At 71.7% G+C, this 57,671-nt stretch carries 48 protein-coding genes (1 of these 48 running past the window's edge); 16 read left to right on the top strand and 32 right to left on the bottom strand.

Annotation, left to right across the window (positions count from 1 at the left end; genetic code table 11):
• The 3 genes in view from rfbA to DW296_RS11805 are tightly spaced (each overlapping or abutting the next) and all read left to right on the top strand, a layout consistent with a single transcriptional unit that may run on beyond the window.
• On the top strand, positions 1–46 hold the final stretch of the coding sequence (gene rfbA, locus DW296_RS11815) for a glucose-1-phosphate thymidylyltransferase RfbA (protein ID WP_136052389.1). 827 nt of this gene lie to the left of the window's left edge; only the last 46 of its 873 coding nucleotides appear in the window; its start codon lies beyond the left edge, outside the window; the stop codon is at positions 44–46.
• Complete coding sequence (gene rfbB / locus DW296_RS11810) at positions 43–1,041, top strand: dTDP-glucose 4,6-dehydratase (RefSeq protein ID WP_060922256.1); 999 nt, start codon at positions 43–45, stop codon at positions 1,039–1,041. Before rfbA ends, rfbB begins: the two co-directional genes overlap by 4 nt.
• Entirely contained in the window at positions 1,041–2,456 is a 1,416-nt protein-coding gene (locus DW296_RS11805) for a sugar nucleotide-binding protein (RefSeq protein ID WP_136052388.1), read from the top strand. Before rfbB ends, DW296_RS11805 begins: the two co-directional genes overlap by 1 nt.
• Here DW296_RS11805 and DW296_RS11800 read toward each other — a convergent pair.
• Positions 2,453–3,631 (bottom strand): glycosyltransferase, encoded by a 1,179-nt coding sequence (locus tag DW296_RS11800; RefSeq protein ID WP_240743074.1) that lies wholly within the window; start codon positions 3,629–3,631, stop codon positions 2,453–2,455. The two genes, DW296_RS11805 and DW296_RS11800, sit on opposite strands and share 4 nt — an antisense overlap.
• Before the next feature lie 166 nt (positions 3,632–3,797).
• Between DW296_RS11800 and DW296_RS11795 the strand changes: the two genes are divergently transcribed.
• The gene (locus DW296_RS11795) at positions 3,798–4,253 is read left to right on the top strand and encodes an adenylyltransferase/cytidyltransferase family protein (RefSeq protein ID WP_060922253.1); all 456 of its coding nucleotides are present in this window, start codon (positions 3,798–3,800) and stop codon (positions 4,251–4,253) included.
• A 6-nt stretch (positions 4,254–4,259) separates the two neighbouring features.
• Here the strand turns inward: DW296_RS11795 and DW296_RS11790 are convergent, their stop codons facing one another.
• Entirely contained in the window at positions 4,260–4,652 is a 393-nt protein-coding gene (locus DW296_RS11790) for an SIP domain-containing protein (RefSeq protein WP_136052387.1), read from the bottom strand.
• 109 nt (positions 4,653–4,761) lie between these two features.
• Here DW296_RS11790 and DW296_RS11785 point away from each other — a divergent pair, with 109 nt between their 5' ends.
• From DW296_RS11785 to DW296_RS11765, 5 genes are all read left to right on the top strand, one after another.
• A complete protein-coding gene (locus DW296_RS11785; RefSeq protein WP_240743073.1) occupies positions 4,762–5,262 on the top strand; it encodes a transporter substrate-binding domain-containing protein in 501 nt (166 codons plus the stop codon).
• A complete protein-coding gene (locus DW296_RS11780; protein ID WP_136052386.1) occupies positions 5,259–6,236 on the top strand; it encodes a cation transporter in 978 nt (325 codons plus the stop codon). The genes DW296_RS11785 and DW296_RS11780 overlap by 4 nt, the downstream gene beginning before the upstream one ends.
• Positions 6,233–7,138: an alpha/beta fold hydrolase gene (locus tag DW296_RS11775; protein ID WP_136052385.1), complete on the top strand. Its 906-nt coding sequence runs from the start codon at positions 6,233–6,235 to the stop codon at positions 7,136–7,138. Before DW296_RS11780 ends, DW296_RS11775 begins: the two co-directional genes overlap by 4 nt.
• Before the next feature lie 9 nt (positions 7,139–7,147).
• Positions 7,148–7,411: a glutaredoxin family protein gene (locus tag DW296_RS11770; protein ID WP_071327714.1), complete on the top strand. Its 264-nt coding sequence runs from the start codon at positions 7,148–7,150 to the stop codon at positions 7,409–7,411.
• Positions 7,412–7,480: 69 nt separating this feature from the next.
• Positions 7,481–9,244 carry an aldehyde dehydrogenase family protein gene (locus DW296_RS11765; protein WP_136052384.1) on the top strand — a complete coding sequence of 588 codons (1,764 nt, stop codon included), beginning with the start codon at positions 7,481–7,483 and terminating at the stop codon, positions 9,242–9,244.
• 10 nt (positions 9,245–9,254) lie between these two features.
• Here the strand turns inward: DW296_RS11765 and pip are convergent, their stop codons facing one another.
• Together pip and ypfJ are read right to left on the bottom strand one after the other, a co-directional pair.
• On the bottom strand, positions 9,255–10,226 hold the full coding sequence (gene pip / locus DW296_RS11760; protein ID WP_136052383.1) for a prolyl aminopeptidase: 972 nt from the start codon (positions 10,224–10,226) through the stop codon (positions 9,255–9,257).
• Between the two features lie 70 nt (positions 10,227–10,296).
• Positions 10,297–11,178 (bottom strand): KPN_02809 family neutral zinc metallopeptidase, encoded by an 882-nt coding sequence (gene ypfJ, locus DW296_RS11755; protein ID WP_136052382.1) that lies wholly within the window; start codon positions 11,176–11,178, stop codon positions 10,297–10,299.
• 51 nt (positions 11,179–11,229) lie between these two features.
• Here ypfJ and DW296_RS11750 point away from each other — a divergent pair, with 51 nt between their 5' ends.
• Both DW296_RS11750 and DW296_RS11745 read left to right on the top strand, forming a co-directional pair.
• Entirely contained in the window at positions 11,230–12,219 is a 990-nt protein-coding gene (locus tag DW296_RS11750) for a malate dehydrogenase (RefSeq protein ID WP_136052381.1), read from the top strand.
• Positions 12,220–12,272: 53 nt separating this feature from the next.
• Positions 12,273–12,749, top strand: coding sequence for a dehydrogenase (locus DW296_RS11745; RefSeq protein ID WP_025104632.1), 477 nt, complete (start codon positions 12,273–12,275; stop codon positions 12,747–12,749).
• A gap of 9 nt (positions 12,750–12,758) precedes the next feature.
• Here DW296_RS11745 and DW296_RS11740 read toward each other — a convergent pair whose 3' ends face one another.
• The 12 genes from DW296_RS11740 to DW296_RS11685 all read right to left on the bottom strand — a co-directional run bounded on the left by DW296_RS11740 (position 12,759) and on the right by DW296_RS11685 (position 25,887).
• Complete coding sequence (locus DW296_RS11740) at positions 12,759–13,520, bottom strand: PH domain-containing protein (protein WP_136052380.1); 762 nt, start codon at positions 13,518–13,520, stop codon at positions 12,759–12,761.
• Positions 13,517–14,728: a hypothetical protein gene (locus DW296_RS11735; RefSeq protein ID WP_025104634.1), complete on the bottom strand. Its 1,212-nt coding sequence runs from the start codon at positions 14,726–14,728 to the stop codon at positions 13,517–13,519. The genes DW296_RS11740 and DW296_RS11735 overlap by 4 nt, the downstream gene beginning before the upstream one ends.
• Entirely contained in the window at positions 14,728–15,024 is a 297-nt protein-coding gene (locus DW296_RS11730) for a hypothetical protein (RefSeq protein WP_062635420.1), read from the bottom strand. The genes DW296_RS11735 and DW296_RS11730 overlap by 1 nt, the downstream gene beginning before the upstream one ends.
• Entirely contained in the window at positions 15,021–15,323 is a 303-nt protein-coding gene (locus DW296_RS11725; protein ID WP_136052379.1) for an SAV_915 family protein, read from the bottom strand. The genes DW296_RS11730 and DW296_RS11725 overlap by 4 nt, the downstream gene beginning before the upstream one ends.
• Positions 15,324–15,342: 19 nt before the next feature.
• Positions 15,343–19,320, bottom strand: a complete 3,978-nt coding sequence (eccCa, locus tag DW296_RS11720; protein WP_136052378.1) for a type VII secretion protein EccCa — start codon at positions 19,318–19,320, stop codon at positions 15,343–15,345.
• On the bottom strand, positions 19,317–20,498 hold the full coding sequence (locus DW296_RS11715) for an FHA domain-containing protein (protein ID WP_168429032.1): 1,182 nt from the start codon (positions 20,496–20,498) through the stop codon (positions 19,317–19,319). Before DW296_RS11715 ends, eccCa begins: the two co-directional genes overlap by 4 nt.
• 50 nt (positions 20,499–20,548) lie before the next feature.
• Positions 20,549–21,913 (bottom strand): hypothetical protein, encoded by a 1,365-nt coding sequence (locus DW296_RS11710; protein ID WP_136052376.1) that lies wholly within the window; start codon positions 21,911–21,913, stop codon positions 20,549–20,551.
• A 122-nt stretch (positions 21,914–22,035) separates the two neighbouring features.
• The gene (locus tag DW296_RS11705) at positions 22,036–23,307 is read right to left on the bottom strand and encodes a hypothetical protein (protein WP_136052375.1); all 1,272 of its coding nucleotides are present in this window, start codon (positions 23,305–23,307) and stop codon (positions 22,036–22,038) included.
• 121 nt (positions 23,308–23,428) lie between these two features.
• Positions 23,429–24,766, bottom strand: a complete 1,338-nt coding sequence (locus tag DW296_RS11700; RefSeq protein WP_240743072.1) for a S8 family peptidase — start codon at positions 24,764–24,766, stop codon at positions 23,429–23,431.
• Positions 24,767–24,777: 11 nt separating this feature from the next.
• A complete protein-coding gene (locus DW296_RS11695; RefSeq protein WP_025104642.1) occupies positions 24,778–25,125 on the bottom strand; it encodes a hypothetical protein in 348 nt (115 codons plus the stop codon).
• Positions 25,126–25,249: 124 nt separating this feature from the next.
• Positions 25,250–25,531 (bottom strand): WXG100 family type VII secretion target, encoded by a 282-nt coding sequence (locus tag DW296_RS11690; protein ID WP_136052373.1) that lies wholly within the window; start codon positions 25,529–25,531, stop codon positions 25,250–25,252.
• 41 nt (positions 25,532–25,572) lie between these two features.
• The gene (locus DW296_RS11685; RefSeq protein ID WP_025104644.1) at positions 25,573–25,887 is read right to left on the bottom strand and encodes a WXG100 family type VII secretion target; all 315 of its coding nucleotides are present in this window, start codon (positions 25,885–25,887) and stop codon (positions 25,573–25,575) included.
• A gap of 324 nt (positions 25,888–26,211) precedes the next feature.
• On the opposite strand from DW296_RS11685, the gene eccD reads away from it, so the two are divergent.
• From eccD to DW296_RS11670, 3 genes are read left to right on the top strand one after another with little or no spacing between them, the layout of a single operon-like run.
• Positions 26,212–27,546 carry a type VII secretion integral membrane protein EccD gene (gene eccD, locus DW296_RS11680; protein ID WP_060923226.1) on the top strand — a complete coding sequence of 445 codons (1,335 nt, stop codon included), beginning with the start codon at positions 26,212–26,214 and terminating at the stop codon, positions 27,544–27,546.
• Between the two features lie 3 nt (positions 27,547–27,549).
• Entirely contained in the window at positions 27,550–28,905 is a 1,356-nt protein-coding gene (gene eccB / locus DW296_RS11675; RefSeq protein WP_136052372.1) for a type VII secretion protein EccB, read from the top strand.
• Positions 28,905–30,215, top strand: a complete 1,311-nt coding sequence (locus tag DW296_RS11670) for a S8 family serine peptidase (protein WP_136052371.1) — start codon at positions 28,905–28,907, stop codon at positions 30,213–30,215. The genes eccB and DW296_RS11670 overlap by 1 nt, the downstream gene beginning before the upstream one ends.
• 19 nt (positions 30,216–30,234) lie before the next feature.
• On the opposite strand, the gene DW296_RS11665 is transcribed toward DW296_RS11670, so the two are convergent.
• The 12 genes from DW296_RS11665 to recQ form a co-directional block, all read right to left on the bottom strand.
• The gene (locus DW296_RS11665) at positions 30,235–30,831 is read right to left on the bottom strand and encodes a hypothetical protein (protein WP_136052370.1); all 597 of its coding nucleotides are present in this window, start codon (positions 30,829–30,831) and stop codon (positions 30,235–30,237) included.
• On the bottom strand, positions 30,828–31,655 hold the full coding sequence (locus tag DW296_RS11660; protein WP_136052369.1) for a PP2C family protein-serine/threonine phosphatase: 828 nt from the start codon (positions 31,653–31,655) through the stop codon (positions 30,828–30,830). The genes DW296_RS11665 and DW296_RS11660 overlap by 4 nt, the downstream gene beginning before the upstream one ends.
• Complete coding sequence (locus DW296_RS11655; RefSeq protein WP_136052368.1) at positions 31,652–33,262, bottom strand: DUF5684 domain-containing protein; 1,611 nt, start codon at positions 33,260–33,262, stop codon at positions 31,652–31,654. The genes DW296_RS11660 and DW296_RS11655 overlap by 4 nt, the downstream gene beginning before the upstream one ends.
• The gene (locus tag DW296_RS11650; RefSeq protein WP_136052367.1) at positions 33,259–35,808 is read right to left on the bottom strand and encodes a transglutaminase domain-containing protein; all 2,550 of its coding nucleotides are present in this window, start codon (positions 35,806–35,808) and stop codon (positions 33,259–33,261) included. Before DW296_RS11650 ends, DW296_RS11655 begins: the two co-directional genes overlap by 4 nt.
• The gene (locus DW296_RS11645) at positions 35,805–37,175 is read right to left on the bottom strand and encodes a DUF58 domain-containing protein (RefSeq protein ID WP_136052366.1); all 1,371 of its coding nucleotides are present in this window, start codon (positions 37,173–37,175) and stop codon (positions 35,805–35,807) included. The genes DW296_RS11650 and DW296_RS11645 overlap by 4 nt, the downstream gene beginning before the upstream one ends.
• Positions 37,172–38,161 (bottom strand): AAA family ATPase, encoded by a 990-nt coding sequence (locus tag DW296_RS11640; RefSeq protein WP_060922371.1) that lies wholly within the window; start codon positions 38,159–38,161, stop codon positions 37,172–37,174. The genes DW296_RS11645 and DW296_RS11640 overlap by 4 nt, the downstream gene beginning before the upstream one ends.
• A 34-nt stretch (positions 38,162–38,195) precedes the next feature.
• Positions 38,196–44,114, bottom strand: coding sequence for an Ig-like domain-containing protein (locus DW296_RS16495; RefSeq protein ID WP_168429031.1), 5,919 nt, complete (start codon positions 44,112–44,114; stop codon positions 38,196–38,198).
• A complete protein-coding gene (locus DW296_RS11630) occupies positions 44,114–45,247 on the bottom strand; it encodes a protein kinase domain-containing protein (protein ID WP_168429030.1) in 1,134 nt (377 codons plus the stop codon). Before DW296_RS11630 ends, DW296_RS16495 begins: the two co-directional genes overlap by 1 nt.
• Positions 45,248–45,376: 129 nt before the next feature.
• Positions 45,377–45,946, bottom strand: coding sequence for a DNA-3-methyladenine glycosylase I (locus tag DW296_RS11625; RefSeq protein ID WP_136052365.1), 570 nt, complete (start codon positions 45,944–45,946; stop codon positions 45,377–45,379).
• A gap of 456 nt (positions 45,947–46,402) precedes the next feature.
• Positions 46,403–47,449, bottom strand: coding sequence for an NAD(P)-dependent alcohol dehydrogenase (locus tag DW296_RS11620; protein WP_136052364.1), 1,047 nt, complete (start codon positions 47,447–47,449; stop codon positions 46,403–46,405).
• A 98-nt stretch (positions 47,450–47,547) separates the two neighbouring features.
• The gene (locus DW296_RS11615) at positions 47,548–49,611 is read right to left on the bottom strand and encodes an acyl-CoA dehydrogenase family protein (RefSeq protein ID WP_136052363.1); all 2,064 of its coding nucleotides are present in this window, start codon (positions 49,609–49,611) and stop codon (positions 47,548–47,550) included.
• Between the two features lie 244 nt (positions 49,612–49,855).
• A complete protein-coding gene (recQ, locus tag DW296_RS11610; protein WP_168429029.1) occupies positions 49,856–51,883 on the bottom strand; it encodes a DNA helicase RecQ in 2,028 nt (675 codons plus the stop codon).
• Between the two features lie 105 nt (positions 51,884–51,988).
• Between recQ and DW296_RS11605 the strand changes: the two genes are divergently transcribed.
• Together DW296_RS11605 and DW296_RS11600 are read left to right on the top strand one after the other, a co-directional pair.
• Entirely contained in the window at positions 51,989–52,357 is a 369-nt protein-coding gene (locus DW296_RS11605; RefSeq protein WP_136052362.1) for a GNAT family N-acetyltransferase, read from the top strand.
• Complete coding sequence (locus DW296_RS11600) at positions 52,354–53,271, top strand: pirin family protein (RefSeq protein ID WP_136052361.1); 918 nt, start codon at positions 52,354–52,356, stop codon at positions 53,269–53,271. Before DW296_RS11605 ends, DW296_RS11600 begins: the two co-directional genes overlap by 4 nt.
• Positions 53,272–53,870: 599 nt before the next feature.
• Here the strand turns inward: DW296_RS11600 and DW296_RS11595 are convergent.
• The 4 genes from DW296_RS11595 to DW296_RS11580 are packed head-to-tail and all read right to left on the bottom strand — an operon-like array spanning position 53,871 to position 57,605.
• A complete protein-coding gene (locus DW296_RS11595) occupies positions 53,871–55,328 on the bottom strand; it encodes a sodium/solute symporter (protein WP_136052360.1) in 1,458 nt (485 codons plus the stop codon).
• Complete coding sequence (locus DW296_RS11590; RefSeq protein ID WP_102208708.1) at positions 55,325–55,699, bottom strand: heavy metal transporter; 375 nt, start codon at positions 55,697–55,699, stop codon at positions 55,325–55,327. The genes DW296_RS11595 and DW296_RS11590 overlap by 4 nt, the downstream gene beginning before the upstream one ends.
• The gene (locus DW296_RS11585; protein ID WP_136052359.1) at positions 55,696–56,415 is read right to left on the bottom strand and encodes a LytR/AlgR family response regulator transcription factor; all 720 of its coding nucleotides are present in this window, start codon (positions 56,413–56,415) and stop codon (positions 55,696–55,698) included. Before DW296_RS11585 ends, DW296_RS11590 begins: the two co-directional genes overlap by 4 nt.
• Before the next feature lie 8 nt (positions 56,416–56,423).
• Positions 56,424–57,605: a sensor histidine kinase gene (locus tag DW296_RS11580; RefSeq protein WP_136052358.1), complete on the bottom strand. Its 1,182-nt coding sequence runs from the start codon at positions 57,603–57,605 to the stop codon at positions 56,424–56,426.
• Between the last annotated feature and the right edge of the window lie 66 nt (positions 57,606–57,671).

Genomic DNA, 57,671 nt, shown 5'->3' with positions numbered 1-57,671 from the left:
CTACGGAACCTACCTGCTAGGACTGCTCGAAAGGGGCGCTCGATGACCCGCCTGCTCGTGACCGGCGGTGCCGGCTTCATCGGATCGAACTTCGTCCACCACGTCGTCGCGCACACGGACGCGCAGGTGACGGTGCTGGACAAGCTCACCTATGCCGGCAACCGCGCCTCGCTCGCGGGTCTGCCCGCCGACCGGGTCGAGCTCGTGGAGGGGGACATCGCCGACGCCGCACTCGTCGACAGCCTGTTCGCCCGGACCGACGCCGTCGTCCACTACGCCGCCGAGTCCCACAACGACAACTCGCTGCACGACCCACGGCCGTTCCTCGACACGAACATCATCGGCACCTACACGCTGCTGGAGGCCGCCCGTCGGCACGATCGCCGGTTCCACCACATCTCCACCGACGAGGTCTACGGAGATCTGGAGCTGGACGACCCGGCACGGTTCACGGAGCAGACTCCGTACAACCCCTCGTCGCCGTACTCGTCCACGAAGGCCGGCAGCGACCTGCTGGTGCGCGCCTGGGTGCGCTCGTTCGGGGTGCAGGCGACGATCTCGAACTGCTCGAACAACTACGGCCCGTACCAGCATGTGGAGAAGTTCATCCCACGCCAGATCACGAACGTGCTGCGTGGAATCCGGCCCAAGCTGTACGGCGCCGGACAGAACGTGCGCGACTGGATCCACGCCGACGACCACTCCTCGGCCGTCCTCACGATCCTGGAGAAGGGCGAGATCGGGCAGACGTACCTGATCGGCGCCGACGGCGAGAAGGACAACAAGTCCGTCGTCGAACTGATCCTCACGCAGATGGGCCAGCCCGCCGACGCCTACGACCATGTCACCGACCGCGCCGGCCACGACCTGCGCTATGCCATCGATTCCACGAAGCTGCGCACCGAGCTCGGCTGGGCGCCGCGATTCTCCGACTTCGAGTCGGGCCTGGCCTCGACCATCGAGTGGTACCGCGAGAACGAGGACTGGTGGGCGCCGGCCAAGGACGCCACGGAATCGTTCTACGCCGCCAGGGGGCAGTGATGACCACGTTCGGCAAGCCGCTCACGATCACGGAGACGCCGATCCCCGGCCTGCTCCTCGTCGACCTCCCCGTGCACGGCGACACCCGCGGCTGGTTCAAGGAGAACTGGCAGCGCGAGAAGATGGTCGCCGCCGGTCTTCCGGACTTCGGCCCCGTGCAGAACAACATCTCGTTCAACGACGCGATCGGCACCACCCGCGGCATCCACGCCGAGCCGTGGGACAAGTGGGTCTCCGTCGCCACCGGCCGGATCTTCGGCGCCTGGGTCGACCTGCGGGCGGGCGAGACGTTCGGGCGCGTCTTCACGGCGGAGATCGACCCGTCGCGCGCGATCCTCGTGCCGCGCGGCGTCGGCAACTCGTACCAGACGCTCGAAGCGGACACCGCCTACACCTACCTGGTGAACGACCATTGGTCGCCCGACGCGGCGTACTCCTTCCTGAATCTGGCCGACGAGACGGCGGCCATCGCGTGGCCGATCCCCCTCGACCGGGTCGAGATCTCTCCGAAGGACCGGGCACATCCTCGACTGGCCGAGGTGACCCCGATCGGTCCGCGGAAGATCCTCGTCGTCGGGGCATCCGGTCAGCTCGGCCTGGCGCTGCGCAGGGCCTTCGGCGATGCGGAGCACGTCGAGTACACGACCCGCGAGACGCTGGACCTCCGCGACCCCGGGCTGACCCGCGCACGGCGCTGGCGCGACTACGGAGCGATCATCAATGCGGCCGCCTACACGGCCGTCGACCGCGCCGAGACGGCGGAGGGCCGCGCGGAAGCCTGGGCGGCGAACGTCACCGGCGTGTCCGCGCTCGCCCGGGTCGCGACCGAGAACGGGCTCACGCTCGTGCACGTGTCCAGCGACTACGTGTTCGACGGCACGAGAGACGAGCCGTACACGGAGACGGACGGGGTCTGCCCGCTGGGTGTGTACGGCCAGACGAAGGCCGCTGGAGACGCGATCGTGGCGACCGTGCCCCGCCACTACATCCTGCGCACCTCCTGGGTGATCGGCGACGGCCACAACTTCGTGCGCACGATGGCCTCGCTGGCCGGGCGGGGCGTCGCCCCGCGTGTGGTGGGCGACCAGATCGGACGACTCACCTTCACGACGGACCTCGCGGAGGCCATCCGGCATCTGCTCGACGTCTCGGCGCCGTTCGGGCTCTACAACGTGACCGGGGGCGGCGAACCGCACTCCTGGGCCGACATCGCCCGCGCGGTCTACCGGCTGACCGGGCACGACCCGGCCGCGGTCACCTCGGTGACGACGGAGGAGTACTTCGCAGACCAGGCCGGACCGATCGCGCCGCGTCCGCGCAACAGCGTCCTGGACCTCGCCCGGATCACGGCCACCGGCTGGACGCCGCGGGATGCGGATGCGGCCCTCGCCGACTACCTGTCCGCGGACGCCTAGAGCTCGCCCGGCTTCATCGCCTCCGCGTCGATGGCGCGGATGATGCGCAGGGTCGCGGTGTCCGGCTCCGGCTCGCCCGCGGCCTGCCGCTCCTCCCGACGCCGACGGGGCGCGTACACGACGAGCGAGTGGAACAGGAACCGGGCGAAGAAGGCCACGACGAGGGACAGGGCCGTCGCGAGCACGCTGGAGATGTGCCACGTCTCGACCATGAGCGCCATCACCGGGATGCGCAGCGCCGCCTCCACGTTGTTGAACGTGAAGGAGGCAGCGAAGCGCACGGCGGCGCTGCGGGCATCGGTGCGCATGTCGGCGAAGACGAAGCGCTCCTGCAGCAGGAAGTTGCCGATGATGGTGACCTCGGCACCGATGATCGCCGCCCACACGTAGGGCACGCCAGCCGCGGTCAGCGCCCACATGATCGCGAGGTTGGCGATGGCCCCGAGGACGCCGATCGCCGCGAAGAGGGACATCTTGCCGAAGCGCAGCCGCGCCAGGTGGGCGATGAACGTCGCCCCCTGCCGCAGGCTCGCCTTCGAGGTGCCGTGTCGACGCTCGGCGAACTCCATCGGGACCTCCGCGATCCGCAGATCGGTCCGGGCGAGGATCTCCAGGAGGATCTTGAATCCCTGCGGCCGGAGGGCGGCCAGGTCGAGCCGGCGCCGGTCGACGAGGAAGAAACCGGTCATCGGATCGGTGCTCCGGGCGAGCCGTCGGGGGAACATCGCGCGGGTCAGCCAGGTGGCGGCGCGGGACACCCCGAAGCGCATGGCCGTGCCGAGGCCGCTGGTGTCGCCGCCGCCGATGTACCGGGAGGCGGCGACCACGTCCGCGTCCCCCGCCGCATAGCGGTCGAGCAGGGCCGGCAGGAGCTCGGGCGGATGCTGGAGGTCGCCGTCCATCACGATGCAGACATCGGCGTCCGCGGCTCCCAGGCCGACCACGACCGCCCCGCCGAGGCCTCCGACGTTGTCCGCGCGATGGATCACCCGCACCGGGATCGGGGCGTCGACCGCGACGCGCTCCACCTCGGCCGTCGTGTCATCGGTGCTGTCGTCGACGAAGAGGATCTCGGCGTCCCGTCCCGCCAACGCCGCAGCCGTCCGCGCCACGAGTTCGGCGACGTTGTCGCGCTCGTTGTACGTCGGCACGATGACCGTGACCCCTGCCCCCAACGTGGTCCCCTTCGTTCCGCAGCCCCATCGGCTCCGGCATCCATCGTTCCATGGGTTCCTATGGGCCGCAGGACATGTTCCTGCTAGAGTGTCGTCTGCGGCTGTGGGAGTCGCGCCGAACGGGTGGGGATCCGTTCGACTGGGGAATGATCGATCTGGGGAGATCATGGGGACGCGTATCGGCTATGCCGTCGGAGCTTTCGACCTGTTTCACGTCGGGCACCTCAATCTGCTGCGGCACGCCAAACAGCACTGCGACATCCTGATCGCCGGCGTCGTGAGCGACGAGATGCTGCGTCAGGTCAAGGGGATCGAGCCGGTCATCCCGACCGCCGAACGTGCCGAGATCGTCCGGCACATCTCCTTCGTCGACGACGTCTACGTCGAGACGACGCCGTCGAAGATGGACTCCTGGCGCGACGTGCGCTTCACGCACTTCTTCAAGGGCGACGACTGGCGCGGCACCGAGAAGGGCCTGCGGCTGGAGAGCGAGTTCGCGGAGGTGGGTGTCGAGGTCGTCTACTTCCCGTACACCGCGCATACGTCGAGCTCGGCGCTCCGTCGCGCGCTCGATGCGATCACCGCGAACGCCACGGCATCGGCGGTCGGCGCGACGCGCTGAGGCTGGTCAGTTGGCGACGCCGAGGAGGCTGCGTGCCATCCGGGCCACGTGCGGCGGCGTGTGCGGGCCGAGCCACACCGTCCAGTGCTCCGGGGGCTCGCTGCATGTCCACTCCAGGCACCACGCGTAGACGGCGTTCGCGAGGCGCTCGCCGCGGGCATGGGCGCGCGGACCTTCGGCGCGCAGGAGCCAGCGCACCGAGACCCCCGGGGGGACGTCGATGTGCCGGAACTGGATACGGGCCGCCGCCTCGATGAGGATGACGCCGTGCGCATCCCACGGGAGCCGGGACGCGACGCGAGCGATCGCTCCGACGTCGGCGGCGTCCCCGGCGATGAGCACCGCTCCTTCCATGGCTTCCCAGTCCGGATCCTCCAGATGCTCGCACGCGCTGCTCATGTCTCCACTATAGGTAAGGCTACCCTTACCTTCAAGAGCAACTAGCCTTCCACGACGGCGCTCGTCAACGCCGTTGCTCGGCGACGACGCGGCGGGCCACCCTTGCTCTGTGAGCAGCAACAGGATTCGACGGATCTCCGCCGGACGACGCCTGATCGGCGCCCTGGCCGGCCTCCTCGTGGCCACAGCCCTCGGCGGCTGCGGGGCGACGGTCCCCGCTGACCCGGACGGCACCCTGGACCGGGTCACGGCTGGAGAGCTGCGGGTTGGCACCTCGCCCGACCCCGGTCTTGTCGAGATCGACGACGGCGAGCCGCGCGGGCCGGTCGTGGATCTCGTCGACGACTTCGCCGCGAGCATCGACGCGGACGTCACGTGGACGGTCGCGACCGAGGAAAGCCTGGTGGGCATGCTGGAGGCGGGCGACCTCGACCTCGTGGCCGGCGGACTGACGCCGGACACCCCGTGGATCGACAAGGCGGGCGTGACCCGCGGCTATCCGGGTATCGAGGGCGCGGGCGATCGGGAGCTCGTCATGCTCGTGCCCCTCGGCGAGAACGCCTTCCTCTCGGCTCTCGAGGCCTCTCTCGACGAGAAGGTCGATCGATGACCGGGACGAAGCAGTTCGGGCGCACCGAGCTCCCCGACGAACAGCAGCAGGCCACGCGCAAGGCCGTGCGCTGGGAGATCTTCACGATCGTCTACACCTCGATCACGATCACCGTGATCGCGCTCGTCGTGGGCGAGTCCCAGGCGATGCGCACGGCGTGGATCGAAGACATGCTGTCGCTCATCCCGCAGTTCGCCTTCCTCCTCGCGCTCCTGTTCGTGCGGCGACGCCCCACCCGGAAGCACCCCTACGGCCTCCACCGCGCGATGGGCGTCGGCCACCTCGTCGCCGGTGTCGCGCTCCTCGCGGTCGGCCTGAACCTCGCCGTCGAGGCCGTCGCCGGCCTCATCCGCGGGGAGCATCCGACCATCGGCACGGTGCAGGTGTTCGGCCAGACGATCTGGCTCGGCTGGCTGATGGTCGCCGTCATGGCCGTCGTGATCGTCGGGCCGGTGTTCTTCTACGGTCCGGCCAAGGCCAAGCTCGCCCCCGTCCTGCACAACAAGCTGCTCTACGCCGACGCCGACATGGCGAAGGCGGACTGGCAGACGACGGTCGCCTCCATCGTCGGCGTGCTGGGCGTGGGCGCCGGCGTCTGGTGGCTCGACGGTGCCGCCGCGCTCTTCATCTCGCTCGGCATCATCTGGGACGGCTTCCGCAACACGAAGACGGCGATCGTCGACCTCATGGACCAGCGGGCCCGCACCTTCGACAGCACGGAGCCGCATCCCCTGGCCCGCGATGTCGTCTCCTACCTGCGCAGCCGCCCCTGGGTGGATCAGGCCGCCGTGCGCATGCGGGATCAGGGCCAGGTCTTCCATATCGAGGCGTTCGTGGTGCCGCATCATCGCGGCGTCCGCACGGCCGACCTGACCGCCGCGTCCGCGGGCATCGCCGACCTGGACTGGAAGGTGCAGGACGTGGTGATCGTCCCGGTCGAGAAGCTGCCGGACGAAGCGGACCCCGGTCGATGAGCGCCGCCGACGAGGTGCTGTTCCCCGGCTTCACGACCACGCGGATCCCGACCGCGGAGGCGGACATCCTCGTGCGCCACGGCGGCTCGGGGCCGCCCGTGGTGCTGCTGCACGGCCACCCCCGCACCTCGGCGACCTGGCACCGGGTGGCCCCGCTCCTCGTCGCCCACGGCTTCACGGTGATCTGCCCCGACCTCCGGGGCTACGGCCGCTCCCGCGGCCCGGCGCCCACTGCCGATCATTCCGCCCATTCCAAACGCGCCGTCGCCCGAGACATCCGCACCGTCGCCGACCGACTCGGCCATGAGCGCTTCCGCCTGGTCGGGCACGACCGCGGCAGCTACGTCGCGCTCCGACTCGCCCTCGATCACCCGGAGGCCGTCGAACAGGTCGCCCTGCTGGACTGCCTGCCGATCTCGGAGCACCTCCGTCGCTGCGACGCGACCTTCGCCGCACAGTGGTGGCACTGGTTCTTCTTCGCCCAGCCGGACGTCCCGGAGCGCGTCATCGGCGCGGACCCGGAGGCCTGGTACGCCCCCAAGGCCGACCCGGCGACGATGGGCGCGGCCAACCATGCCGAGTTCCTGCGCGCGGTGCGCCAGCCGTCGGTCGTCCGGGCGATGCTCGAGGACTACCGCGCCGGCCTCACGGTCGACCGCGCGCACGAGGAGGCGGATCGCGCCGCCGGGCGTCGGCTCCGGATGCCGACCCTCGTGCTCTGGTCCGAACGCGACGATCTCGAAGAGCTCTATGGCGACCCCCTCCGCATCTGGCGGGACTGGGCCGACGATGTGCGCGGCCACGGCGTCGACAGCGGACACCACATGGCGGAGGAGGCGCCGGAGGTCCTCGCCGCCGCCCTCACGGGCTTCTTCGGAGCCACCCGTCCCCCGCGGACGTAGGCTGGATGCATGACCAACCCCGCCTCCGACACCATCACGATGTTCGGCGCCGACTGGTGCCGCGACTGCATCCGCACGAAGAAGCAGCTCGACGAGCTCGGCGTCGCGTACACCTACGTCGACCTGGTCGCCGACCCTGACGCCGCGGACATCGCGAAGGACATCTCCGGCCGCACGAACATCCCCGTGGTCGTCTATCCCGACGCCTCGCACCACGTCGAGCCGTCGAACGCCGACGTGGAGTCGAAGCTGCGCGAGCTCTCGCTCATCTGAACGCCGACGCCATCCCGGCGAATCTCCTCGCGGACGCCTAAGCTGAAAGCCCGTTCGAAGGAGACGCCGATGACTTCTGCGCCCACGACAGCGCCCGCCACCCCCGCCCTCGGCGAGGGCGAGAAGGAACGGCTCGACGCCGCCGTCGACGACCTGCAGACGGGGACGGCGGTGTGGACCGCACTCACCGTGGCGCAGCGCGCGACGCTGCTCCGGCAGGTGCGCACGAGCGTCGCCGCGACGGCCGAGGACTGGGCGACCATAGCCGCCGCCTCCAAGGGCCTGGACGTGCGGCATCCGCTCCGCGGCGAGGAGTGGCTGAGCGGTCCGTACAGCGTCCTCGGAGCACTCGACGCCTCGATCGCCACGCTCACCCGGATCGCGAACGGCGCCAATCCGCTCGACGGCATCCGGGTCGACCGCGCACCCGGCGGCCGCGCGCGCGTGCATGCCTTCCCCCTCACCGGCATCGACCGGTTCCTGCTGTCCGGCTTCACCGGCGAGGTCTGGCTCGAGCCGGGGACCACGCCGAACACCGCCCGCGCGAAGGCCGGTCTGGCACAGCGCACGCCGACGGTGTCCGGGGGCGTCGGACTCGTGCTCGGCGCCGGGAACGTGACCTCCATCCCCGTGCTGGACGTGCTGTACGAACTGCTCGCCCACAACCGCACCGCCCTGCTGAAGGTGAACCCCACGCAGGATGCGCTGGTCCCCGTCTACAAGCGCGCGCTCGCCCCGCTCATCGAGCCGGGACTGCTGCGGATCGTGCGCGGGGGCCCCGCTGCCGGCGCCTACCTCACCCAGCACCCCGGCATCGCCCACGTGCACATCACCGGCTCGGCGGCGACCTTCGACACCATCGTCTGGGGACCGTCGACCGGCGAGGGGGCAGCCGCGACCAAGCGCCGCCGGCGCGAGGACCGGCCGCTGCTGAAGAAGCCCATCACCGCGGAGCTCGGCGGCGTCTCCCCCATCATCGTCGTGCCGGGGAAGTGGACGGCCGCCGACCTCACGTATCAGGCCGAGCACATCGCGACCATGCGCCTGCAGAACAGCGGGCACAACTGCATCGCGGGGCAGGTCGTCATCCTCTCCGCCGACTGGGACCAGGCCGACGACTTCCGCGCCGCGCTGCGCCGCGCCTATGCCACCGCTCCGGAGCGCCCCATCTGGTACCCCGGTGCCCCCTCCCGCATGCAGACCGCTGCGGACGACTATCCGGACGCCCTCGTGCTCGGCGACCGGCTCCTCGTCGAGATCGGTGCCCACGACGACCCCTCAGCCCTGGAGAACACGGAGTACTTCGCCCCGGTCCTCGGCGTGGTGAGCCTGCCCGGTACGGGCCAGGAGTTCCTCGATGCCGCGGTCGCCCACGCGAACGAGAAGCTGCAGGGCACGCTCGGCGCGAACCTGCTCATCGACCCGGCGACCGAGAAGGCGCTCGGCAGCGGGTTCGAGCGCGCACTCACAGCCCTCCACTACGGCTCGATCGCGATCAACGGCTGGACCGCCTTCGGATTCATCACACCGACGCTCACCTGGGGCGCCTTCCCCGGGGGCACGATCGACGACGTCGGCAGCGGCATCGGCGTCGTCCACAACGCCCTGCTCCTGGACCAGGTGGAGCGCTCCGTGCTGCGCGGCCCCTTCCGGCCGTTCCCGCGCTCGCTTCCCGTCGCGAACGGCGGAGGGCGGATGACCATCCTCCCGAAGCCGCCGTGGTTCGCCTCCTCCCGCACCGGTGCCGCCGTGAGCGAGGGTCTCACCCGCCATCGTGCGGACGGCGGCACCCTCGGCCTCGTGAAGACGCTGATGCGCGCGCTCCGCGCCTGAGGGGACCGCGTCAGCCCTCGGGGCGGAACCGATCGGTCGCGGCGCGGAGAGCCGCGCGGATGCCGGGTTCGGCGGCGGAGTGCCCCGCGTCGTCGACCACCTGGAAGTCGGCCTCCGGCCAGGCACGGTGCAGATCCCACGCCGTCATCATCGGGGTGACCACGTCGTGGCGGCCCTGCACGATCACGGTCGGGATGTCCCGGATGGCGTCGATCCCCGCGAGCAGCTGCCCCTCGGCCCACCAGCCGCGGTGCACGAAGAAGTGGTTCTCGATGCGCGCGAAAGCGACGGCCCGGCGGGGATCGGCCATCGCCGCGATCTGCTCCGGATCGGGGCGCAGCGTGACGGTCGCCGCCTCCCACGCCGCCCACGCGAGGGCCGCCGGTTCATGGACCGCCGGGTCCGGGTCGAACAGTCGCCGGTGGTACGCCTCGATCATCCGCGAGCGCTCCAGGACCGGGATCGGCGCGATGAAGTCCTCCCACAGGTCGGGGAAGAGCGCCGCCGCCCCGCCCTCGTAGAACCACTCGAGCTCGGCGCGACGGAGCGTGAAGATCCCGCGCAGGATCAGCTCGGAGACCACGTCGGGGTGGGCCTGGGCGTAGGCGAGCGCGAGGGCGCTGCCCCAGGACCCACCGAACACCTGCCACCTTTCGATGCCGAGATTCTTGCGCAGCAGTTCGAGGTCGGCGATGAGGTGCGCGGTGGTGATGTGTCGGAGATCGGCCTCCGGCTCCGCGGCGGACGGCGTGCTCCGACCGCATCCGCGCTGATCGAGCAGGATGATCCGGTAGGCGTCGGGGTCGAAGAACTGCCGCTGCCACGGCGAGGTGCCGCTGCCGGGGCCTCCGTGGAGGAACACGACGGGTTTGCCGTCGGGGTTGCCGCTGATTTCCCAGGCCACGCGGTGCCCGTCGCCGACGAGCAGCACTCCGGTCTCGTGCGGCTCGATGGGCGGATAGAGCCCCTCGGTGTTCGTCATGTTCGGTCCCCCAACCGGTCGTGCGATCCTGCCGAGTCCACGTTATCTGACACCGGCGGGAGCGCCGGGTCTACGGGTCGAGCTGATCGGCGGGAAGGGTGAACACCTGCCCGCACGCGTCGAGCCCGTTCTGGTACCCCTCCGCGAACCAGCGCTGACGCTGCTCGCTGGAGCCGTGGGTCCAGGTCTCCGGGTTCACCTGCCCGGACTGCTCCTGGATGTGATCGTCGCCGACGGTCGACGCCGCGTTCAGGGCGTCGCGGATCTGCTCCTCCGTCGGCTTCTCGAGGTACGGATCGCCGTCGGCGTCGGTCTGCTCGGTCGCGCGGCCGAGCCAGCCACCGGCGTAGCAGTCGGCCTGCAGCTCCATGCGCACGCCGTTGCTGCCGGGACCCGTCCCGTTGTTCGGGTACCGCTCCATCGCCCCGAGGAGGTTCTGGATGTGGTGACCCCACTCGTGCCCGACGATGTAGAGCTGCGCGAGGTTCCCGGCGGAGGCCCCGAACTGCTGCTGCATGAGCTGGAAGAACGTGGGGTCGATGTAGACGGTCTCCTCCGGCGGGCAGTAGAACGGGCCGACCGCGTTGGAGGCGGTGCCGCACTGCGTGGAGGTCGCTCCGTCGACGACGATGAGCTGCGGAGCCTGGTACCCCTCCACGTTGTCCTCCCAGAAGGCGTCGAGCGCGACCTGCGCCCCCGCCATGCGGCAGTCGACGTTCGCGTTCGCGTCCTCACCGCTGTCGCAGTTCTCGATGGCCGAACCGCCGGCGGGCTCGCTCCCGCCCCCGGGCGCGCCCCCGACGAGTCCGCTCAGGTCGATGCCCAGCAGGGGGCCGGCGATGAGGGCGAGGAGGGCGAGCACGCCGACGCCGGAGCCGCCCGCGATCGCCGCCGTGCGTCCGCGGCGGCGCGTGGTGTTGCGGGAGAGGTCGGCGTCGGGATTGAACGTCATGCGTCGAGGGTACTCCGCGCGCCGACACCGCGACGGACGTAGGCTCGTGACATGGCCACCACGATCACCATCACCGGCGCGGGCGGACAGATCGGCTACGCGCTCCTCTTCCGCATCGCCGCCGGCGACATGCTCGGTCCGGATGAGAAGGTGCGGCTGCGGCTGCTGGAGATCCCGCAGGGGCTCGGCGCGGCAGAGGGCGCGGCGCTGGAGCTTCAGGACGGCGCTTTCGACCTGCTCGAGCACGTGGAGGTGACCGACGACGCCGCGGTCGGCTTCGACGGCTGCGACCTCGCCCTGCTCGTGGGCGCACGCCCCCGCGGTCCCGGGATGGAGCGCGGCGACCTGCTGGCCGCGAACGGCGGCATCTTCGGGCCGCAGGGCGCCGCCATCGCCGCGAACGCCGACCCCGGCGTCCGCGTGACCGTGGTGGGCAACCCCGCCAACACGAACGCCCTGATCGCCTCGGCGGCGGCCGACGGCGTGCCCGCCGACCGCTTCACCGCCCTCACGCGGCTGGACGAGAACCGCGCACGGGCCCAGCTCGCCCAGACTCTCGGCGCCCCCGTGCACACGGTGCGGCGGGTGCCCATCTGGGGCAACCACTCGGCCACGCAGTTCCCCGACGTGTCGCACGCGACCGTCGGCGGGAAGCCCGTGCAGGACGCCCTGGAGCGGATCGTCGGCGACGTCCCGGCGTGGCTGGACCAGACGTTCATCCCCCGGGTCGCCAAGCGCGGCGCGGAGATCATCGAGGTCCGCGGGTCGTCCTCCGTCGCCTCCGCCGCGAGCGCGACGATCGACCATGTGCGCGACTGGGTCCGCGGGACCGAGGACTGGACCTCCGCCGCCGTCGTCTCGCGCGGAGAGTACGGCGTTCCCGAGGGCCTCGTCTCCTCGTTCCCCGTGCAGTCCGTCGACGGCCAGTGGCGCATCGTGGAGGGTCTGGAGATCGACGACCGGGCCCGCGCGCGCATCGACGCCTCGGTCGCGGAGCTCGTGGAGGAGCGGGACGCGGTCCGAGCCCTCGGACTGCTCTGATCCGGTCGCCGCGGGACACCTGGGCAGGGCAGAATAGAGGGCGGAGGTGCGGGATGAGCGACACGATTGACCCGGCGGGAACGACGCCGTCTCTCGACGATGCGCTGACGAGCCCGCTCCACCTCCCGCACGACGCAGCGAAGTGCCCGAAGTGCTTCACGGAGCTGCAGCAGAACCGCAACTTCTGGACCGCGCGTCCCGCGGGCTCCCGCCTGGTCGGCCTCGTCGTCGCCCGCGAGGGCATGCCGTCGGTCGTCGAGCAGCGCGCCGACCTCACCCGCTTCGGCGTGCCCATCGAGGGCTTCCGTCACCCGGCGCCGGACATCCTGGAGAGCTGGAACGACCGCCTCGCGCGACTCATCTCGACGCTCCGGACCGGAGACGTGGTCGTGGTGGCGAACATCCGGGCCCTGGGGCTCGACGCCGAAGAGGGCGCGCGCACCGTCGCTGAACTCCGGCGCCACGGGATCATCGTGAAGGTCCTCGGCCACGAGGCGCGTCATCTCGCCGACGCCGCCGGCGCCCGCTGAGAGGCACCGCTAGAACTCCCCGGACCGCAGGCGGGCGAGCGTGCCCGCACCGATCTCGGCACGGACGTCGGGACGGTTCGCGTAGAAGGTGACGAGCTCGGCCAGGAGCACAGGATCGCTCGCGAGGTCGGCCGCCGCCCACGAGGACGGCTGCGCGGTCGCCGTCCGCAGCACCACGCGGTTGCCTTCCAGGCCGGCGCCGACGACCTCCTCCCATGCCACGGCCACGTTGTTGCGCGGGATCCGAAGCTCCACCCCGTCCGGGCGCAGCGTCAGGCGATGGGCGGAGGGAGCCCGGAACCACGACCGGGTGCCGGCGATCGTCATGATCAGCGCGACCACCGGGAGGAGGAGCAGGGTGAGGAGCGGCAGTCGGTCTGCGGGCACCGTGAAGATGCTCCATGCCCACGCCGCGAGGAGCAGGGCCCCCACGGGCGCGAGGGCGCGCAGCGGCCAGACGATCCCCGCGGCCCCGCCGAACGCGATCGCCGGACCGTCGACGACCGGCCGGACGACTCGGACCCGCGAGACGCGGGCATGGGCCACCAGCAGCCAGACGCCCACGGCGACGGCCGCGAGCACACCGATCCCCAGAGCCTTCATCGCGGGAGCCGGATCGGCGAACAGGATCAGGCTGAACAGCAGGACCACGATGGCGAACACGACGCCGAACACGGTGAGTGCCGTGGTCGCCCGCGGCTGCCCCTGCCACCCCGGATGACCAGGTACCCAGATCGTCTCCGGAGACGTCGACTGCTGCTGCCCTGTCACCCGAACAGTCCCTTCCACGCCTTGCCGATGTTGTGCCCCGCGTCGCCCACGAAGTCGGTCGTGTTCTCCCAGGCGTCCTCCGCGAAGTCCGTCGTGGCGTCCCATGCATCCGCCATGCCGGCGTCGATCGACTCCCGGACGTCCTGCGGCACCCAGTTCTCGTACGCCCACACCGCACCGGCACCGACCGCCACCGCGGCCCCGCCGACGACCACCGCCGTGCCCCAGACCGGGAGCGTGACGACACCGGCCGCCGCGAGCGCGGCGACCCCGGCAGCCGCAGCCGCGCCACCCGCCGCACCGCCGATGATCTCCACCGCGGTGGACGACGGGTCATCGCCCGACGACATCGCCGAGCCCAGGTTCCAGGCGTCGACGCCCCAGCCGATGAACGGCACCGCCCGACTCGCGCGAGAGAGTCCGCGGGCCAGATCCTCGGCCTCGTCCGCCGCCCACCGCATGCCGGTGGGGTTGGCGGCCTCGGCGGCGGCCTTGACGGCAGGGTTGCCGGAGCGCAGCTCGCGAACGAAGTCCGATGCTCCGAGACGCAGATCCTCCGCGTGGGAGGTGAGCTCGGCCGCCGTCTCCGCCCACGCCAGGCCCTGGCCCTCGAGGTAGATCTTCGGGACCTCGCCGCTCGCCTCCCGAAGACCGGACAGGATCTTGTCCGCCGTGGACTGGCTCGGCATGGTCCCGAGGAAGCCGTCGAGGTTCTCGCTGATCCAGACCTCGAGCTCGCCCCACCAGGAGCCGACGTCGGCGGCGATCTCGTTGTACAGCTCGATGCGGTCGAGGTGCTCCTGCCACTCGTCCCAGTAGGGGTCGTCGCGCGAGGTGGGGCATACCGGGATCAGGGACACCGGCCGGCCGATGATCATCCCGTTGACCGGGAGCCCCGCCGCCCGCGCATTGTCGCGGTGCGTCGCGAAGTCCTCCTTCATGCGCCGCAGCTGCCCGGCGTACGACCGGAGCTTCTCGGCGGCGTCACGGGCGAGATCCTTGATCTCCTTCGCGGCGTCGGTCGTGCGCGAGAGGATCGTGACGTAGTCGTCCGCCGACTCGCCGTACCAGTGCCCGCGCACGCCGGTCGGGATGAAGGTCGTGACGTTGGAGGAGACGTCCGCGGCGTCCTTCAGGTCGGGGTCGAGCCAGTCCGCGGCCGCCTGCACCTGGTCGGCGTCGCCGTACGTGGTCGTGTCGATCGTCATCAGAGGTCCTCGACGATGGCCGCGACCGGGTCGAGCTGGTCGATCACGTCCTGCTCGTTCGTCTCCGCGTCGTCGGCGATGGCGCGGACGATCTCTCCGAGGGTGCCGTTGATCCGGTACAGGGCGTCGACGCCCTCCCCCACCCGCTGCATGATCGCGGCGACCGTATCGGAGGCGAGCCCGCCGTCGACGGCCGTCGGAATGCCGGAGAGCTTCGTCTCGATGAGCTCGACCGCCTCCTCGTGCATGTCCGCATGGACGGCCATCACCTCCGGGTCCATCGCGATGCGGCTCATGCGATGGCTCCGTTCCGGCGGTAGGACGCGGGCACGTCGAGGTCGAAGATCACGACGTCGTAGGGCTGCGCCTCCTTGATCTGACCGAGGTCCTCGGTGCGCACCAGCACCCAAGGCTGCCGCTCGCCGGCGAGCTCCAGCAGCCGGTCGAGGGCGGTGTAGGCGAGCAGTGCACGCCGCCCGTCCTTCAGCTCCCGGATCTCGACGAGCTGCTCCTCGGGCGTCGACGTCACGCTCAGGGGCAGGTACAGCACGGGCGGGACCATCGGCGCGGGGGCCGGCGTCGGTTCGAAGGTCATCTCGGTCTCTCCTCGGTTGTCACTCGTAGCTCGGCGGCACCCACAGCAGCTGCGCGGAGACGAGGCCCCGGTCGCGGCTGACGATCTGCGCCCGGCCCGGAATCGCGGGAACGGCCTTCACCTTGCCGATGAGCTGGCCCTCCTCGGGGCTGCCCGAGAGCAGGATGCCGGTCGCGCCCAGGTCGGTCATGCGCTGGATGATCGGATCGTACGCGGCGCGGCTCGCCCCGCCGGTGCGGCGGGTGAGGATCACGTGAAGGCCGAGGTCGGCCGCCTGCGCGAGCAGCGGCGCGAGGACCGCGACCGGGTTGCCCTGCGAGGTCGCCACGAGGTCGTAGTCGTCGATGAGGACGAACCCTTCCGCGCCCTTCCACCACGACCGGCTGCGAAGCTGGTCGGGCGTGACATCGGGTCCGGGGATGCGGCTCTGGAAGAACTGCGCGAGCTCGCTCATCCCGCCCTCGGTCATCTCGTGCGAGGTGAGGTACGCGCCGAGGTACTCCTGCGGGATCTCGCCCAGCAGGGCACGACGGTAGTCGACGACGAAGATCTTGGCCTCGGTCGGCCCGTACAGGCGCGTGATCTCGTGCACGACGCCGCGGAGCATGGACGACTTGCCGGAGTCCGCGTCGCCGTACAGGTACAGCAGCGGTTCGGCGACCGGATCGATCGAGAACGGGGCGAGGTTCGCCTCGTCGATGCCGAGTAGGAGTTCGCGGGGCTCCGCGCCGTCCGGCGACTGCGCGGCCGCGACGGCGCGCAGATCGGCATGGCTGATGCGCGAGGGCAGCAGGCGCAGCTTGGGTCCGGCCGGTCCGTGCCACGCCGCCGCGACGCGGGCCACGAGGTCGTCGATCCCGTCGGGCAGGCTCGATGCGTCGTCCACGCCGTCGACACGCGGCAGCGCCGTGAGCATCTGCAGACCGCGGTCGTTGAGGCCGCGGCCGGGGATGGCCGTGACGTTCTCCGCCGCCTTGCGGTTGACCTCGGAGTCGGTCGGGTCGCCCAGACGCAGCTCGATGCGGGTGCCGATGAGGTCCTTGATGTTCGCCCGGATCTCCATCCAGCGCGCCGCCGTGATCACGACGTGGACGCCGTAGGTGAGACCGCGGGCGGCGATCGCCTGGATCTGCGGCTCGAGCATCTCGAACTCGGCGCGGAGCGTGCCCCATCCGTCGACGATGAGGAAGATATCGCCGTAGCCGTCGTCGGTGAGACCCTGCGCACGGCGCTGGCGGTACGCGTCGATGGAGTCGATGCCGTTCTGCCGGAAGTACACCTCGCGGGCGTTCAGCAGGCTGGTGACCTCGGCCACCGTGCGGCGGACCACGTCCGGCTCGGAGCGGGTCGCGACGCCGCTGATGTGCGTGAAGTCCTGCAGGCCGGTGAAGCTGCCGCCGCCGAAGTCGATGACGAAGAACTGCACCTCCTGCGGCGTGTGGGTGAGAGCCAGGGCGGCCACCGTCGTCCGCGCGAGCGTGCTCTTGCCGCTCAGCGGAGCTCCGACGATCGCCATGTGGCCGGCCGCGCCGCCGAGCGAGACCGCGAGGTTCTCGCGGCGCTGCTCCAGCGGCACGTCGACGATGCCGAGCGGGACCGTGAGCGCCCCCGCACCCCGCCAGCGCGGGGAGATGAGACCGAGCGACGGGTCCTCGACGAGGTCGCCGAAGAGCTGGTCGAGGGTGGCCGGCGTCACCAGCGGCGGCAGCCACACCTGGTGGGCCGCGGGGCCTCGTCCCTTCATGGACTCGACCGCGATCTCGAAGGTGTTGCGCTTCTCCTCCGGTTCGGCGTCGACCACGACCTCCGGCTCGTCCACCGGCGCCTCCGCCCGCCACACCGGCGCGGCGGTGAACAGCTCGACCGCCGTCGAGCCGGTGCTCTGTCCGGAGCCGCCGGACGACGCCCGCCGCCGCCGACGCGGCGGCGGTCCGGACACGTACGCGGCGCGGAACTGCGTCATCGTCTCGGTGTCGGACTTCAGGATGCCGGCGCCCGGCTGCGTGGGCAGGTGATAGGCGTCCGCCACGCCGAGGACCGTGCGGGACTCGGCCGCCGAGAACGTCCGCAGACCGATGCGGTACGAGAGGTGCGTGTCGAGGCCGCGCAGCTTGCCCTCCTCCAGCCGCTGGGAGGACAGCAGCAGGTGCACCTGCAGCGAGCGGCCGAGCCGGCCGATGTTGACGAACGTGTCGACGAACTCCGGCTTCGCCGACAGGAGCTCGGAGAACTCGTCGGCGACGATGAGCAGGGCCGGCAGCGGCGCCAGGTCGGTGCGGCCGCCGCGACGCGCCTTCTCGTAGTCGGCCACGTTGGCGAACGGACCGGTGGCCCGCAGCAGCTCCTGTCGGCGCACCATCTCGCCCTGGAGCGCGTCCTGCATGCGGTCGACGAGGGAGATCTCCTCACCGAGGTTCGTGATGATCGCCGAGACGTGCGGCATGTCGGCCATACCGGCGAACGTCGCCCCACCCTTGAAGTCGACGAGCACGAAGTTGAGCTGTTCCGGCGAATGGGTCATCGCGAGGGCCAGCACGAGCGTGCGGAGCACCTCGGACTTCCCGGAGCCGGTGGCACCGATGATGAGACCGTGCGGGCCCATACCCTGCTGCGCCGATTCCTTGATGTCGAGGAGGAGCGGGCTGCCGTCCTCGGTCTGACCGATCGGCACGCGGAGCCGGTCGCGCTCCAGTCGCGGTGACCACGCGGCGTCGAGGTCGAGGTCACGCACGTCGGGAAGACCGAGGAGCTCGACGAGCTCGGCCTGGCCGGTCGCGCTCTTCTTGCTCGCGATCGCCGTGCCGCCCGAGTAGAGGGCGATGAGCCGACGAGCGGTCGCCTCGGCCTCGACGATGGTGATCGCGTCGGCCTCGAACGGGCGTGCGGGCACCTGCAGGCTGACGAGCTCGGCGCGTGTGCTCGCACCGCCGGTCTCGAACGCGATGCGCAGGGCGTTCGGGTCGTCGAGGTCACTCCAGCGGGAGGGGAGGTCGATCACGGTCACCCCCTGCACGCCGTCGCCGGTGACGAGGGCGTCGTTGAACGACGTCGTGGCGCCGTCCGTGACGATGACGACGTGCGGCGTCTTCGGTCCGGAGCCGTCGCGGGCGAAGCGCGAGCGCTCGCGCACCTCGGGCGGCAGCATGTCCTCGAGCTCCGACAGCTGCGAGCCGATCATGCGGGCGGCGCCGAGGCCGTCCCGCACGGTGCGCGAGTGCGTGTGCGGCAGCCACTTGGCCCACTCCCACTGCGGGAGCACGCCGGTGTCCGCGGCGATGACGATCTGCAGCACGTCGGGGTCGTGCATGGTGGCCGCGTGCAGCAGCATGGCCCTCGCCAGCGCGCGCGTCTCGTCCTCGTCGCCGGTGATCTCGATGCGGGCGTAGTCACGGAGGGTGACCCCGAGCGGGAGGTTCTTCTGGACCTCGTGCGTCAGCATGAAGCGGTGCGCGGCCGAGGCGGCGACGGGGTCGAGCTGCGCCAGCGGCGGGAGCTCCGGGGCTTCGAGCGTGACGCACAGCGGCTGATCGGTGACCCCCACGCGGACCGACAGGAAGTCGGGGTCGTTCACGCCGCGCTCCCAGACGCGGGTGCGCTCCTCCGCGAGGTACGGCAGGGTCGACGGGGCCGGCAGGTGCCAGTTCGCGGAACGGCGCTGCTGGCGGGCGGCGACCCGGACGGTCTGCCGCAGCTCGGTCAGGTACGCCAGGTACTCGCGACGGGCACCGAGCGTGGCCGCCTGCCGCTGGGAGCGCTGCCGCCAGCCGTTGACGGCGACGAAGCCGAGCGAGGACAGCAGGAACATGCCGCCGGTGAGCAGACCCGTGACGGACTGGTTCGACATGGTGACCATGACGATCGCGCCGACGCTGCCCAGCATGGGCAGCAGCGACCCGAGGATCCCGATGCCGCCGTCGTTCGGCTGCAGCTCCGGCGGGGCCTGGACCGGGAGCCTCCCGGAAGGGACACGGGGCGGGGCGAGACGGGGTCCTGTCATGCTCTCTCTCCGGCGCTGCTGTCTGTACCCAGCAGGAGGCTGATGGTGAAGCTGCGGTTGCCCATGCGGACACGGTCGGCGTCGTCGAGCAGCACACGCTCGCCGGCGACCAGCTCGGTCGTCTGGCCGTCGTCGCTGCGGACGTCGGAGCCGTTCGTGGAACCGAAGTCGGTGACCCAGGTGCGGCCGCGGGAGTGCTCGATGCGCAGATGGGTCTTGGAGACCGACGCGTCGGGGTCGGTGACGACGATGAGGCGGTCGTCGTGGGCGCTGGCGACGGGGCCGCGCCCGAGGTTCGCGGCCACGGGGAGGGCGAGCTGCACCCGCTGGCCCGTGTCGAAGATGAGCAGCAGCGCACCGGTCTCCGGCGCGGGAGCCTCGGCGCCCGTCTGCGGCGCCGGGGCGGGGGTGACGGTGAAGAGCGGCCGATCCGATCCGGGTGCCGCCGGTTCCGGGGTCTCGGTACGGCGGGAGGCGGCGCGGGCGTCGGTGGGCTGGGAGTCCTCGTCCACGACGGACGGCGACGCCACCAGCGGCACGACCTGCGGCGGAGCGAGCGGAGCGGCCTCCACCGCGGCAGGAGCCGGCGGAGCCTCGACGGCCGCCCTGGCGGGCACGGCGACCACGACGGTGCCGGCGACGCGGTCGGCCCAGGACTGCCGTCTGCCGCCGCGATCCCAGGCGCTGGAGGCGACGACCACCCAGCTGCCGACAGCCACGAGGAAGCCGGCACCGGTGATGATGCCGCGGACGAACTGGCGCCCGATCCCCGGCGACCACGGCCGGTCGGCGCGGGCGCTGCGCAGGCGCAGCACGGCGTTGCCGAGGGTGAGCCCGGTCCGCGCCTCCAGCACCCAGAGGAACAGGGCCAGCTCGAAGACGGTGAGGCCGGCGAGCAGCACGCTCTGCGTCAGCACGAGGACGACGGCGGAGGCGAGGAACACGGCGGCCGCGTCGAGCGTGAAGGCCGCGATCCGCTGGACGGTGCCCGCCGGGGCTCCGCGGAAGGCGGGGCCGAGCCCCTCGGCAGGCCGCGGGACGGTGCGTCGCGACGAGGCGATCGGCGTGGGCGGCGCGGGCGTCTGGCGCAGCGGCGTTCCGTCGACACCCGGAGGCGCCGCGATCAACGCGGGCGGCAGCGCCGGGATCTCGCCTGGACGGTCTCCGCCGGGCGCCATCGGCGGGATCGGACCCCCGCTCGGCCAGGGCTGTGATGGGCCGTTCCCGCTCATCCGGCCATCATTCCACGAACCAGGGAGAGCGCATTCGCGTACAGCAGGGCCGACGGCAGGGCGAGCGCGACGGCCAGCCATTCGAACGCGTCTCCGACCCGCGACCACACCAGCGACTTCGCGCCCTTGGACACCGGGATGACGACGGCGACCGCCGCCAACCCGACGAGGAACAGCAGGGCCGCTCCGAGCAGGTGGAAGCCGCTTCCGAGGGCCGCCGCGACCTGGATGCCGGCGACGAGGCAGACCACCGCGGCTGCGGCGCGGGGGAACCATCGGAGGAGGCGGGAGGTGGTGTGCCGGGGCGTGAGCAGCAGGGCGAGCGCGAGGCAGCAGAGCAGGGCGATCCCGCCGGATACCACGAACGCGTCATCGGGCCAGGGCCGCAGGAACGCGACCGGAGCCGTCGCCGCGGCCACGATGCTCAGCACGGCGGTGCCCGCGATGAGGCGCGCGGAGGAATCGTCGACCACGGCGGTGATGCGCTCCGGACGCAGCAGCCCGACCGACTCGGGGATGGCTCCGCGCACGGTCCACCGGCTGGTCATGAAGTGCTTGTAGTCGATGAAGTAGCCCTCGGGCAGGTTGACGAGGCTGCTCGGGAGGGCACGCAGGCCCAGCGGCACGAGGCCGAGCGAGAGGGCGGCGGCCTCCGCCTCCCCCCACCGCAGCAGCAGGGCGAGGCCCCAGACGGCGGCGAGGCCCACGAGCAGCACCGTCGCCGTCCCGGCCGCGGCGCGCATCGGCCGAGCCCTGGCCGTGACGGCGATGATCGCGGTGGTGACACCCGCCGCGAGGAACCCGGTGGCGGTCGATAGGTGCGACGCGTCCTCCAGCCCGGCCGGGATGAGGAGAGCGCCGGCCGCGAACGACAGCAGCACGGGCGCGAGCACCCCGAGGATGCCGCGCACTCCCGCCGCGGAGTCCCGTCGCGCCCAGGCGACGGCGCCGCCGACCGCACCTGCGGCGACGAGGAGGGCGACGAGCAGCCGGATCAGAGGATCGACGGTGCCCTGGGCGAAGACCGCGACGAGCAGCATCCCGCTCACGGCCAGCAGCCACCACCGTGCGCCGTGGTCGACGCGCGTCTGGCCCGTCGCCTTCTCTGCCGGGCGCGCCTGCGGAGCCAGAGCCGTACGGTCGATGAGCGCATAGAGGCCGCCGTCGACGAGGTCTTCGCACTCGGTGTCGCCGGGGATCTCGTACCCCCCGGGGCCGATCGTGACGAACCGGTCCGCGTCGGGGATCCCGCTCAGGGTGAGAGCGTCCTCCAGGGTCTCGTCGAGCGGCAGGGAGAGGTCGATGCGGCGGTCTTCGCCCTGGAGGACGATCCGACGCCGCTCTACGATCTCGACTGACACACCTGCACCCTATCCACTGCGCACGACTCTCGCCGCGGGGCACCGCCGCCGGCATTCCCGGTGTTCACGATGCCCCCGCGTCGACCCTCGTACCGCGCCTTCTCGAACCGGAGCGGCGTCATTCAGTCGGTGGGCTCGTCGCGGGATCCGGCGCGAGCACCCTTGGCGCGGGGGCCGGCTTCCTCGTCGTCCTCCAGCTTCGGCGCGATAGGACCACCGAGGCCCGAACGCTTCGCCTTCTCCTCCTCGTCGGCGCCACCGGCGCCGCCCATCATGCCCATGCCCGGTCGGCCACCGGCTCCTGCCGCACCGGAAGACCCGGTGCCTGCGGCACCCGCCCCGCCGACGCCGCCGGCACCGGCCATACCGCCAGGGCCGCCTGCTCCACCGATGCCGCCGACACCGCCGACGGCGGAGTTGCCGAGGAGACCGCCACCGGCCTTGAGCCCGGCACCGGCACCCGGGCCCAGGCCCGCACCGCCGAGTCCGCCCATGCTGCCGAAGCCGGCGATCTTCGAGCTCGCTGCGATCGCCGCCGCACCGGCGCCACCGCCCACGATGCCGCCGAGTCCTCCACCACCGCCGGGGAAGACGCCGCCCGGAAGGGCACCGCCGGGAAGCGAGCCGGAGCCGCCGGGACCACCGGAACCGCCGGGACCGCCGGGAAGACCGCCACCGGGCCCGCCCGGAAGCAGGCCGCCGCCGGGAGAGTCGATCGAGGGATCATCGATACCCACATCGCCCGGGCGATCGCCGGGACCTTCTGGAACCCATCCTCCGCCGCCCGGCCCGGTGGGGACCGAGGGCACCGAAGGGTTCGTCGGGACCGGGGGATGATACTCGCCGACACCGGCGCCGGAAGGAGGCACACCTCCGACGCCCGGTGCGGAGCCGGACGGGCCGCCGATGCCGCTCGGATACGAGATCCGTGGAGCCGTCACACCGGGATCGGATCCGCCGGGCTGGTCATCCGTGCCGCCGGGCACGGTGACGTCCATGTCGAGCGACGCCACCCGCGCGGAGGACTCGCGGAGTTCCTTGGCCGGCTCCTGGAGCGACGCCTCGACCCGCTCGACGATCTTGCGGGCCTCTTCTTCCCGCTTGTTGCCGAGGAAGTTCCCGATGGCATCGAGTGCGGTGTCGGCGGCCAGCGGCCCCAACACAGGGTGGACGACCACCGAGCCGACGCGCGCGGCGTTCGCCCAGAAGGAATCGACCTGCGCGCTCGGGAGTTCTGCCGCTGCGGTCTCCCGGCGGATCGAGTTCGCCGTGTCGATGACCCGCGTGATGTGTGAGACGTGCGCTTCCACGTTGCGGAACCGTGCACGGAGGGTGTTCAGCGACGTCTTGGCGCTCTCAGCAGCGCTCCCCTCCCAGGCAGACGATGCGAGCACAGCAGCAAGCGCACTGTCCAACGACCGCAGCGCGTTCTGAAGCGCAGGAGCCTTCGGGATGCGCCAGTCCTCAACAGCTCGGATGCGATTGAGTTCCGCTTCGTAACCGCCACCAGCCTGCTTACCGGCCATGGGCTCCCCCTTGCTCGTTGTTCCGTCGTCGTGAAGATCGTGTGAGCACGACCGCGAGAATGATGCCGCCCACGAGAAGGACAGCGACCAGGATGCCGCCCCCGACCAGCAGCGGCACCAATGCGTCCTGCGTGGACGAGGTCTCGCCAGGCTCGTCGCTGTCGGCGGTCGGCGCCGGCGTCGCAGCAGCAGCTGCAGCGCGGACGTCGGCCGCGGACGGCTGGGCGTTCGGGTCTTCTGCATCGAAGATCGGGTTGACATCCGGGTACGCCGTCGGATCGACAGCGAGCATCCCCGTCAGCGAGACCGCTCCATAGCCGACGCTGTCGTTCCACTCCGGCTCGTGCTCGCCCTTGGTGCCCGTGTTGCGGATGAGGCTCTGCAGCAGCTGACCCGAGGTGGCATCCGGGTACTTCTGTTTCACCACGGCGAGGAAGCTCGCCGCGATCGGCGTCGCATACGACGTGCCGGTGAGGAGGACCTGCTCGTCCCAGGAGTTCTCGCTGCCCTGCCCGAGCAGACCCATCCCCGGCGCAGCGACGATCACGTCGTCGCTCTGATTCGGCGAAGGCTCGCCCACGCCCTCGATGGTGGTGGAGCTCTGGATCTTCCCATCGGCACCGAACGACTGCACTGCGACGACGCCGTTGCCCGACGCAGGCTGCGAGGCCACTCCGGAGTTGTTCGGAAGAGCCGCCACCACGATCACGCCGGCGGCCTCCGCCTTGGCGAGGGCGTCGGTCAGATCGAAGCCCTCGAGGGAGATGGAGATGATGTCGGCGCCATCCTCGACCGCATCCTCGATCGCACGCGACACCCCGGTTGTCCCATCAGCCATGACCGTGCTGCCGTCTTCGAGCAGACACTGCTCGTCGAACTTCTCCCCCATCGCGGTATCGAACACCCCGTCGGTGACGATCGCCGGGTAGTAGAGGACCTTCGCACCAGGCGCGGCCCCGGTGACGGGAAGGCCGCCTGCCGGCGCATCTCCGGTCCCTGCGATCATCGAGACGACGTGCGTCGCATGCGACGCCGCCACATAATCGGTCGACGTCGCCGGCACCGGGTCTCCCTCGGCGTCGCGACAGTAGGAGTCCTTCACCTCGAGATCCGCGCCGCGGAGACCGACGATGTCGGGATTGATCTGACCGTCGATGACCGCGACGGTGACACCCGTCCCGTCGAAGCCCGCATCGTGCGCTGCCTGCACATTTCCGCGATCGAACCACCACAGACCCGACTCCAGCGTCGCTGCGTGAGCGGACGCAGGGAGGAGAAGCGCCAGCGCGACGATCGACGCGACCGCAGGGGATGCGCCGGATAGCACACCGCGTCGCATCAGTAGTCGGCCTCCGCGCTCGTGTCCGAGTCGCTCTGCGCGACGGCAGAGTCGAGGAGCGACAGGATCAGCTTCGAGTCATCAGCGATGGCTGCGTCCTGCTCCGCGATCATCATGACGGCCTGACGGATCGTCTCCTGCGTCTCGTTCAAGGAGTCCACAGCATTCTGCGTGGCCACGCTCAGACGACCGGCCGCGTAGGCCACCGCGTTCCGCAGCTCATCCGTCGCCTTCGACGTGCCACCCTCGGACACGGCGACTTCGTTCGCGGCAGGAAAAGCCGCTGCTTCACGGGCCAGCCGCTTGAGCTCGGCCATGATCTGATCGAAGTCGATTCCGATGGTCATCGACGCCCCCTCTTCTTTCCTCCGGCGATCCCGTCACGCCTGCTGTACCGTCCGGTGTCTCACCGAAAAGCACAGCAGACGGCGCGGGCCCGACGCATCTCTGCGTCAGACCCGCGCCCCGGGTTCACGCGCCGAAGCGCCCCGCAGCCGACTTATCGGTCTGCACGTACTGACCCGAGATCTCCTCGGTCTTCCCGGCGATCTGCGTGAGCAGCTGCTGCATCTCGCTCAGCGAGCGGTTCCACTTGGCCTGCGCCTGGTCGTAGGCCTGCTGCGCGGCACCATCCCACGCCGCACGCAGCTTGCCGACCTCGGACTCGAGGCGGTCCAGCTCGGAACGAATACCCTGCGACCCGCTGCGGATCTGCGCCGCGAGAGCATTGACCTGCTCCGGGCGAACGGACATCGACTGCATCATGTTCTCCTTGAAATCTCTGCGGACTGCGCTCAGGCGCCCATCATCGAGCCGAGGCCCGCGATGGTCTGCTGGTGGGACTCTTCGGTCGCGGCCTGGTCGCGCTCGGTGCCGGCGAGGGCATCCTCGAGCGTCACGAGGACCTCGTTGAGCTGACGAGCCTGCTCGTCCCACCGCGACATCAGCGTGGTGAACGATGCGGCAGCCGCACCCGTCCAGAACCCGCGCAGCTGCTCGATCTCACCGCGGACCTTCTTGGTCTGCTGATCGATCCCGGACTTCGTCTCCCGCACGGCCTGGGCTCCGCGACGCAGAGCCCCCTCTTCTGCGGAGATGACATCAGCCATTACTCACTCCCTCCGGTCCCCATGAGGACACACGCGGGGGAGCGCCTTCCCGATACGGGACGACTTCGGAACAACCCCCGACCAATCTGTTTCCGCACATAGGCTAAGGCAGGTCGGCGCCCATTTCCAACGGCCTGGACAGATCCGTATCGAAATTTCTACGTTCGATCGATGAATGGCCTGGATCACGCACGAGCTGCCTCAGCCGCAGCCCGCGCGTGCGCAACGGATAGGATCTGGCCTGTCAACTAGAGTGAGTCCGGGCCGGACCCCCGCAGCGCCTGCGGCGGGAGAGCATCGCACACGTGGGGGGACACCACCGATATGAGCCAGAGCGGCACCGTGGCAGGAACCGTGCTGCGGATCTCCGTGGTCAGCGACGACCGCAGGCTCGACGTGGGGGTGCCGTCGCAGGTCCCTCTGGTCGAGATCATCCCCGGCTTCGCCCGCAGTCTCGGCGTGCTCGACCCGACCCTCACGCACGGCGGATACGCGCTGCAGCGGGCGGACGGCACACCGCTCGACCCCGCTCGCGGTGCTGCGGCCCAGGGCGTGCACGACGGCGAGCTGCTGACCCTGGTGCGCGGCGGGCTCATGCGCGAGCCGCGCATCTACGACGACGTCGTGGAAGCCGTGATCGACGCGACCGCGGAGCAGCACAACTCCTGGACGCCTGCGGACAGCTCCCGCACCGCCCTCTTCGTCAGCCTCACCTTCCTCGCCCTGTGCGCCGTGCTCCTCGTCGCGACGCCGCCGACGTCTCTGCTCCCGGCGATCATCGCGGGATCGGGCGCGGTCGTGCTCAGCGTCGCCGCCGCGGTGCTGATGCGGCTACGGCAGCCCGAGGCCGGTCATGCGCTCGGACTCACCGCCGCGGCGTACGGCGGGCTCGCGGGCTACCTCGCGGTCCCCGCGCAGAGCATCTGGGGCTGGCCCCTCGCGGCTCTCGGGCTCGGACTCGTCGTCGTCGGGGGCCTCAGCCTGGCCGTCACCCAGGACAAGCCCGAGATCCACCTCGTGCCCATCGCCCTCGGCGCCTCGATCGGGATCACGGCCACGGCGGCCGCGGTCTTCGGCGATCCGCTCGCCTCGTACGCGCTGATGCTCGCGACCACGGCGCTGCTCGCGAACGGCATCCCCTGGCTGGCTCTGAGCTCCACCCGCATCCGGGTGATCTCGCCGCAGAGCGACGCCGACATGTTCTCCGCGCCGCAGCCCATCGATGCCGAAGAGGTGAAGCGTCGCGCCGCGGCCGGCACCCGCACCTTGATCGCTCTGCGCGCCGCCCTTGGCCTCGCCGCCCTCATCGCGACCCCGCTCGTCGCCGCCAGCGGCGTCACGGGCGCCGTGCTGTGCGTGCTCGCCTTCGTCGGCATGATGTTCCAGTCGCGGCAGATGCACGCGCGCCTCGGGGTGCTCGTGCTGATGGCGATCGGGGCGATCGGCCTCGCCGCGACCGGTGTGACCGTCGCGCTCGCCCTCCCCGACGTGCGCACCTGGATGCTGCTCATCCTCGTGGTCGCCACGGTGGTGCTCATCGGGCTCACGCTGCTCACGCCGAAGGCCCGCCTCCGCCTCACACGGCTCGGCGACACGGTCGAGGTCGTCGCGCTCGCCCTCCTGCTCCCGCTCGGGGTCATCACGGCGGGGCTCGTCTGACCGATGGCGACCAAGAAGGACCTGATCGAGGCCCAGGGCTTCAGCCGACGACGTCTCCTCTCCGCCTTCACCGGCGGCGCCCCCGGCGGCAAGGAGCTCGAACCCGCCAAGCCGCTGCGCGCCGTCATCGCAGGCATCGCCCTCACCGTCGGCGTGATCCTCGTCGGCGTGTTCTGGGGCATCATGCAGCCGGGACTCCCCGGCGACTGGCAGAACAACCGCCTCATCGTCGCCACCGACACGGGCGCCCGCTACGTCTCGGTCGAGGGGACGCTGTACCCCGTCATCAACACCGCCAGCGCCCGCCTGCTCATCCCCGCCGGCGAGTTCAAGGTCGTGCGCACGGATCAGGCCGCCCTCGACGGCATCCCGGTCGGCGGTTCGATCGGCATCCTCGGCGCCCCCGACGATCTGCCCACCCCGAGCGCCCTCATCAACACGGCATGGACCGCGTGCGTCGACGACTCTGCCGGGACCGCCGTCTCGCTGTCAGGGGCGCCGATCGCGGAGCCGTCGACGGGCACCGGCGCCGTGGTGCAGCGCGGCGACGAGCTCTTCGTGATCGCCGACGGCCTCCGCTACGCCGTCCCCGCCGACGACGCCAACGCGGTGCTGCGGGCGGTCGGCCTCGGCACCAGCGACGTCATCGAGGTCGACGGACGCTGGCTCAACCTCTTCGAGAGCGGCGCCGACCTCGAGCCGATCCGTCTGAACGCCGTCGGCGCCCGCGTGCCGGGGACCGACTTGACGGCGGGCACGATCGTGCACGTGCAGGGCAGCCCCGCGGACGAGCGCTATGTGGCGCTCGCGACCGGGGAGCTCGCGCGCCTCAGCCCGCTCGCGTACCAGCTCTACCTGCTCGGCAGCGCGCAGGAGGCCGGCGCGGAGGAGGAAGAGGTGTCGCCGGCGGAGGTGGCCGACGTTCCCACCGTGCCGAACGCCGGTGGCGACGACTGGCCCACGCTTCCGCTGACGCCGCTCGCTTCCGGCGAGACCCCGTGCGCGGTCCTGGGCGACGACGCCCGCACCGTCCTCGGGTCCACGAGCACCGAGCTGCCGGAGGACCGCGACCGTGTCGCCGTCACCGTCGGCGGCGGGGCCCTCGTGCAGACGAGCGGCCCGTCGGACGAGGCGGTGGGTATGGCCGTGCTCGTCGACGAGTCCGGCACCGCCTACGCCATCCCGGGCGCCGTGCCGGACGAGTCGGCGGAGGACGCCGCCAGCGGACCGCTCGCCCAGCTCGGTTACACCCCCGGCGACGTCGGGCGGGTGCCGAGCGCGTGGATCGACTTCTTCGCCGCCGGGCCGGCGCTGACCGCCAAGGCCGCGAGAGAGTCGCCCGGCTCCGGGGACGAGTGATGCGCCGCCGCGCTGCTCTCGCCACCCTCGTGGTGGGTGCTGCCGTGTGGGGGACGCCGGCCGCCGCGGTGGCCGCGCCGACCGCTCCCACGACGATCGTGTCGATGGCGACCGGCGCCTGCGAGCCCGGAACCGTGGTGTTCGCTCCCGAGGCGCCGTCGGCGCTCGCGGCCCTCGGGGCGGAGGATGCGAACCGTCTCGCCACCGGGAAGGGCGTCGTCGTGGCGGTCGTCGACTCCGGGATCGACGCCGGCAACCCGCACCTCGCCGGCGTCGTCGTCGGCGGTGTGAACCTCGTCGGCGACGGGGAACGCGCTGATGGCCTGAGCGACCTGACCGGGCACGGCACGGCCATCGCCGGACAGATCGCGGCGCAGCCCGTCTCCGGCTCCGGCGTGGTGGGGCTCGCCCCCGAGGCGCGCCTGCTGTCGGTGCGCGCGTTCCGCAGCGATTCGCCGCAGGACGTCGACAAGGGGTGGGGCCCGAGCGCCCAGCGTCTCGCCGAAGGCATCAACTGGGCGGCCGACAACGGAGCCGACATCATCAATGTTTCCTCGTCGCAGGCGACGGACTCCCCGGAACTGCGGGGCGCGGTGGAGCACGCGGCTGCCGTCGGAGCGCTCGTCGTCGCCAGCGGCGGCAACAGGGTTTCCGACCCCGAGGCCGAAGACGGAGCCCGGTATCCCGCCGCCTACGAACAGGCGCTCGGCGTCAGCGCGGCCGATGCGAACGGCCGCGCGACCGATAGCTCGATCCACGGCCCGCAGGTCGGAGTCACGGCCCCGGGCGCGAACGTGCTCACTGCGGCGACGGGCGGCGGCGACTGCCTGTTCGCCTCCGATGCCCCGGCATCGAGCTACGCGACCGGCTATGTGAGTGCCGCGGCGGCGCTGGTCGCCCAGGCGCACCCGGACGATCCTCCGGCGGGGTGGGCGTATCGCCTGACGGCCACGGCGCTCCGCGCGGATGCCGACAACCGCGACGACGTCGACGGCTGGGGCTTCATCCGGCCGTCCGCCGCCATCCAGCTCCTCCCCGACCCCACCACCCGCGGGCCGGTCAGCCCCTTCTTCGACACCGCGGAGAGCGCGGTGCGGCCCCCGGTCGTGAGCGTCGAGCCCGACCACGGGGTGCCGCCGTTCGTCCTCACCCGCGAGGTGGCCCTCATCGCCGCGATCGCCGGGGCGAGCCTGCTCGGAGTCCTCGGCATCCTCATCGTCCTCCGGCGACGCCGGGAGACCCCCGCCGACGGGGCGGTCGAGGTCGAACGACAGGGCGGCCTCCTCGACCGCCCCGAGTCCGAGGCCTGAGAGAGCGTAGGGCGCGTCGTCAGGCGAAGACGACGAAGCCGAGCGCGACGAGACCGACGACCGACACGACGCCCGCCCCGACGGTCGCGGCGAGGGTGACGATGCTCCACCGCTGCGCCTGCTTGGCGACGGACGGCAGCCCGGGCTCCACCACCCGTGTGGGCGCGGCCGCCCCGACGACGACGGGCGGAGCGACGGGAGTGCGCGGAGCCGGACGGGGTTTGTAGATCGCGGGAGCCGGCGCGCCGTCCGGGGCGGCGAAGGAGTCGACGCGGAACCGCGGTCCGGCGGCCTGGGGTGCGGTGCCGTCGCCCCCTGCGGCGGCACCCTTCTTCCGCCGCAGGCGGCGAGCCGGACGCGCGACCGCCACGGTGGCGTCCTCGGGGGCGTCGGCCGCCGGAGGGGCGGACCGATCGACGACCACAGTGGCGTCGTCGGGGGCGTCGACCACCGAAGGCGCGGAGCGGTCGACGACCACGGTGGCGTCATCGATGGCGTCGTCTGCGTCGTCGGACGCGACCTCCGCGACCGGAGGCGCCGCATCGGACGCCGCTCCGGCACGCCGGCGGTCCCGCCGCGTCAGGATGACGGTCTCCTCGGCCTCGTCGTCGCTCATCGCGCCCGCACCGGGACCGTCGTGCCCTCGAGCATCGAATCGGTGACGGCGGACACGGCGGCCCGTCCGCCCGTGGCGTCGTCGGGACGCGTGCGTGCGCCGCCGGAGACGACGTCGATCACCAGGACGGAGACGTTGTCTCGTCCTCCGCCCTGCAGCGCGCGGCGGACGAGGGCCGCCGCCGCGGTCTCCGGGCGACCGTTCATGGTCAGCGTCGCGCGGATGGCCTCATCGCTCACCTCGCCGGTCAGCCCGTCGGAGCACAGCAGGAGCCGCTCGCCGTCGACGACGGGGAGCAGCCAGCTGTCCGCCGTGCTGTCCGGGGCCCCGACCGCGCGGGTGATGACGTTGCGGCGCGAGAACGAGGCCAGGTCTTCGGGGCGGAGCTCGCCGGCATCGACGAGCTCCTGTCCGAGGGAGTGGTCGATCGTGAGCTGCACCAGCTCGGTGCCGTGGTGCCGATAGACCCGGGAGTCCCCGACGTTGAAGACGAGCCAGTGCGGCGCCCCCTCGTGCTCCACGAGCGCGACACCCGTCACGGTGCTGCCCGCCCCGCGCTTGTGCGCTGCGGCGATGTCCTCGACCACGGCTGCGGCTCGACTCAGGGCGTCGCTGATGTCGCAGACATCGACCGGCAGTCCGCGCAGCGGCTCGAAGGCGGCGACGACGGCCGCGCTGGCGCGATCACCGGCGTCGTGCCCACCCATGCCGTCGGCGACGAGGAACACCGGGCGCGCGTCGAGGACCGCGTCCTCGTTGGCCGTCCGCGTGAGCCCGGTGTCGGTCAGCGCGGCCACCCGGAGGACGACGGATTCCACGGTCACGAATCGCGCTCCGCGACGACATGCATGCCCACTTCTCCCAGGATGAAGCGGCCGGTGCCGACCACGCTCTCCCCGGCATCCAGGAGCGTCTCCGAGCCGTCGTCCCCGACCACCACGACGCCATTGGTGGCGTGCAGGTCGGTCAGACGCCACTCGTCCTCCTGCACCACCAGACGAGCGTGGGTCTTCGAGAGCGTACGGGTGGTGTCCGGGATGGCCAGCCGTTGCTCGCCCGGCTCCCCCGTGGGGTTCCGGCCGATCACGACGCTCGCGCCGGACAGCGAGAACCGGCGGCCGTCGTCCAGCACGAGGACCCGCCGCACGCCGCGCTTGCGGGCGACGACCACCGTGGCGTCGAGGTCGTCGTCGGTCGGGCGCGGCGTCACCACGGTCTTGTCGACATCGGCGACCAGGCCTTCGGGCGCAGCGGGAGCAGGTACCGGCGCGCTCTGCCCTGCTGCGGGGGCATCGGTCGCAGACGGAACCGGGCGGATCATGGGCATCGGCGGGGCCTCGGGCTGGCCGCCGTCGCGGAACGAGGGCGGCACGGGTCGGACGACACGGTTCGCCTCCGGAGCCGGCGCGGGGGCAGCGGGTTCCTCGCTCGGCGAAGAGTCCACGGAGGGAGCGGGGGCCGGCGCGGGCTGCGGGGCGGCCGGCGGTACGTCGCCCATCGCAGCCATGATCCCGGTCGTCGGCTGCGCGGGAGTGGAGGGCGTCGGCTGTGCGGCCGGGGACGGTGGTGCCGGAGCGGCCGGGGAGGGTGGTGCCGGAGCGGCCGCGGGCGGAAGCACGGGCGCCGCAGGCAGAACCGGCGCAGCAGGCGGAATCGAGGCAGCCGGCGGAACGGGAGCAGCCGCGGGAGACGGCGCGGGCGGCGCCGGTGGTGCGAACGACGGAGGCGGCGCCGGTGGTGCGAACGACGGAGCCGGCGTCGAGGACGACGGAGCCGGCGGCGCGGCAGGCGGAGCGAAGGCCGGTGGAGCGAACGACCTCGGTGCCGCGGGCTCGCCCTGCGGTGCACCTGTGGTCGGCGGGGCACTCGCGGCAGAAGCGACCGCGGGCGGCGCGGCGTAGTCCGGGAAGATCAGCGACGGCGCCTCCGGCGATCCGTTGCCCGCGGGGGCGAGGGAGGGGATCGTGTACCCCGACGCGTCGCGCGCGGGAGCCGCGGAAGGCGGGGCGCTGCGCCGCGGACCCGGCTGGAGGGCCGCGAGACGATCCCCCTCGGGATAGGGCGCCGGACCCCACGCGAGCACGGTCGCCCACACCGGCGGCAGGAGGATGGCGAGCACGGTCATGCCGGCGCCCCGCCCGAAGCGCCGGTTGATGCGATGGGTGGCGACGACCTTGAGGTAGATGCCGTAGAGCTGCACGAGCGGGATGAAGTAGAACACCACCGACCAGGCAGGCACTCCCCCTCGCGCGAGGATCTCGGCCTCGTTGAGGACGGGCACCCAGCCCTTCCAGCCTTCCCCGTCGATGCGGGGGAACAGGCGCGACAGCGCGAGGGCGTACCAGACGTAGACGGCCAGGCCGACGAGCAGCCCGAGTCCGACGATGATGACGAGCATCGTGGCCAGACCGGAGTCCGCGGGCGCGGTCATGAGTCCCCCTTCTTCCGGTCATCCAGTGAACCGGTCCATCCGAGCGTACCGAGCGCGGGTCGCGCACCGAAGCCGGGGAGGCGCAGGGAGCGCGTCCTGGCGACGAAAGACGTCGGCCGCACCCGGGTCCGAAGACGCTGCCATCGGGTCCCCGCCTTCGCCAGTTCCGCCCGCTCCGCATCCACGATCGCCCAGGCGGCCGTCGCATCGTCGGAAGTGGGCGGGTGCTCGGCGAAGACAGCCCGGTCGGCCAGAGCAGCCAGCCGCTGTGCCGCCACGCGACCGCTCGTCTGCGCGCGCTGCATCCTCGTGCCCTGCGCATCCATGGGCACGTCATGGTCGGCGTACACGTCGGCGAGCTCCTCCCAGGCTCCGGCCAGACGCACCTCGGGGTCTGCGGCCGTGCGCCGCGCATGCGCGCGCCGGCTCTTCGCGCCCACGAGCACGAGGAACGGCAGAACGAGCAGCAGCAGCGCGAGAAGCCCGAGACCCACTCCACGGAGGATCGGCAGCAGGATGGCGAGGACCTCCGATGCGGGCTCCTCCAGCGGAGGCGCATCGTTGTTCGCGTCGCTCTGCGCCTGCGGAGGATCCAGAGCCTCGGACCGCGGCTGCTCCGGAACCGTGGGGTGATCCGGGAGCTGCTCACCTTCGGTGATGGCGCTCGGCAGCATGGCATACTGCGGCGTCGCGTCGACGGGGATCCACTCGCCGCCTGAGGCGCGCACCTCGACCCAGGCGCTCATGTTCGCGCCGGTGCACACGTCGGTGCACGCCGGGATCCCCGGGACCTCTTCGGCCGCGGCGAGTCGCGCCCCCATCACCACACGGGATTCCAGGCCCCAGTGCTGCGCGAGGAGGGCCGCGGCCACGGAGAACTGCTCGTCGTCGCCGACCGCCGCCACCAGCAGCTCCGGGTCGGCGTCGGGACCCGCCCGACGTTCCTGCTCGGTGAGCTCGGTGAACAGCTCCTCGATGCGGGCGGCGGAGTGACCGGCATAGCTGGGAGCGAACGAGTACCCCTCGGACTCCTGGAGAGCCGCGATCCACCCCGTGGCAGCGGCGTCCTCGAGCAGCGCGTGGCTCAGGTAGCCCCGGGATCGGAGACGGTCGACCACTTCGAGGTACCCGGCACCGGTGCGCGGCTGCTCCTGCATCTCCGCCCATTCGACCAGCGCGGGGTATCGATCGGCATCGAGGGTCGACCGGCCGCCCTGGAGCGCAGTCACCTCGTCCGGTGCACCGGGCGCATCGACCAGCACCGAGTAGCGATCACCGGGCACGAGGCCCTCCCCGCCGCCGGGCGCCTCCGCGATCGTGATGGCGGTGTCACCGTCGTCGTCCACATGGAACCCGTCGGCGAGCGCGTCCGCACGCTCGCCGGAGAACGCAGGTGCCTCCGCGAGACCGGCGGGCGACGGCACCCAGATACCTCGGTAGGCCTCGCCGATCGTGATCTCCATCGTCACCCGGCCGGAGCCGGGGAGCGCGGAGCGCGGCAGGCGGCTGAAGCGGTCATCGGCGTCGATGTGGAAGTCCTCGCCGTCATAGGCGTCCAGGGTGACCAGGCGCAGGCGTTCCACGGCGCCGGGGTCGCCCTCCAGCTCGACCACCGGAGTGTCCAGCGTGTCGCCGGAGAACCAGGAGCGGTAGGAGCTGAGCGTACTCGGCTGCTCCTGCACCACGACCTGCGGCTCGATCTCGTCGCGCAGCACCGAGCGGTCGGACCAGCCGGCCGCCGCCGGGGTGATCGCGAAGCCGGCCCCCAGGGCGACGACCGCCAGCGCCCCGGCGAGCAGATGCCGACGGGCGGTGAGCCAGACGGGGGTCGCCCGCCGGGAGATGTTGGCCGCGGCCACGGTCCGCAGCGCTGCGGCGCGCTGCAGGCGGGTACGGCCGACGAGCCACACCAGGGACACCACGAAGACCGCCACCCCGACCAGCCATTCCCGCGGCGCGGGAAGCTCGACGCCGGCCACCGAGACCGCGGAGGACGTGCCGCTCACACCGAAGGCGACGCCGAAGACGCTCATGGCCACGACCACGGGGACCGCGGCCACCGCCCGCTTGCCTCCGCTCCAGACGAAGAGCGTGGCGAGGAACGCCCCGAACAGCATCACCACGAGGAAGGGGATGAGGACCGCCTGATACTCCCCCAGCGGCGGGTTCAGAGTGAGCATCTGCTTCCAGCCCAGCACGACTCCGAGCACCGCATCCCGCACGCCGCCGAGGAATGCGGGAACAGAGGTGAGAGCGGACGGGATGGCGAGCGGCACCGCGACCACCAGGTACACCCCGACGGCGGCGAGCGCCCCGAGCAGAGTGCCCCAGCGCAGGACACGCGTGACGACGGCGACGGCCATGCCGAGGAGGCCGCCGATGATCCCCACCGCGAGGGCTCGGGACGACTCGTAGACCGGCCAGGCGGCTGCCGTGGCGAGGAGCACGCCGACCAGGACGTACCCCAGCGACCAGAGGGTGAGGGCCGAGGGCGGGGAGCCCCGTCGTGATCCCGCGCGTCCGCGCTTCGGCCCGGCCGCGTTCATCGCAGGGCTCCGCGGGCGAGCATCTGCGGGAGGTCGCCGAGGGCACCGAGGGTCATCACCGCGAGCTCCCTGGCCGTCCGCATCGTCGGCTGCGCGCCGAGTTCACTGCGCACCGCGACCGCCTCCACGGCTGCCGGGAGCTTCACCGCCGCGTGGCGCAGACGCTCGATCGGCAGGAGGGAACCGGTGAGCAGGAATCCGATCGAGAGGTCGGGGTACGACTGCGCCGTGAGAGCGGTGACGGCCTCGAGCCGCATCACCCGTGCCGTCTGATCGATCGTGGAGGTCGCGTCGAGAAGCGCTTTGGGGGTCACCGTCGGCAGAGTACGGATCGACAGCACCTCCGCACGGCCGTGCTCCGGGATCTCGTTGCTCACCGAGAACAGCACGTCCCTGCCGTCCCGCACGCCCTGCAGCGCCAGGGACGCGGCGGCGCTGACCGTGTTCTCGAACTCGTCGTCGCTCGCGTAGGACTCGGGGTCGAGGTCGAGGATGACGGCGATGCGCGCGTGCCGGGACTCCTCGTACTGCCGCACCATGAGGGTGCCCGTCTTCGCCGTCGACTTCCAGTGGATGTGGCGCGGCGAGTCGCCGACGACGTACTCGCGCACGGCATGGAAGGAGAGGTCGGCATCCACCAGAGTCGTGCTCGGCGTGCCCTCGAGGTCGCGGATCAGGCCCGCACTGGTGCTGGGGAGCCGCACGGTCACCGGGTGCACATGGATGCGCTGCACGTCCGGCCAGCGGAGTTCGCGGCGGAGGATGCCGATCGGGTCGCCGCGGGTGATGGTCATGGGGCCGACGTCGATGACGCCGCGGCGGTGCGCGGCGATCGTCAGCTCTTCGCGGTGGTGCGCACCCGGTCGGAGCAGGGGCACATGCGCCTCGACGAGGCCCTCCCCCACCGGCACGTCCACGACGCCGGGGAGCGAGAGGCGGTCGCCGTTGTTGCGGACGTCGAGCGTCGCACCGATCTCGGCTCCCGCGACGACGCGGTCGCGGTCGAGCACGAGATCGATCCGGTAGTCATGGGCGCCGAGGATGAACGGCACGCAGGCCGCCAGCAGCACGAGCGCGATCGTGGCGACCGCCCAGGCCTCCACCCAGCCGAACAGCAGCCCGGCGAGCACGCCGAGCACCACGGCCACGGCGACGAGCATGCCCGCCGTGGTGACCGTCTCACGGACCCAGCCGACCGTGGCCCTGCTCGCGCGCCCCACGGAGCGGACCACCCGACGCGCGCCGAAGACCGCGCCGCGCACGGGACCGCGGCGCGTGCGGTCGTAACGCGTGACGGTGGACGTCCGCGTCGACGTGCTCGTGCCGGCGGTCGTCCGCGTCAGGCGGGATTCGGTGCTGAAGGTCACGCAGTGCCGTTCTCGCGCGGGGGCTCGACGTCGAGGAGGATCTGTCCGACCACGGCCACGGCCGTCACCCCGTCGAACTCGGCCTCCGGTTCGAGCACGAGACGGTGCGCGAGGGCGACGACAGCGAGCTCGCGCACGTCGTCGGGCGTCACGAACGTGCGCCCGTTCTTCGCCGCCCACGTCATCACCAGGCGCGACAGCGCCAGGGCACCGCGCACACTGGCGCCGAGACGGACCTCGGACGCCCGCCGCGTGGCGTCGACGATGCGCATGATGTAGTCCGACACCAGCGGGTTCACGTAGACCCCGCGCGACATCTCCGCCATCGTCAGGATCGTGTCGGTGTCGACGATGCCGTCGAGCACCGTCTTCGGCCGACCGGCGCCCTGCAGGATGCGCATCGTCGCGGCCTCGTCGGGGTAGCCGATCGAGGTCTTGATCATGAAGCGGTCGAGCTGCGCCTCCGGGAGCCGGTAGGTGCCGCCCTGCTCGATGGGGTTCTGCGTCGCCATCACGAGGAACGGCGAGCCGACGGACCGGGTGACGCCGTCGACCGTGACCGTGCCCTCCTCCATGACCTCCAGCAGCGCGGACTGGGTCTTCGGGCTCGCCCTGTTGATCTCGTCGGCGAGCACGATATTCGCGAAGACGGGCCCCGCGTGGAACTCGAACGTGCCCTCCTTCTGGTCGTAGACGGTGATGCCGGTCACATCGCCCGGAAGGAGGTCGGGCGTGAACTGGATACGGCTGCTGGTCCCGTTGACCGTCTGGGCGACGGCGCGGGCGAGCGCCGTCTTGCCCGTCCCCGGGTAGTCCTCCAGGAGGACGTGGCCTCCGCTGACGGCGGTGGCGAGCACGAGCTCGACGACGTGGCGCTTGCCGAGGATCGCCTGCTCGATGTTGCCGGTCAGGATCGAGAACGTCTCGGCGAACCAGGAGGCCTGCTCAGGAGCGATGGTGACGGGGGCTGCTGCGGTGGCTGGCATAGGGAAAGAGTATTCGTGTCGGTGTGCTCGGCGGTCAGGGGCACAGGCCCGTGATGCGATGCGTGATGGGGGTCAGGGTGGCGAAGGCTCCGGTCCACGTGATCTTCACGTCGAAGGTGCCGGGAGTGTCGACCAGGGGCGTCACCTCGAGGATGTACGAGCCGCGTGCCGCGGCGGACACCGTCACGACATCGCCCTCGACGACGGGCATGCAGGGCTGGAACACGGCGTTGACGACGGTCGGCGCGGTCGTCGCGGTGATATTCACCTCGCCGGAGCAGGAATTGCTCTGGGTGGCATGGCAGGCGCGGGCGCGGACCTGCCCCGGGGACGAATCGGGCGTGAGGGCGAAGTCGCCGACCCACTGCCCGTACAGGTAGTACTGCGGCACGAAGCCGTTCTCGACGTCGATGCGCGGCGCCGAGGCCAGGCCGTAGTCGTAGCGGTTCCCGTCGCGCCGGGGGTCCTTCGCGACCGTGTAGGTGGTGTCACCGCCGGGGCCGTCGACGAACGTGAACGTGAAGACCGTCGTGGTGGACGACTCGGCCACTCCGTAGCCGTTCGACGCGCACGCCTTGACGTAATACAGCTGGTACGGCCGCAGCCCCTGCAGAGAGGGGGACTCGGACCGCACCTCGCCGCCGGAGACCGACAGCGAGCCGTCTCCGTTCGCCGTGCAGCTGACGCTGCCCGATCGCCACGCGACATAGGTGACCTGGACGCCCCTGGTGCTGCCGTTGGCCTGTGCCGCGATGCCGGAGACGTTCACCGCCGTGTTCGAGACCGCCGTCGCCTGCGTCGTCGCCGGGTCGAAGTACACGGAACCGGCGACGGTCACGGATGTACGGAACCCGCCGCCTTCGTTGCCGCCGCCGGTGGGCGGCTGGAACTGGCTGATCGGGACGATCGTGAGCGTCTGCGCCCCCGGCGACAGCGCGATATCGGCCGTGGTGGTCGCCCCCGTGCGATTGATGACCTCGCCCGTCTCCTCGATCCGGAAGGAGACAGCATCGTCGGCGGCGTCGATCGATACCCGCACCGCCCCGCGTCCGCGGTCGGAGACTCCCGGTCGGTACTCCGGCGTGGCCGTCGCGTTCGCCACGACCGGGGCGGCGTAGGCCCAGCTCGTGTGCGGCGAGGTGGCGGCCGATGTGCCGACGGCGTTGACCGCTGCCGCCGTGAAGGTGTGCGGCGCACCGTTGGTCAGCCCGTTCACCGTGCAGCGGTACACGGCGCCGGCCGGACTGCAGGAGGCATTGGCCGCTGCCCCGTCCTGGAGGATGGTCACGCCCGACACCGCGGGGTGGGCGCGGCGCGCCTCGCCGAGCGGCACCTCCAGCACGACGGTCGAGCGGGTGAAGCCCACGGTGGTCACGCTCGCCGGTGCCTGCGGGAATCCCTGCAGGTCGAGCGTGAGGGTGCCCGTGCCGGTCCGCCCCTGCGCGTCGGCCACCACGAACGAGACCACGCACTGCCCGCCCGGCGCCTGCCCGCCACCGGGCCAGCTCGCGGTGATCGTCTTGGAGCCCGCCGTCGAGAGCGAGGCGACGTCGCAGCGCGATCCCGCCCCGAGCGACATCAGTCGCAGCCCGGAGCCCGGCTTGCCGGCGAAGGGATCGTACTCGCCCGCCACATCGACGACGTCGATCGAGCAGCGAGCGCTGGTGACGACGCACTGCTTCGTGAAGGTCGCTCCCCGCGGGGCGTCCGGTGGGGCCGCGCCCACGACCAGACGCACGGAGGCTGAGGGCTGCCCGTACTGCGGCACCGTCACGCTGACGTTCTCGGTGTTGCCCGGTCGCGCGTCGGCACGCGCCTCGATCGTCAGCTTCGCCCCACTCTGCGTGACCACGAACGCCGAGCCCGAGTACACGATCCGGTACTCGAGGGAACCCGCGTTGCCCTCGCGTCCGCCTTCCCACGCGGCCATGTTGGCGTAGAGGTCGACGCTCTCCGTGGCCCCCGGCGCGATCGTGTGCGAGATCGAGGAGAGCAGCAGCTGCGGTTCGGACGGACGGATGCTGACCGGGACGTCGATGTAGGACCAGCGCTTCTGTCCGTCCAGACGCACCGGGATCAAGCAGGTGTCCGACCACGGCGCCTCACGACCGGCACGGTACTCCGCCGTGCGGGGGCCGTCTGCCGCGCACGACGCCGCAGCCCGCTGCGCGGTGAACGCTCCGGAGCCGATCTCCACGGCATCCGACGACGGCAGATCGAGGTAGTCCGGCACCGCGAAGCTGACGGCCGCGTCCTCGTCGACGACGACCGGCGTCGCACCGGGGACGAGCTGGACCTGCATGTCGTCGAACGCCGGGATCCGCAGGAAGCCGTAGGCGGTCACATCCCGTCCGCCGGCGGCGGTTCCGGTGAGTTGGAAGGGCACCAGTGCACCCTCCTTCGGCGCGGCGCCGATGATCCGGTTCCCCTTCACCGTGTACCCGGCCTGTTCGCCCCACAGGCTCAGACGGAGTGACGAGACGTCGCCGGACGGCCAGCGCACCCGGTCCGTGACGACGTCGACGCCGCCGTCCACGAGGTCGTCCCGGTCGCGCGCCGTGAGCACGGTGTCCGTCACGACCGGCTGGTCGGCGACCGTGCCCTCGGTCACGGTCAGCACGATGAGGCCCTGTGCCGTGCTCCCGGTCCGCGTCGACTTCACGGTGTAGAAGTAGGAGTTCGTCCCCGCCGTCTCCCCGGCGCGCAGCACGACGCGGCCGTCCTTCAGGGAGGTGTCGGAATCGATCAGTGCATTCAGCCGCTCGTACAGCGGGTTCCCCTTGACGGGAGGCGCGTTCGGGACGAGCGCGGTGATCTCGAGCTCGCTCTGCGCGGGGTCGAGGTCGTTCGACCGGGGGTCCAGCACGACCGGTGTGCGAGACCCGGCCTCGACCCGGACGTAGTCGCTGAACGTCACCGGAGCGGCGTCCTCGACGTCCGCGTCCAGGACGCCGATGCGGACGGCGCCGCTGCCTTCCTCACCCTGCGGGTCGCGCACGGTGTACCGGAACGACACCTGTCCGCCGTCCACTCCCCCGGCCGGGGCCCGGTAGACGATCGCCTCGCCGCTGGCCGAGATGGTCGCCGTGCCCCCGCCCTTCTTCGGCTGGTCGACCCCGGACAGCACCACGCGGTCCCCGTCTCCGTCCATCCCGGTCGTCGGCACCGGAATCGTCACGGTCTGCCCGCTGAGGACGCGACCGGTGAGAGCGATCGGCGTGGGAGCGCGGTTCGTCCCCGGCGGGACGACGGTGACCGTCACGACGCCGTCGTCGGACAGGGACGGGTTCCGTTCGAGCGAGACCGAGTACGTCAGTCGATAGGTGCCTGGTGTCTTCGGTGCCAGGTAGCGCAGCGCGTTGCGGTCGGCGAAGACGAGTTCGTCCGGTTCGCCCGACCCTGTCACCTCCGGGAGCACGAGGAGCGGCTCCCCGCGGGGGGCGACGTCGTTGGCGGCGACCTCGATGCGCGTGAGCGAGCCCGCCCGCACGGTCACCGCGTCCGGGAAGACGATCGGGCGGGTGACGGTGGACGGCGGGGTGAGGAACACGCTCACCGTGCCCTGGACGGCCCCGCCCGCGCCATCAGCGACCGTGACGGTGGCCTTCCCGATCAGGCCGGGCTCGCCGTCCTCCGTCGTCCCGTTCACCCGCAGGCTCTCGTTCCCGACCACGCGCACGTTGAGCTGGGGGGTGGAGCTCACGGCGTCGGACAGCAGCAGCACCCGTCCGCTGGTGTTCTGCACCGCGCGGAGCACATCGACGGTCGTGTCCTCGCCCTCGCGCACGAATGCCGTCAACGGCGCCATCGCGAGCGCAGCGGAGCCGTCGACCGCCGTGACGCGGATGACCGCGGACTGCTCGGCCTGGGTCGTGGCGTCCTGCGCGGTGTACGTGACCACGTACTGGCCGGGCTCTGCCGCGGTCAGCTCCACCGTGCCCGCCGCCGCGTTGGGGGTGACCTCGAAGCCCTGCGCGGTCGCGGCGGTCTGGACGGCATCGACGAGGCGATACGACCCGGAGCCTCCGGACAGATGATCGGAGATGCGGATCGACTGCCGCTCGCCGACGCGGGCAGTCACCGCGACGGCCGATGCCTGGAGGGCGGGGCTGCCGCTGACCTGGACCTCGAGGGTCTTCTCCGCGGTCGCACCGTGCACGTCCTGCACCACCACCGTGACCGGGATAACGGCATCCGCGGCGTTCGGGTCGGTGTGCCGGATGGCGACGCGGCCGTCGTCCGTCGGCGCCACCATCACCGGCGCCGAGGGATCCGTCTCATAGGCGTCGCTCAGGATGAAGGCATCGCCCTCGGGGTCGACCCAGCCGGAGAGCGCTGAGACGATCGTGCTGCCGCCGGCGAGGATCTGCGGCGTCGGCCACTCCTGCTTGCAGGCGTCGACTCCGCACCAGACCGGGGCGGAGTTGACTCCTGGATCGACGACCGTCAGCGTCACCGTCGCCGGCGGCGAGACGGCCGCACCGTCTGTCACGGCGTACGTGAAGCTCGCCTGGCCCGAGCCCGCCTTCACATCGACGACCAGCGACTGCCCGTCCGCCACGAGCGCCAGTTCCCCGAATGCGGGATCGCTCAGGCCGGACGCGACGGATTCGGGATCGATCGTGAGCACGTCCTTCTTGTTCGGGTCGTGATCGTTCAGGAGGACCGGCAGGATGACCTGCTCCCCCGCACGCACGCCGAACGCGTCGTCGACGGCCACCGGCGGAAGCTGCTCCGCCACGTCCTCGACGACGATCGTGCCCTCCTGCTGCTCGGTGTCGTCCTCGATCTTCCACTGCTCGAGCGGGATCAGCACGCCGTCCGGCGCCGTCCAGATGAGGCCCGTCCCGGTCTCGACGAGCACCGCGCGGTCGCCGTTCCCTTGGAACACCGGCTCGATGGCGGCCGCGTCGAGGGTCTCGTCCGGGACCTGCAGCGGGGTGGTCTCCCCCGCGCTCCACAGGGTTCCGCCGCCGCTGTCGAGCCACGCCGCATAGGTCTCCCCGCGGACCGTGACCGGTGCGGCGGGGACGCCGGAGGCCTCCGCCACCCGGTCGGCCTCTCCGGACGCGAGGTCGACGGAGACGAGGCCGTCCGAGTCCGCGACCAGCACCGCGTCGCCCTCGGCGGCTCCGCGCTGCAGGCGTGCGTCCTCGGCGACGTCGAGCGTGACCGCCGCATCGCGTCCGGAGAGCCACAGCTCGCCGGAGGTCGGCTGCAGCATCGCCCAGCGTTCCCCGACGACCGCGATCGCCAGGCCCTCCCCGGCTTCCGGCGCATCGGCCACGGGTGACTCATCCCCCAGGAACCGGTGCTCGTCGATGTCGAACCGGCGGACCGCCCCTTCGTCCGCGGAGTAGAGGACGAGCAGGCCGTCCGGTGAGAGCCCGATCGCATCGGCGGTGTAGGTAGGCGGGTCCTCCCCCTCCTCGACCTCGACCTCGGCGAAGGGATCGACGAGGGCCGTCCCCGCCCCCGGTGCCAGGGTGGACACCGAGACCTGCCCGGTGTCGGTGCGGTAGGCCACGTAGACCCCGGCGGAGAGGACGTCGCGGGTCCCGGCGGGGGTCGGCTGCGAAGCGAGCGGCGTCCCCTCCTCAGAGCTGTCAGAGAGCAGATCGGCGGGGCTGGCCGGATCGACGTCCCACCGCTGCCGATTCCCCTGTGCGTAGAGCACCGTGCTGGAGCCGCTCTGCCAGACCGCCTCAGGGTCATCGACGTCGCGGACCGTGTCGATCTCGGCGAGCTCGGTGTTGACGCGCGCATACTGCCCGCTGTCGCGCATGACCCAGACCGCCGGTTCGAGACGCGGCACCTCCTGCGACTGATACCCCTGCGCCGTCACCGCGAGCGCCACGACGACCACGAGCGCCAGGGCCCCGGAGATCAGCGCGATCAGCTTGCCCCTGGGCGGGGTCGCCGCCTCGGCGCCGGTGCGGTTGCCTGCCGCCATCAGAGGATCCCCGTGAGGAACAGGACCGCGGTTCCCAGACCCGCGATGACGGCGGCGCCGATCACGGCGCCGACGATACCGACGACCAGGGGGGACCGGCTTCGGCCACGGGCGCTCGCGGGGACGTCGTCCCGCTCACGGGGTGAGGCGTGCGGACGGGCGGCGCGCGCCGCCCTCCGCGAGTCGGGCGCGACCGTCGTGATGACCGGCCCGCGGACGCTCGTATCCGAGAAGTTCACCGGCGCCGCCGCGGCCCACTCCGCCGACGCCGCCTCGAAGGCCGTCGGCGAGATGCCGAGCTCGTACTGCGCCCAGCGCAGCTTCTCCGCGAACTCCGCCATGCTCGCCGGCCGCTTCGCCGGGTCGCGGTGCATGGCGCTCGCGAAGATGTCGTCGATGATCGACGGGATGCCGGGGACCGGCACCGCCGTGTAGCGCGCCTTGATGATGCGGTCCGTGAGCTGGTCGCGCGAGTTCGAGCCGCGGTCGGCGCGTTCGAACGGACTGCGTCCGGCGAGCAGCGTGTACAGCGTCGCGCCGAGGCTCCACACCTCGCTGGGGATCGATCCGGACACGCGTTCCTGCAGCACCTCGGGGGAGCTCCAGGGCACGGACATCGCGATGGTCTCGCCCTCGCCCTCCTCGATGACGGCGGCCGCGATGCCGAAGTCGGCCAGCACGGGCGCGCCGAGCGAGTTGATGAGCACGTTCGACGGCTTGATGTCGCGGTGCAGCAGCCCGGCCCGGTGCACGGTCTCCAGAGCGCCGGCCATGCGGACGCCGATGTCGAGCACCTCGGCGAGCGGAAGCGGAGCCTTCTTGTACCGCGCACTCATCGTGTCCGGGCAGTACTCCATCGCGAAGTACGGCCGCCCGTCCGCCGAGATGGACGCCTGGTAGATCGTGACGATCGAGGGGTGAGCACTCAGCCGCGCCGAGATGTCGGCTTCCACATTGAAGGTCTGCAGCACCTCGGGGTTCACGGCATCCGCGAGCAGGACCTTGACGGCGACGACGCGGCGCGGCATGTCCTGTTCGTAGAGGAACACGTCGGCGAACCCACCGGACCCGAGCGGGCGCACGTAGCTGTACCCCGCCAGCGTCGGCGGTGTCGCTGCCATGCGCGTTGCCACACCTGCTCCTCACGGTCTGATGGGAGACCGCGCGCCTGCAGCCGCCCGGCGTCGTGCGCCGGGGGATCCCCCGATGTGCCGAGTATATCGGGCGAGGGACGGTGGCCCCGCGCTCTTCTCGTCGGGCCGTCAGGCCTTCCAGCACCCCGCGATGTGGTCGTCCACCATGCCCGCCGACTGCATGAGGGCGTACATCGTCGTCGGCCCGACGAAGCGGAACCCTCGCCGCCGCAGTTCCTTGCTCAACGCGGTCGATTCCGGGGTGACAGCGGGGACGTCGGCGAACTCGCGTGGCCGTGCTCCGGTCGCCGGCGGAGCGAACGACCACATCAGCGCGTCGAGCTCCCCGTCCGCCATCGACTCCACGATCCGCGCATTGCCGATCGTCGCCAGGATCTTGGCGCGGTTGCGGATGATGCCGGTGTCGGCCATCAGCCGTTCCACGTCCGCCTCGTCGAACGCCGCCACCGCCTCCGGCTCGAACCCCGCGAACACCTCGCGGAACCGCGGGCGCTTGCGCAGGATCGTGATCCACGAGAGTCCCGCCTGGAACCCCTCCAGCGCCATCTTCTCGAACAGCGCACGGTCCCCGTGCAGCGGCGTCCCCCACTCTTCGTCGTGGTACCGGCGGTATTCTGCGTCGTCGCCGACCCAGGCGCAGCGCGCGCGGGAGTCGGGCCCCAGGAGGAGGGAGGTCATCCCCTCACCGTATCCGCCCCCACCGACGCCCCCGCTCCCGTCCCACGTCCCTCGCCCCCTGCCCCTTCCCCGTCCCGCGTCCCACGTCCCTCGTCCCTCGTCCTCGGTGCGAGTTCACTTCCGCCCCTCCCCTCTCCTCCCCAGGCCCGTTTTCCATCCCGCCCCGCCCCAGACCTCCATCGCGGGATCGAAAAGGGCCCTTCGGCGCAGATCCGCGGCACCTTTCCCATCCCGCACCGAGCGCGGCGCCCAGACCGAGGTCCTCCGGCAGACGGTGCCCTCCGAGACCAGCGCGGAGTCAGAACCGCGCCTGCGCGGCCCTCATCCGGAGACTTTTCCGTCCCGGCTCTGCGGACTCGAAGTTCGCGGGACGGAAATCGCTCCTCAGGCAGGCACCGGGGGTGCGATTGTGATCCCGCGACGGAGCGGACGGACTCGGACGGGACCGGGACCGCGTCAGTCGGCGAAGGTGGCGGCGTCGATGACGAAGCGGTAGCGGACGTCGGACGCGAGGACGCGCTCGTACGCCTCGTTGATGGCCGACGCGGGGATGACCTCGATCTGCGCGGTGATGCCGTGCGCGGCGCAGAAGTCGAGCATCTCCTGAGTCTCCCGGATGCCGCCGATGTTCGAGCCGGCGATGGAGCGTCGTCCGGCGATCAGCGACCCCGCGTTCAGGGCGAGGGCCTCCGCCGGAGCACCGACGCACACGATGGTGCCGTCCACGTCGAGCAGCCCGAGGTAGGAGCGGAGGTCGATGACGGCGCTCACGGTGTTGAGGATCACGTCGAAGGAGCCCCGCAGGTCGCGGAAGGTGTCGCGGTCGCCCGTCGCGAAGTAGCGGTCGGCGCCCAGGCGGAGGCCGTCGTCCTGCTTCGCGAGCGTCTGCGACAGCACGGTCACCTCCGCGCCGAGGGCGTGCGCGATCTGCACGCCCATGTGACCGAGGCCACCGAGTCCGATCACCGCGACGCGCGTGCCTGGGCCGACCTTCCAGTGCCGCAACGGCGAGTACGTGGTGATGCCCGCGCACAGCAGGGGAGCCGCCGCGTCCAGGGGCAGGGCGTCCGGGATCCGCAGCACGAAGTCCTCGGTGACGACGACCTGCTCGGAGTAGCCGCCCTGGGTGATCGTGCCGTCGCGGTCGACCGCTCCGTAGGTGCCGACGGCGCCCTGCGTGCAGAACTGCTCGTCGCCGCGGAGGCAGTACACGCACTCCCGGCACGAGTTCACCAGGCAGCCGACACCGACGCGGTCGCCGAGGGCGTGCTTCGTGACCTCGGACCCTACCGCGGCGACCGTTCCGGTGATCTCGTGTCCCGGGGCGAGCGGGTACTGCTGCGGGCCCCAGTCTCCGCGGACGGTGTGGATGTCGGAGTGGCAGATGCCGGCGAAGGCGATGTCGATGAGGATGTCGTGCGGGCCCAGCTCCCGGCGCTCGATGACGGTCTTCTCGAGCGGGGCGGCTTCGGCGGGGGCGGCGTAGGCGGTGACGGTCGACATGATGCTCCTCGGGTCGGTACTCGCCGAGACTATCCGCCCCCGCCGATGAATCCGCTGTCCGGAGGACCCGGGCCGTCTGTGCGGCCCGGGCCGACCGCTCAGCGCTTCTGCCGCTTGAGGGTCTTCTCCAGGACGGGAGCCTGACCGGTGGCCTCGAGGTCGGCGTAGTACGCGCGGGCCTCGTCCTGCCGCTGCTTCTCCGCACCGCTCGCGATGGGAGCCCGCACGTGCTCGGGCTCGTAGCCGAACGCGTCCACGAGGTCGAGCGCGTACGGACGCAGCCGCGCGCACAGCCGATCGATGTAGCTCGACACCGCCGCGGCCCGCTGGGTGGAGAGCCGCCCGTGGATGAGGTGCCAGGCGAGGTGCTTCTCGATGAGCTGCAGACCGAAGAGGTCACGCAGCCAGGTCATGACCTTCTTCGTCTCGGCGTCGTCCATCGCGTGGACGGCGTCGGTGAAGGCCTCCCACTGCAGCAGCTCGCCGTGCGCCCTGGCCGCCTCGATGAGCTCGGCCTGGTTCTCGTTGAACAGCCGCGCCCCGAGCACCTTGTCCTTGCCGGCGGCACGCAGCCGGGTCGCGATGTCGGCGACCATCTGCTGCACGCGACCCGCGAGGAGGTCGTGCTGCTGCTCCTCGCGCAGTCCGCGCTCCACCGACCGGGCGACCTGACCGAAGTCGGTCACCGCCTGACCGAGCTGACGGAGGCCGGCGCCGTGGAACACCTTGCCGGCGGTCATCCCCACGGCGTAGCGCGCGAGCGCCGCGGCGTCCTTGCCCTGGAACTGCTTCGCGTAATCGGTCAGCAGCCGCTTGCCCACGAGCTGGAGCAGGACGTTGTTGTCGCCTTCGAACGTGACGTAGATGTCGAGGTCGGCACGGAGCCCGACGAGCCGGTTCTCGAACATGAAGCCGGCGCCGCCGCACGCCTCGCGGGCTTCCTGCAGCGTGTCGAGCGCATGCCAGGTCGACAGCGGCTTGAGCGCCGCCGCGAGCGTCTCCAGGTCCTCCCGGTCGTCCGGGGTGTCGGTGCGGCCGGAGAAGACGCCGTCGAACTTCTGCAGGAACTCGTCGTGCGCGAAGATCTGCGCGTACGTGGTGGCCAGGCGCGGGAGCAGACGGCGCTGGTGCTTGCCGTAGTCCATCAGCACGACCTCCTGCCCGTCCGCCCCGTCGAACTGGCGACGCTGGGTGGCGTAGGTGATCGCGATGTGCAGGCCGAGCGCAGAGGCCCAGGAAGCGGCGCCGTCGAGCGAGACGCGTCCCTGCACGAGGGTGCCGAGCATCGTGAAGAAGCGGCGGCCGGGGCTGTCGATCGCGCTGGAGTAGGTGCCGTCCGGGGCGACGTCGCCGTAGCGGTTCAGCAGGTTCGTGCGCGGGATGCGCACCTGGTCGAAGGAGAGCCGGCCGTTGTCGATGCCGTTCAGTCCGCCCTTGAGGCCGTCGTCCTCGCGACCGATGCCCGGCAGATCCACGCCGTCCTCGCCGCGCAGGGGCACGTAGAAGCAGTGCACGCCGTGGTTCACGCCGTTCGTGATGAGCTGGGCGAAGACCGTCGCCGCGATGCCGTGCAGCGCCGCGTTGCCGAGGTACTCCTTCACAGCTCCCCGGAACGGCGTGTGGATGACGAACTCCTCCGTCTCCGGGTCGTAGGTGGCGGTGGTGCCGACCGCGGCGACGTCGGAGCCGTGCCCGATCTCGGTCATCGCGAACGCGCCGGGGATCGACAGGTCCATGACACCGGGGAGCCACTTGTCGTGGTGCTCCTTCGTGCCGAGCTGCAGGATCGCGGAGCCGAAGAGGCCCCACTGCACGCCCGACTTGATCTGCAGGCTCGGGTCGGCGGCGACGAGCTCCTCGAATCCGGCGATGTTGCCGCCGTTGTTCTCCTCGCCGCCGAAGCGCTTCGGGAACGCCCGGTGCACGGCCTTGTTGTCGACGAGGAGGTGGAGCTGGCTGAGCACGCGCTCGCGGTGGTCGTCCTTGCCGAGCTCGTCCTTCCGCCAGAACGCCGAGTCCTTGATCATCTCGCGGGCCTGGCGGCGCACGTCGCCCCAGGTGCCCATCAGGGCGTCGTTCAGGCGGGCGACATCGATCCGCGGGGCGGTCGCGCTCTCGCGCGGGTCAGGTGTCGTCGAAGGGCGGACGGCGGCGTCGACCATGAGCGTTCCTCTCGGAGAGACGAAGGTGGATGCCTCTCATGGTAGGTGTGCGACAAAACGACACGAAGTCCCCTGTCCGCATCCTCCAACCATCGGCCGCCCCGTCTGCGCCTGTCGTTGTCGGCTCGCGACAGGATCCGCCGCAGCACCTCCGTCGACCCACCCCGTTCCGTGCGCCCCGGCCCCCTGCGAGCGTCCGCAAAGGGGTGGCTCGCGCGGAAGAGGGTGGGTCGACGGGAGAGCGTCAGGAGGCGGCGATGACGGCGAGGACACCGTCGCCGTAGGCCTCGCGCTTCTTCGCACCGATGCCGGTGATGCCGTCGAGGTCGGCGTGCGACGTGGGCCGATGCTCCGCGAGCGCACGGAGCGTGGCATCGCCGAAGACGATGTACGCCGGGACGCCCTGTTCCCTCGCCGTCTCGGCCCGCCAGGCCCGCAGCGCCTCGAACAGCTCCCGGTCGCCGGCGTCGAGGGCGTCGGCGGCACTCGCCTTGCGGGCGCGGGACGGCGAGGACGGGCGTCCGATCGTGTCTTTCCGGAGCGGCACCGCGGTCTCGCCGCGCAGCACCCCGGCCGCGGCCTCTCCGGGAGCGAGCGTGCCGTAGTCGCCCTGCGCGACGAGGATGCCGCGGGCGAGGAGCTGGCGCACCACGCTCCGCCAGTCCTGGTCGGAGAGGTCGGCGCCGATGCCGTAGGTCGCGAGGGCGTCGTGCCGCTGCTGGCGGATGCGCTCGGTCGAGGCCCCGCGGAGGATGTCGATGAGGTGGCCCGCGCCGAACGCCTGATTCCGCTCCCGCTTGAGCCGCACGATCGTGGACAGCAGCTTCTGCGCGGGGACGAGCCCGTCGAAGGTCGCCGTGTCGTCGAGGCACGTGTCGCAGTTGCCGCACGGCTGCGAGTCCTGGCCGAAGTACCCGAGGAGGTTCTGCCGACGGCACGCCACCGTCTCGCACAGCGCGAGCATCGCGTCGAGGTGCTGCCCCATCCGCATCTTGAAGGTGCGGTCGCCGGGGCTCTGATCGATCAGACGGCGCTGCTGCACCACATCGCCGAGCCCGTACGCCATCCACGCCACGGACGGCTCGCCGTCGCGGCCGGCGCGGCCGGTCTCCTGGTAGTACCCCTCGACCGACTTCGGCAGATCGATGTGGGCGACGAAGCGCACGTCGGGCTTGTCGATCCCCATGCCGAACGCGATGGTGGCCACCATCACCACGCCGTCTTCACGGAGGAAGCGCGACTGGTTCGCCGCCCGCACCTCGGCGGGCAGACCGGCGTGATACGGCAACGCGTCGAGACCCTGCGCGGCGAGATAGGTCGCCGTCTGCTCGACGGACTTGCGGCTGAGCGCGTAGACGATGCCCGCCGCCCCCTCCGGCTGCGACCGGATGAACTGCACGAGCTGCTTGCGGGGATCGACCTTCGGGACGATGCGGTACTGGATGTTGGGGCGATCGAAGCTCGCCACGAAGTGCTTCGCCGCGTCGAGGTGCAGGCGCTCGGTGAGCTCCTTGTGCGTGGCCCGCGTCGCGGTGGCGGTCAGGGCCATGCGCGGGACGCCGGGGAACCGCTCGCCCAGGTCGCCGAGGGCGAGGTAGTCGGGCCGGAAGTCGTGACCCCACTGCGACACGCAGTGGGCCTCGTCGATCGCGATGACGCTGAGCGTGCCGCGCTGCAGGAGAGCGGTCGTCTGCGCGCCCGACAGCCGCTCCGGGGCGACGTAGAGGAGATCGAGCTCCCCGGCGACATAGGCGCGCTCGACCTCGCGGCGCTCCTCGATCGACTGGGTGGAGTTGAGGTACGCGGCTTTCACACCGTTGGCGCGCAGCGCGTCGACCTGGTCGTGCATGAGCGCGATGAGCGGGCTGATGACCAGTCCCGTGCCCTCCCGCACGAGAGCGGGCACCTGGTACGTGATGCTCTTGCCGCCACCGGTGGGCATCAGGACGACGGCGTCGCCGCCGCCGATGACCTGCTCGACGATGGCCGCCTGGTCGCCGCGGAAGTCGTCGTAGCCGAACACGGTGTGCAGTGCCTCGCGGGCCGTCGCATACCGGCTGGGCGTGGCGCGGCGGACGGCCGGCGCGGTGGTCACCGCGGTCGTCGGCCCCGGACCCCAGTCGAGGGGCGGCTCGAAGCCCGCGCCCTGCGGCTCCCAGTCCATCGGCTCCGGCGGCTCGGTCGGCTCCCACCCGTCGTCCCAGGGCTGGTCGGATGCCGCGTCCGGCTCGGGGATCCATCCGTCGTACGGATCGCGGGGAGTCTGCGGCATCCCTCCAGCGTAATCACCTCGACGGACAGCGGCACGGCGACGTCCACAGGTCCGGACCCTCGATCCCGGGCGTAGGTTGGTTCCAGACGCCGGAAGGAGCATCCGATGACCGACATCACCGTGACCCGCAACGACGAGGCCTCCCGCTACGAGATCCGTTCCGATGACGTGCTGGCCGGGTTCGCCGAGTTCGACACCCGCCCCGGCGCGATCCGGTTCCTGCACACCGAGATCGACCCCGCCTTCCAGGGCCAGGGCCTGGCCGGGAAGCTGGCCGCGGCGGCACTGACCGACGTGGCGTCGAGGGGCGACGCGATCGTGCCGCTCTGCCCGTACATCGCGAAGTACCTCCAGACGCACGAGGTGCCCGGCGCTGAGATCCGCTGGTCGCAGCGCCCGGGGTCGACGGCGGACGCCCCGGTGCAGGAGAAGTCGGCCGGCGCGGACGAGGACCCCACGGGCAGGGCGGAATGATCGGGCAGCGCCGGATCGTCCTCGAGCCGCGGGCGGTCCCGCTCGGCGGCGTGCGCGGCATGGAGGTGCTGCGGGTGCTGCCGCATCGCAACCTCCCCACCATCGGCGCATGGTGCTTCCTCGACAGGTTCGGCCCGGCCGAGACCCGGATGCGCGTCGAGCCGCATCCGCACATCGGTCTGCAGACGGTGACCTGGCCGCTGGTCGGCGAGATCCGGCACCGCGATTCGCTGGGCAGCGACGCCGACCTCCGGCGCGGACAGCTCAACCTCATGACCGCGGGCGACGGCATCTCGCATTCGGAGTACTCCGTGGGCGACGGCCCCGTCCCGCTCGACGCGCTGCAGTTCTGGGTCGTGCTCCCGGAGTCCGCGCGCCACGGCGACGGCGGCTTCGAGCGGCACACCGACCTGCCGACGACGACCCTCTCGGCCGCGACCGGATCGGACGCCACGGCCACGGTCGTGCTCGGCGAGTTCGCGGGCGTGCACTCGCCGGCGACCGTGCACACGCCGATCGTCGGGGCGGAGATCGTCGTGCCGGCCGGAACCACGGTGCGCCTGCCGCTGCGGCCGGACTGGGAGCACGCACTGCTCCTCGTCGAGGGCGACGCCGCCGTCCCCGAGCACGCGATGACCCGCAACGACATGCTCTACCTCGGCGATTCCCGCGACGGCGTCGAGGTGACCAGCAGCGAGGGCGGGCTGCTGTTCCTCCTCGGGGGTGAGCCGTTCGAGGACGAGATCGTCATGTGGTGGAACTTCGCCGGGCGCTCCCACGACGAGATCGCCGCCGCCCGCGAGGACTGGGAGGCCGCATCCCCCCGGTTCGGTGTCGTCGAGGGGCACGACCAGCGCATCCCCGCGCCGCCGCTCCCCCCGGTGCGCCTGATGCCGCGCAGCCGCACCCTCTGACCCCCGCACAGGCACTCCCCCTGTTTCAGGCACTCCCGCTGATTCAGGCACTTCCCGCTGATTCAGGCACTTCCCGCTGATTCAGGCACTTCCCGCTGATTCAGGCAGTCCCGCCAGCACAGGCACTCATGACTCTCCCTGCCTGTTCTCACGCCACTGCCTGCCCTCGGGCGCGACCTCGCTGACGCGCCTGAACAGGCACCCGCGCCAACGCAGGCACTCCCGCCAGAACAGGCACTCCCTGCCTTCCCTGCCTGTTTTCGCGCCACTGCCTGCCCTCGCGCGCAACCCCGCTGACGCGCCCGAACAGGCATCCACGCCAACACAAGCCCTCCCGCCACTTCAGGCCCTCCCGCCAGTTCAGGCACCCACGCCAGCACAGGCACCCACGCCAGTTCAAGCAGCCGCGCGAGTTCAGGCACTCCTGGTCCTCCCCGCCTGTTCTCGCGCCAGTGCCTGCCGTCGCGCTGGAGCCTCCTGACTCGACCACACCGACCCTTCCCGCTGTTCAGGCACTCGCGCCGGCTCAGGCTCGATGGGCTTTCACCTGCCTGAACCCGCGTGATCGCCTGTTCCAGGAAGCAGGTGCAGAAGGGGACTCAGGCGCGGTCGGGGGTGTGCACGCGGGCGAGGAAGCGGTCCGTGCGCGGCGAGGGTCCGCGAGGGTCGAGCAGCGACACGGCGACCGTGACCCCGGTCGCCAGCGGGATCGTCCAGGCGGCGGGCTGCGCGAGGTACGGTGCCGCGACGCCGACCCCATCCACCGCGGCGTGCACGAGCAGGGCGAGCCCGGTCGCGACACCGCCGCACACCATGCCCGCGACCGCCCCGCGCGCGGTGAGGCCCCGCCACCACACGCCCAGCAGCACCACGGGCGAGAGCGTCGACGCCGCCACGACGAACACCACCCCCACGCTCGCCACGAGTCCCGCGGGAACCGTGAGCAGCGCGACCCCCAGCGGCACGAGCGCGCACAGCACCGCGGACAGCCGGAAGGAGCGCACAGAGCCGGAGAAGACGTCCTGACTGATGACCCCCGCGAGCGAGACCACGAGCCCGGCCGACGTCGCCAGGAATGCGGCGAAGGCCCCGGCGACGATGAGCGCCGTCAGCAGCTCACCCGCGAGCCCAGGGAACACCCGCGACGGGAGCTGCAGCACCACGGTGTCAGCGACCCCCGGCCGCGCGAGGTCGGGGGCGGCGATCCGCGCCAGGAGCCCCATCGCGCTCGACACGGCGTAGAACGCGCTCACCATGGCGATGACGATCACGGTGGTCCGCCGCGCGGAGGCTCCGGTCGGGCTCGTGTAGAACCGCACCAGGACGTGCGGCAGCCCCATCGTGCCGAGGAGGAGGGCGAGCAGCAGCGACGCGGTCTCGTAGGCGTCGAAACCGGACGGCCCGGCCTCGGCGGGGAAGACCAGGGCGGGATCGAAGTCGTGCGGTCCGCCGCTCAGGGCGAACGCGATGCACACCACCGGCACCAGGAGCGCGGTGAGCTTGAGCCAGTACTGGAACGCCTGCACGAAGGTGATCGCGCGCATGCCGCCCGCGGCGACCGCCGCCGCCACGAGCACCGCGATCGTCACGGCGCCGACCCACTCCGGCAGCCCGGCGACCACGACGAGCGTGATGCCGGCGCCGTGCAGCTGCGGCACGATGTAGAGCCAGCCGATGATGAGCACCGCGAGGCTGGTGACGCGGCGTGCGGCGGTCGAGTCGAGCCGGGCCTCGACGAAGTCGGGGATCGTGTACGCCCCGCTCCGGCGCAGGGGCGCGGCCACGAACACGAGCACGAGCAGGTACCCCGCGGCGTACCCGATCGGGAACCAGAAGCCGCGGGCGCCGTCCAGCAGCACGAGCCCGGAGAGGCCGAGGAAGGTGCCGGCCGACAGGTACTCGCCGCTGATGGCCGAGGCGTTCCAGACCGGACGCACCGTACGCGACGCCACGAAGAAGTCGCTGGTCGTGCGCGACACCCGCAGCCCGTACACGCCGATGAGGAGGGTGGCGAGCACGACCAGGGCGACCCCGACGAGGTCGAGCACGGCGTTCACTCGCGGTCTCGCAGGGCGCGGTACCGCCGCTCGTTGCGGACCGCCGTGCGCACGTACAGCACCGCGAAGACGAGGATCACCGGGTAGAACGCGAAGGCCTGGAGGAGCCACGACAGCGGCAGCCCGCCGAGGACGACGGCGTCGACCTCGGGGATGAGCGCGATCCCGAGCGCCAGAGCGACGACGACCACCACGAACCCGGCGACGGTGCCGAGCGCGAGCCGGAGCTGGCTGCGCATCAGGGCACGGGCGTAGACGGCGTCGGCCTCCGCGACCGGGGCTCCGGGCAGCGCGATGCCCCGCGTGGCGGCGGAGGAGCGGCGCGGCGGGGTGTCCGCGGTGACCCGCACCCGCTTCGGCGCCTCGGTCACCCCGTTCCCTCCCCCCGCACGAGCGCCTCCCGCACCGCCGCGACGAGCCTCCTGCTCACCGGCAGCACGGCCGTGCCGACGACCACGACGGGCTCCCCGCCCGACAGCCGCGCCTCTGTCACCGCGTCGATCCGGACGAGGGTGGAACGGTGGATGCGGAGGAATCCGGCCGGCGCCCACCGCGTCTCGAGCTCGGAGAGCGGGATGCGCACGAGGTGGCCGGGCCCGTCGTCCTCGGTGTGCAGGCGCGCGTAGTCGCCCTGCGCCTGCACCCAGCGCACGTCGCTGCGCCGGACGAACCGCACGGACGCGCCCACGGTCACCGGCAGCACCTCGTCCTCGCCGCGCGGCGCGGCCTCCTGCGCGACCACCCTGTCCACGGCGCTGCGGAGCCGTTCCCGCCGGACCGGCTTGAGGAGGTAGTCCGCCGCGCGCAGCTCGAACGCCTCGACCGCACGGGCCTCGTCGGCGGTGACGAAAACGACCGCGGGCGGCTCCGCGAGACCGAGGAGCGCGCGGGCGAGCTCGGTGCCGAGCAGGCCCGGCATGTGGATGTCGAGGAACGCGATCCGCACCGCACGCGCGGAGAGCTGACGCAGCGCGTCGGCGCCGTTGCCCGCGGTGAGGATCTCGCCGATGCGCGGGTCGGCGCGCAGCAGGTGCACGAGCTCGTCGAGGGCCGGCTGCTCGTCGTCGGCGACGAGGACGTCGATCATGCCGCTCCTCAGTCGTCGTCCGGGTCGTGGAGGGGCTGCGATTTCGGGACTCGCATGCGCACCAGGGTACCCGCGCCGGCGTTGGTCTCCACGACCAGACCTCCCCCGGTGCCGTAGACCTGGCGGAGCCGGGTGTCGACGTTGCGCAGACCCACGTGACCGCCCTCCTCACGCGCCGTGAGCAGGGCGCGCAGCCCGTCCGGGTCCATGCCCACGCCGTCGTCCTCGACGAGGATCTCGGTGTGCGTGCCGTCGTCGCGGGAGGTGATGCGGATCTCGCCCCCGCCCTCTCCCGGTTCCAGGCCGTGCCGCACCGCGTTCTCCACGAGCGGCTGCACCGAGAGGAAGGGGATGACCGTCGCGAGCGTCTCCGGCGCGATCAGCAGCGTCACCCGCAGGCGTTCCCCGAACCGCGCGCGCTCCAGTTCGAGGTACGAGTGGATGCTGCCCAGCTCCTCCGCGAGGGTGGTGAACTCTCCCTGCCGGCGGAAGGAGTAGCGGGTGAAGTCGGCGAACTCGAGCACGAGGTCCCGGGCCCGGTCCGGGTCGGTCGTGATGAACGAGGCGATCGCGGTGAGGGCGTTGTAGATGAAGTGCGGGGAGATCTGGGCACGCAGAGCCCGGAGCTCCGCCTCGGCGAGCTGGGTGCGGGAGGCCTCGAGTCCGCCGAGCTCGACCTGCGCCGCGCACCAGTCGGCGACCTCCTCGGCCGCCCGCACGAGCGCGGCCCGCACCGGCGACGCGAAGGCGACGACCACGCCGACCGTCACCCCGTCGACGAGGATGGGCGCGCCGACCGCCTCCAGGTCGTCCGTCCGCGAGGGCGCGGGGAACACCTGCCGCCGACCGGACGCGCGCACCTGGGCGGCGATGCGCACGGCGGCGGATTCGAGCCCGTCCGCGGCGCCGTCGAGGGTGACCGTGTCGTCCTCGCCGACGATGGCGACCGCGGCGCTGCCCAGCAGGGCGCGCAGGTGCCGGGCGGCCTTGACGGCATCCGGCCCGGTCAATCCGCCGCGGAGGTGCGGGGCGGCGAGACTCGCCTGATGCAGCGCCCGCAGCGCCCCCTGCTCCGCCTCGCTGCCGAGGTCGGCGGACCCGCGCGCGAACCGCCGGGCGAGCAGCAGCAGCGCCGTGAGGGCGATGCCGCCGAGCGCGCCGAGGATCGCGGCGAGGACGACGTCGTTCATGCGCTCAGCCTAGGGACGCGCGGGCGGGCTCAGCGACCCGCGCTTCGACAGGCTCAGCGACCCACC

The sequence above is a fragment of the Microbacterium sp. K36 genome, assembly GCF_004794355.1.
Classification (GTDB): Bacteria; Actinomycetota; Actinomycetes; order Actinomycetales; family Microbacteriaceae; genus Microbacterium; species Microbacterium paraoxydans_D.
This window is presented reverse-complemented; position numbering and strand designations above follow the sequence as displayed.

What these genes read in the sequence shown, in the direction of transcription:
- recQ (WP_168429029.1), bottom strand. Translation starts at nt 51,883, where the DNA reads ATGCCGCAGACTCCCCGCGATCCGTACGACGGATGGATCCCCGAGCCG.
- DW296_RS11715 (WP_168429032.1), bottom strand. Translation starts at nt 20,498, where the DNA reads ATGGCGCCCGGCGGAGACCGTCCAGGCGAGATCCCGGCGCTGCCGCCC.
- DW296_RS11750 (WP_136052381.1), top strand. Translation starts at nt 11,230, where the DNA reads ATGGCCACCACGATCACCATCACCGGCGCGGGCGGACAGATCGGCTAC.
- DW296_RS11665 (WP_136052370.1), bottom strand. Translation starts at nt 30,831, where the DNA reads ATGAGCGACGACGAGGCCGAGGAGACCGTCATCCTGACGCGGCGGGAC.
- DW296_RS11805 (WP_136052388.1), top strand. Translation starts at nt 1,041, where the DNA reads ATGACCACGTTCGGCAAGCCGCTCACGATCACGGAGACGCCGATCCCC.
- DW296_RS11600 (WP_136052361.1), top strand. Translation starts at nt 52,354, where the DNA reads ATGATCGGGCAGCGCCGGATCGTCCTCGAGCCGCGGGCGGTCCCGCTC.
- DW296_RS11780 (WP_136052386.1), top strand. Translation starts at nt 5,259, where the DNA reads ATGACCGGGACGAAGCAGTTCGGGCGCACCGAGCTCCCCGACGAACAG.
- DW296_RS11690 (WP_136052373.1), bottom strand. Translation starts at nt 25,531, where the DNA reads ATGTCCGTTCGCCCGGAGCAGGTCAATGCTCTCGCGGCGCAGATCCGC.
- DW296_RS11775 (WP_136052385.1), top strand. Translation starts at nt 6,233, where the DNA reads ATGAGCGCCGCCGACGAGGTGCTGTTCCCCGGCTTCACGACCACGCGG.
- DW296_RS11580 (WP_136052358.1), bottom strand. Translation starts at nt 57,605, where the DNA reads ATGAACGACGTCGTCCTCGCCGCGATCCTCGGCGCGCTCGGCGGCATC.
- DW296_RS11730 (WP_062635420.1), bottom strand. Translation starts at nt 15,024, where the DNA reads ATGAGCCGCATCGCGATGGACCCGGAGGTGATGGCCGTCCATGCGGAC.
- DW296_RS11650 (WP_136052367.1), bottom strand. Translation starts at nt 35,808, where the DNA reads ATGAACGCGGCCGGGCCGAAGCGCGGACGCGCGGGATCACGACGGGGC.
- DW296_RS11795 (WP_060922253.1), top strand. Translation starts at nt 3,798, where the DNA reads ATGGGGACGCGTATCGGCTATGCCGTCGGAGCTTTCGACCTGTTTCAC.
- DW296_RS11770 (WP_071327714.1), top strand. Translation starts at nt 7,148, where the DNA reads ATGACCAACCCCGCCTCCGACACCATCACGATGTTCGGCGCCGACTGG.
- DW296_RS11735 (WP_025104634.1), bottom strand. Translation starts at nt 14,728, where the DNA reads ATGACGATCGACACGACCACGTACGGCGACGCCGACCAGGTGCAGGCG.
- DW296_RS11625 (WP_136052365.1), bottom strand. Translation starts at nt 45,946, where the DNA reads ATGACCTCCCTCCTCCTGGGGCCCGACTCCCGCGCGCGCTGCGCCTGG.
- DW296_RS11585 (WP_136052359.1), bottom strand. Translation starts at nt 56,415, where the DNA reads ATGATCGACGTCCTCGTCGCCGACGACGAGCAGCCGGCCCTCGACGAG.
- eccD (WP_060923226.1), top strand. Translation starts at nt 26,212, where the DNA reads ATGAGCCAGAGCGGCACCGTGGCAGGAACCGTGCTGCGGATCTCCGTG.
- DW296_RS11605 (WP_136052362.1), top strand. Translation starts at nt 51,989, where the DNA reads ATGACCGACATCACCGTGACCCGCAACGACGAGGCCTCCCGCTACGAG.
- DW296_RS11725 (WP_136052379.1), bottom strand. Translation starts at nt 15,323, where the DNA reads ATGACCTTCGAACCGACGCCGGCCCCCGCGCCGATGGTCCCGCCCGTG.
- DW296_RS11620 (WP_136052364.1), bottom strand. Translation starts at nt 47,449, where the DNA reads ATGTCGACCGTCACCGCCTACGCCGCCCCCGCCGAAGCCGCCCCGCTC.
- DW296_RS11615 (WP_136052363.1), bottom strand. Translation starts at nt 49,611, where the DNA reads ATGGTCGACGCCGCCGTCCGCCCTTCGACGACACCTGACCCGCGCGAG.
- eccCa (WP_136052378.1), bottom strand. Translation starts at nt 19,320, where the DNA reads ATGACAGGACCCCGTCTCGCCCCGCCCCGTGTCCCTTCCGGGAGGCTC.
- DW296_RS11685 (WP_025104644.1), bottom strand. Translation starts at nt 25,887, where the DNA reads ATGGCTGATGTCATCTCCGCAGAAGAGGGGGCTCTGCGTCGCGGAGCC.
- eccB (WP_136052372.1), top strand. Translation starts at nt 27,550, where the DNA reads ATGGCGACCAAGAAGGACCTGATCGAGGCCCAGGGCTTCAGCCGACGA.
- DW296_RS11765 (WP_136052384.1), top strand. Translation starts at nt 7,481, where the DNA reads ATGACTTCTGCGCCCACGACAGCGCCCGCCACCCCCGCCCTCGGCGAG.
- DW296_RS11670 (WP_136052371.1), top strand. Translation starts at nt 28,905, where the DNA reads ATGCGCCGCCGCGCTGCTCTCGCCACCCTCGTGGTGGGTGCTGCCGTG.
- DW296_RS11745 (WP_025104632.1), top strand. Translation starts at nt 12,273, where the DNA reads ATGAGCGACACGATTGACCCGGCGGGAACGACGCCGTCTCTCGACGAT.
- DW296_RS16495 (WP_168429031.1), bottom strand. Translation starts at nt 44,114, where the DNA reads ATGGCGGCAGGCAACCGCACCGGCGCCGAGGCGGCGACCCCGCCCAGG.
- ypfJ (WP_136052382.1), bottom strand. Translation starts at nt 11,178, where the DNA reads ATGACGTTCAATCCCGACGCCGACCTCTCCCGCAACACCACGCGCCGC.
- pip (WP_136052383.1), bottom strand. Translation starts at nt 10,226, where the DNA reads ATGACGAACACCGAGGGGCTCTATCCGCCCATCGAGCCGCACGAGACC.
- DW296_RS11655 (WP_136052368.1), bottom strand. Translation starts at nt 33,262, where the DNA reads ATGACCGCGCCCGCGGACTCCGGTCTGGCCACGATGCTCGTCATCATC.
- DW296_RS11790 (WP_136052387.1), bottom strand. Translation starts at nt 4,652, where the DNA reads ATGAGCAGCGCGTGCGAGCATCTGGAGGATCCGGACTGGGAAGCCATG.
- DW296_RS11640 (WP_060922371.1), bottom strand. Translation starts at nt 38,161, where the DNA reads ATGCCAGCCACCGCAGCAGCCCCCGTCACCATCGCTCCTGAGCAGGCC.
- rfbB (WP_060922256.1), top strand. Translation starts at nt 43, where the DNA reads ATGACCCGCCTGCTCGTGACCGGCGGTGCCGGCTTCATCGGATCGAAC.
- DW296_RS11695 (WP_025104642.1), bottom strand. Translation starts at nt 25,125, where the DNA reads ATGACCATCGGAATCGACTTCGATCAGATCATGGCCGAGCTCAAGCGG.